Source organism: Campylobacter sp. CNRCH_2013_0855 (assembly GCF_025773025.1).
Classification (GTDB): Bacteria; Campylobacterota; Campylobacteria; order Campylobacterales; family Campylobacteraceae; genus Campylobacter_D; species Campylobacter_D jejuni_C.
The window spans coordinates 57672-114842 of the sequence record NZ_JAKMTE010000004.1; the positions used below are offsets into that span (position 1 = coordinate 57672).

62 protein-coding genes and 1 pseudogene (2 of these 63 running past the window's edge) are annotated in these 57171 nt (G+C 30.5%); 6 read left to right on the forward strand and 57 right to left on the reverse strand.

The window, feature by feature from the left end; translation table 11 throughout:
* Positions 1 to 92 (reverse strand): annotated as a pseudogene (locus tag L8X40_RS08580) (cache domain-containing protein); its annotated part reaches 565 nt to the left of the window's first position; the annotation flags it as partial.
* A gap of 185 nt (positions 93 to 277) precedes the next feature.
* Between L8X40_RS08580 and L8X40_RS03335 the strand changes: the two are divergent.
* Entirely contained in the window at positions 278 to 1312 is a 1035-nt protein-coding gene (locus tag L8X40_RS03335; protein WP_087699711.1) for an isoaspartyl peptidase/L-asparaginase family protein, read from the forward strand.
* Here L8X40_RS03335 and L8X40_RS03340 read toward each other — a convergent pair.
* From L8X40_RS03340 to L8X40_RS03390, 11 genes are all read right to left on the reverse strand, one after another.
* Entirely contained in the window at positions 1309 to 1731 is a 423-nt protein-coding gene (locus L8X40_RS03340) for a Sua5 YciO YrdC YwlC family protein (RefSeq protein WP_214126219.1), read from the reverse strand. The genes L8X40_RS03335 and L8X40_RS03340 overlap by 4 nt on opposite strands.
* Positions 1728 to 4991, reverse strand: coding sequence for a carbamoyl-phosphate synthase large subunit (gene carB / locus L8X40_RS03345; RefSeq protein WP_214099988.1), 3264 nt, complete (start codon positions 4989 to 4991; stop codon positions 1728 to 1730). The genes L8X40_RS03340 and carB overlap by 4 nt, the downstream gene beginning before the upstream one ends.
* A 100-nt stretch (positions 4992 to 5091) precedes the next feature.
* Positions 5092 to 6063 (reverse strand): catalase, encoded by a 972-nt coding sequence (locus L8X40_RS03350; protein WP_087699717.1) that lies wholly within the window; start codon positions 6061 to 6063, stop codon positions 5092 to 5094.
* A gap of 89 nt (positions 6064 to 6152) precedes the next feature.
* Positions 6153 to 6893 (reverse strand): rod shape-determining protein MreC, encoded by a 741-nt coding sequence (gene mreC, locus L8X40_RS03355; protein WP_087699719.1) that lies wholly within the window; start codon positions 6891 to 6893, stop codon positions 6153 to 6155.
* The gene (locus L8X40_RS03360; RefSeq protein WP_012662095.1) at positions 6883 to 7920 is read right to left on the reverse strand and encodes a rod shape-determining protein; all 1038 of its coding nucleotides are present in this window, start codon (positions 7918 to 7920) and stop codon (positions 6883 to 6885) included. Before L8X40_RS03360 ends, mreC begins: the two co-directional genes overlap by 11 nt.
* 2 nt (positions 7921 to 7922) lie before the next feature.
* The gene (gene clpX, locus L8X40_RS03365; RefSeq protein ID WP_039619273.1) at positions 7923 to 9152 is read right to left on the reverse strand and encodes an ATP-dependent Clp protease ATP-binding subunit ClpX; all 1230 of its coding nucleotides are present in this window, start codon (positions 9150 to 9152) and stop codon (positions 7923 to 7925) included.
* Positions 9145 to 9936, reverse strand: coding sequence for an acyl-ACP--UDP-N-acetylglucosamine O-acyltransferase (gene lpxA / locus L8X40_RS03370; RefSeq protein ID WP_087685677.1), 792 nt, complete (start codon positions 9934 to 9936; stop codon positions 9145 to 9147). Before lpxA ends, clpX begins: the two co-directional genes overlap by 8 nt.
* Positions 9936 to 10376, reverse strand: coding sequence for a 3-hydroxyacyl-ACP dehydratase FabZ (gene fabZ, locus L8X40_RS03375; RefSeq protein ID WP_039619275.1), 441 nt, complete (start codon positions 10374 to 10376; stop codon positions 9936 to 9938). Before fabZ ends, lpxA begins: the two co-directional genes overlap by 1 nt.
* Positions 10377 to 10444: 68 nt before the next feature.
* Positions 10445 to 11518 (reverse strand): epoxyqueuosine reductase QueH, encoded by a 1074-nt coding sequence (locus L8X40_RS03380; RefSeq protein WP_263667304.1) that lies wholly within the window; start codon positions 11516 to 11518, stop codon positions 10445 to 10447.
* Entirely contained in the window at positions 11512 to 11973 is a 462-nt protein-coding gene (gene bcp / locus L8X40_RS03385) for a thioredoxin-dependent thiol peroxidase (RefSeq protein WP_039668862.1), read from the reverse strand. Before bcp ends, L8X40_RS03380 begins: the two co-directional genes overlap by 7 nt.
* Positions 11970 to 12176 (reverse strand): tautomerase family protein, encoded by a 207-nt coding sequence (locus tag L8X40_RS03390; RefSeq protein ID WP_087699724.1) that lies wholly within the window; start codon positions 12174 to 12176, stop codon positions 11970 to 11972. Before L8X40_RS03390 ends, bcp begins: the two co-directional genes overlap by 4 nt.
* A 97-nt stretch (positions 12177 to 12273) precedes the next feature.
* On the opposite strand from L8X40_RS03390, the gene ilvE reads away from it, so the two are divergent.
* From ilvE to L8X40_RS03410, 4 genes are read left to right on the forward strand one after another with little or no spacing between them, the layout of a single operon-like run.
* Positions 12274 to 13188 carry a branched-chain-amino-acid transaminase gene (ilvE, locus tag L8X40_RS03395; RefSeq protein ID WP_012662102.1) on the forward strand — a complete coding sequence of 305 codons (915 nt, stop codon included), beginning with the start codon at positions 12274 to 12276 and terminating at the stop codon, positions 13186 to 13188.
* Positions 13189 to 13200: 12 nt separating this feature from the next.
* On the forward strand, positions 13201 to 14271 hold the full coding sequence (locus L8X40_RS03400; RefSeq protein WP_087699728.1) for a prohibitin family protein: 1071 nt from the start codon (positions 13201 to 13203) through the stop codon (positions 14269 to 14271).
* Positions 14272 to 14282: 11 nt separating this feature from the next.
* Positions 14283 to 14819: a DUF2393 family protein gene (locus L8X40_RS03405; RefSeq protein WP_087699730.1), complete on the forward strand. Its 537-nt coding sequence runs from the start codon at positions 14283 to 14285 to the stop codon at positions 14817 to 14819.
* Positions 14820 to 15350 (forward strand): DUF2393 family protein, encoded by a 531-nt coding sequence (locus L8X40_RS03410; protein ID WP_087699732.1) that lies wholly within the window; start codon positions 14820 to 14822, stop codon positions 15348 to 15350. It abuts the gene before it with no gap.
* A gap of 3 nt (positions 15351 to 15353) precedes the next feature.
* Here L8X40_RS03410 and purF read toward each other — a convergent pair whose 3' ends face one another.
* The 22 genes from purF to mqnP form a co-directional block, all read right to left on the reverse strand.
* Positions 15354 to 16694 (reverse strand): amidophosphoribosyltransferase, encoded by a 1341-nt coding sequence (purF, locus tag L8X40_RS03415; RefSeq protein WP_087699734.1) that lies wholly within the window; start codon positions 16692 to 16694, stop codon positions 15354 to 15356.
* Complete coding sequence (dapB, locus tag L8X40_RS03420; protein ID WP_047208648.1) at positions 16695 to 17423, reverse strand: 4-hydroxy-tetrahydrodipicolinate reductase; 729 nt, start codon at positions 17421 to 17423, stop codon at positions 16695 to 16697. It abuts the gene before it with no gap.
* Between the two features lie 71 nt (positions 17424 to 17494).
* Positions 17495 to 17746, reverse strand: a complete 252-nt coding sequence (locus L8X40_RS03425) for a PepSY-like domain-containing protein (protein WP_391527392.1) — start codon at positions 17744 to 17746, stop codon at positions 17495 to 17497.
* Between the two features lie 102 nt (positions 17747 to 17848).
* Entirely contained in the window at positions 17849 to 18787 is a 939-nt protein-coding gene (gene trxB, locus L8X40_RS03430) for a thioredoxin-disulfide reductase (protein ID WP_214099993.1), read from the reverse strand.
* Between the two features lie 117 nt (positions 18788 to 18904).
* Positions 18905 to 19219, reverse strand: coding sequence for a thioredoxin (gene trxA, locus L8X40_RS03435; protein WP_039619298.1), 315 nt, complete (start codon positions 19217 to 19219; stop codon positions 18905 to 18907).
* 50 nt (positions 19220 to 19269) lie between these two features.
* Positions 19270 to 19608 (reverse strand): YraN family protein, encoded by a 339-nt coding sequence (locus L8X40_RS03440; RefSeq protein WP_087699740.1) that lies wholly within the window; start codon positions 19606 to 19608, stop codon positions 19270 to 19272.
* Positions 19608 to 20861: a homoserine dehydrogenase gene (locus L8X40_RS03445; RefSeq protein WP_214099994.1), complete on the reverse strand. Its 1254-nt coding sequence runs from the start codon at positions 20859 to 20861 to the stop codon at positions 19608 to 19610. The genes L8X40_RS03440 and L8X40_RS03445 overlap by 1 nt, the downstream gene beginning before the upstream one ends.
* Position 20862: 1 nt before the next feature.
* Positions 20863 to 22065, reverse strand: a complete 1203-nt coding sequence (locus L8X40_RS03450) for an LL-diaminopimelate aminotransferase (protein WP_263667305.1) — start codon at positions 22063 to 22065, stop codon at positions 20863 to 20865.
* Positions 22066 to 22076: 11 nt separating this feature from the next.
* A complete protein-coding gene (locus L8X40_RS03455) occupies positions 22077 to 22883 on the reverse strand; it encodes a hypothetical protein (protein WP_214126226.1) in 807 nt (268 codons plus the stop codon).
* On the reverse strand, positions 22877 to 23752 hold the full coding sequence (locus L8X40_RS03460) for a hypothetical protein (RefSeq protein WP_263667306.1): 876 nt from the start codon (positions 23750 to 23752) through the stop codon (positions 22877 to 22879). Before L8X40_RS03460 ends, L8X40_RS03455 begins: the two co-directional genes overlap by 7 nt.
* On the reverse strand, positions 23745 to 24425 hold the full coding sequence (gene rlmB / locus L8X40_RS03465; protein WP_263667307.1) for a 23S rRNA (guanosine(2251)-2'-O)-methyltransferase RlmB: 681 nt from the start codon (positions 24423 to 24425) through the stop codon (positions 23745 to 23747). The genes L8X40_RS03460 and rlmB overlap by 8 nt, the downstream gene beginning before the upstream one ends.
* Before the next feature lie 19 nt (positions 24426 to 24444).
* On the reverse strand, positions 24445 to 25263 hold the full coding sequence (gene rsmI, locus L8X40_RS03470; RefSeq protein WP_263667308.1) for a 16S rRNA (cytidine(1402)-2'-O)-methyltransferase: 819 nt from the start codon (positions 25261 to 25263) through the stop codon (positions 24445 to 24447).
* Positions 25263 to 25463, reverse strand: a complete 201-nt coding sequence (gene rpmE / locus L8X40_RS03475) for a 50S ribosomal protein L31 (RefSeq protein WP_039664588.1) — start codon at positions 25461 to 25463, stop codon at positions 25263 to 25265. The genes rsmI and rpmE overlap by 1 nt, the downstream gene beginning before the upstream one ends.
* A gap of 77 nt (positions 25464 to 25540) precedes the next feature.
* Complete coding sequence (locus L8X40_RS03480; protein WP_263667309.1) at positions 25541 to 26203, reverse strand: 16S rRNA (uracil(1498)-N(3))-methyltransferase; 663 nt, start codon at positions 26201 to 26203, stop codon at positions 25541 to 25543.
* Positions 26203 to 26613, reverse strand: a complete 411-nt coding sequence (locus tag L8X40_RS03485; protein ID WP_214126230.1) for a hypothetical protein — start codon at positions 26611 to 26613, stop codon at positions 26203 to 26205. The genes L8X40_RS03480 and L8X40_RS03485 overlap by 1 nt, the downstream gene beginning before the upstream one ends.
* A 2-nt stretch (positions 26614 to 26615) precedes the next feature.
* Entirely contained in the window at positions 26616 to 26813 is a 198-nt protein-coding gene (locus L8X40_RS03490; RefSeq protein ID WP_214126231.1) for a hypothetical protein, read from the reverse strand.
* Positions 26813 to 27397: a 6-pyruvoyl trahydropterin synthase family protein gene (locus L8X40_RS03495; protein WP_214126232.1), complete on the reverse strand. Its 585-nt coding sequence runs from the start codon at positions 27395 to 27397 to the stop codon at positions 26813 to 26815. The genes L8X40_RS03490 and L8X40_RS03495 overlap by 1 nt, the downstream gene beginning before the upstream one ends.
* Entirely contained in the window at positions 27394 to 28143 is a 750-nt protein-coding gene (locus L8X40_RS03500) for a 7-carboxy-7-deazaguanine synthase QueE (RefSeq protein ID WP_214126233.1), read from the reverse strand. The genes L8X40_RS03495 and L8X40_RS03500 overlap by 4 nt, the downstream gene beginning before the upstream one ends.
* Positions 28143 to 29111 carry a GTP 3',8-cyclase MoaA gene (gene moaA / locus L8X40_RS03505; protein ID WP_263667311.1) on the reverse strand — a complete coding sequence of 323 codons (969 nt, stop codon included), beginning with the start codon at positions 29109 to 29111 and terminating at the stop codon, positions 28143 to 28145. The genes L8X40_RS03500 and moaA overlap by 1 nt, the downstream gene beginning before the upstream one ends.
* A gap of 10 nt (positions 29112 to 29121) precedes the next feature.
* Positions 29122 to 29643 carry a hypothetical protein gene (locus L8X40_RS03510; protein ID WP_087699764.1) on the reverse strand — a complete coding sequence of 174 codons (522 nt, stop codon included), beginning with the start codon at positions 29641 to 29643 and terminating at the stop codon, positions 29122 to 29124.
* Positions 29636 to 30139 carry a hypothetical protein gene (locus L8X40_RS03515; protein ID WP_263667312.1) on the reverse strand — a complete coding sequence of 168 codons (504 nt, stop codon included), beginning with the start codon at positions 30137 to 30139 and terminating at the stop codon, positions 29636 to 29638. The genes L8X40_RS03510 and L8X40_RS03515 overlap by 8 nt, the downstream gene beginning before the upstream one ends.
* A complete protein-coding gene (gene mqnP, locus L8X40_RS03520) occupies positions 30130 to 31005 on the reverse strand; it encodes a menaquinone biosynthesis prenyltransferase MqnP (RefSeq protein WP_087699766.1) in 876 nt (291 codons plus the stop codon). The genes L8X40_RS03515 and mqnP overlap by 10 nt, the downstream gene beginning before the upstream one ends.
* A gap of 69 nt (positions 31006 to 31074) precedes the next feature.
* Here mqnP and miaA point away from each other — a divergent pair, with 69 nt between their 5' ends.
* Entirely contained in the window at positions 31075 to 31944 is an 870-nt protein-coding gene (miaA, locus tag L8X40_RS03525; RefSeq protein ID WP_214100006.1) for a tRNA (adenosine(37)-N6)-dimethylallyltransferase MiaA, read from the forward strand.
* Here the strand turns inward: miaA and L8X40_RS03530 are convergent.
* From L8X40_RS03530 to L8X40_RS03640, 23 genes are all read right to left on the reverse strand, one after another.
* Positions 31941 to 34262, reverse strand: a complete 2322-nt coding sequence (locus L8X40_RS03530; RefSeq protein ID WP_263667313.1) for a tetratricopeptide repeat protein — start codon at positions 34260 to 34262, stop codon at positions 31941 to 31943. The genes miaA and L8X40_RS03530 overlap by 4 nt on opposite strands.
* A gap of 61 nt (positions 34263 to 34323) precedes the next feature.
* The gene (locus L8X40_RS03535; protein WP_087699773.1) at positions 34324 to 35727 is read right to left on the reverse strand and encodes an NADH-quinone oxidoreductase subunit N; all 1404 of its coding nucleotides are present in this window, start codon (positions 35725 to 35727) and stop codon (positions 34324 to 34326) included.
* On the reverse strand, positions 35727 to 37196 hold the full coding sequence (locus tag L8X40_RS03540; RefSeq protein WP_261544925.1) for a complex I subunit 4 family protein: 1470 nt from the start codon (positions 37194 to 37196) through the stop codon (positions 35727 to 35729). Before L8X40_RS03540 ends, L8X40_RS03535 begins: the two co-directional genes overlap by 1 nt.
* A 1-nt stretch (position 37197) precedes the next feature.
* Positions 37198 to 39000: an NADH-quinone oxidoreductase subunit L gene (nuoL, locus tag L8X40_RS03545; protein WP_087699775.1), complete on the reverse strand. Its 1803-nt coding sequence runs from the start codon at positions 38998 to 39000 to the stop codon at positions 37198 to 37200.
* Complete coding sequence (gene nuoK, locus L8X40_RS03550; RefSeq protein WP_087699810.1) at positions 38988 to 39299, reverse strand: NADH-quinone oxidoreductase subunit NuoK; 312 nt, start codon at positions 39297 to 39299, stop codon at positions 38988 to 38990. The genes nuoL and nuoK overlap by 13 nt, the downstream gene beginning before the upstream one ends.
* Positions 39299 to 39805: an NADH-quinone oxidoreductase subunit J gene (locus L8X40_RS03555; RefSeq protein WP_087699777.1), complete on the reverse strand. Its 507-nt coding sequence runs from the start codon at positions 39803 to 39805 to the stop codon at positions 39299 to 39301. Before L8X40_RS03555 ends, nuoK begins: the two co-directional genes overlap by 1 nt.
* Positions 39798 to 40430, reverse strand: a complete 633-nt coding sequence (gene nuoI / locus L8X40_RS03560; protein WP_087699779.1) for an NADH-quinone oxidoreductase subunit NuoI — start codon at positions 40428 to 40430, stop codon at positions 39798 to 39800. Before nuoI ends, L8X40_RS03555 begins: the two co-directional genes overlap by 8 nt.
* Before the next feature lie 8 nt (positions 40431 to 40438).
* Complete coding sequence (gene nuoH, locus L8X40_RS03565) at positions 40439 to 41437, reverse strand: NADH-quinone oxidoreductase subunit NuoH (protein ID WP_087699781.1); 999 nt, start codon at positions 41435 to 41437, stop codon at positions 40439 to 40441.
* On the reverse strand, positions 41434 to 43887 hold the full coding sequence (locus L8X40_RS03570; protein WP_263667314.1) for an NADH-quinone oxidoreductase subunit G: 2454 nt from the start codon (positions 43885 to 43887) through the stop codon (positions 41434 to 41436). The genes nuoH and L8X40_RS03570 overlap by 4 nt, the downstream gene beginning before the upstream one ends.
* Positions 43884 to 44600: a hypothetical protein gene (locus L8X40_RS03575; protein WP_263667315.1), complete on the reverse strand. Its 717-nt coding sequence runs from the start codon at positions 44598 to 44600 to the stop codon at positions 43884 to 43886. Before L8X40_RS03575 ends, L8X40_RS03570 begins: the two co-directional genes overlap by 4 nt.
* Positions 44597 to 44824 (reverse strand): NADH-ubiquinone oxidoreductase subunit E family protein, encoded by a 228-nt coding sequence (locus tag L8X40_RS03580; RefSeq protein WP_263667316.1) that lies wholly within the window; start codon positions 44822 to 44824, stop codon positions 44597 to 44599. Before L8X40_RS03580 ends, L8X40_RS03575 begins: the two co-directional genes overlap by 4 nt.
* Positions 44821 to 46047, reverse strand: coding sequence for an NADH dehydrogenase (quinone) subunit D (gene nuoD / locus L8X40_RS03585; RefSeq protein WP_263667317.1), 1227 nt, complete (start codon positions 46045 to 46047; stop codon positions 44821 to 44823). The genes L8X40_RS03580 and nuoD overlap by 4 nt, the downstream gene beginning before the upstream one ends.
* A 1-nt stretch (position 46048) precedes the next feature.
* The gene (locus L8X40_RS03590; protein ID WP_263667318.1) at positions 46049 to 46840 is read right to left on the reverse strand and encodes an NADH-quinone oxidoreductase subunit C; all 792 of its coding nucleotides are present in this window, start codon (positions 46838 to 46840) and stop codon (positions 46049 to 46051) included.
* Complete coding sequence (locus L8X40_RS03595; protein WP_039619352.1) at positions 46840 to 47337, reverse strand: NuoB/complex I 20 kDa subunit family protein; 498 nt, start codon at positions 47335 to 47337, stop codon at positions 46840 to 46842. The genes L8X40_RS03590 and L8X40_RS03595 overlap by 1 nt, the downstream gene beginning before the upstream one ends.
* Entirely contained in the window at positions 47316 to 47735 is a 420-nt protein-coding gene (locus L8X40_RS03600; RefSeq protein ID WP_039629108.1) for an NAD(P)H-quinone oxidoreductase subunit 3, read from the reverse strand. Before L8X40_RS03600 ends, L8X40_RS03595 begins: the two co-directional genes overlap by 22 nt.
* A gap of 119 nt (positions 47736 to 47854) precedes the next feature.
* Positions 47855 to 48523 (reverse strand): ATP-binding cassette domain-containing protein, encoded by a 669-nt coding sequence (locus L8X40_RS03605; RefSeq protein ID WP_263667319.1) that lies wholly within the window; start codon positions 48521 to 48523, stop codon positions 47855 to 47857.
* Positions 48507 to 49280 (reverse strand): ATP-binding cassette domain-containing protein, encoded by a 774-nt coding sequence (locus L8X40_RS03610; RefSeq protein WP_263667320.1) that lies wholly within the window; start codon positions 49278 to 49280, stop codon positions 48507 to 48509. The genes L8X40_RS03605 and L8X40_RS03610 overlap by 17 nt, the downstream gene beginning before the upstream one ends.
* On the reverse strand, positions 49277 to 50053 hold the full coding sequence (locus L8X40_RS03615; protein ID WP_263667321.1) for an ABC transporter permease: 777 nt from the start codon (positions 50051 to 50053) through the stop codon (positions 49277 to 49279). The genes L8X40_RS03610 and L8X40_RS03615 overlap by 4 nt, the downstream gene beginning before the upstream one ends.
* A complete protein-coding gene (locus L8X40_RS03620; RefSeq protein WP_263667322.1) occupies positions 50046 to 51011 on the reverse strand; it encodes an ABC transporter permease in 966 nt (321 codons plus the stop codon). Before L8X40_RS03620 ends, L8X40_RS03615 begins: the two co-directional genes overlap by 8 nt.
* Positions 50996 to 52531, reverse strand: coding sequence for an ABC transporter substrate-binding protein (locus L8X40_RS03625; protein ID WP_263667323.1), 1536 nt, complete (start codon positions 52529 to 52531; stop codon positions 50996 to 50998). Before L8X40_RS03625 ends, L8X40_RS03620 begins: the two co-directional genes overlap by 16 nt.
* Before the next feature lie 42 nt (positions 52532 to 52573).
* Complete coding sequence (locus L8X40_RS03630; RefSeq protein ID WP_263667324.1) at positions 52574 to 54517, reverse strand: BCCT family transporter; 1944 nt, start codon at positions 54515 to 54517, stop codon at positions 52574 to 52576.
* A gap of 175 nt (positions 54518 to 54692) precedes the next feature.
* A complete protein-coding gene (locus L8X40_RS03635; RefSeq protein WP_263667325.1) occupies positions 54693 to 56621 on the reverse strand; it encodes an ATP-binding protein in 1929 nt (642 codons plus the stop codon).
* A gap of 2 nt (positions 56622 to 56623) precedes the next feature.
* On the reverse strand, positions 56624 to 57171 hold the 3' end of the coding sequence (locus L8X40_RS03640) for an SIR2 family protein (protein ID WP_263667326.1). 688 nt of this gene lie beyond the right edge of the window; 548 of the gene's 1236 nt are visible here — the last part of the coding sequence; its start codon lies off the right edge, out of view — the gene reads right to left on this strand; the stop codon is at positions 56624 to 56626.

Genomic DNA, 57171 nt, shown 5'->3' on the forward strand with positions numbered 1-57171 from the left:
TAATTTAACCCCACAAAAACCCCAAAACCTATACACAAAATCAAAGCAGTATATATAGAAATTCTTCTTGCAATAATTGTTTTAAATATCATTTTACCTCCAATTTAACATAGTTATGTCTATTGTAATATAACTATATAAAATATTATCTTTATATTAAATATTTTACAGAAAATATAAATTATTTGTTTTGTTTTTTCACATTTATTATTTTAAATTAATTTTTATTTAATATATATTTAATATAATACATAGCTTACAAAAAAAGGAGATAAATATGAAATTTTTAGCAGGTAGCAAAAAAGCTTTATTAGTATTAGCTAGTTTAGCATTTTTAACAAGCAATAATACTTTTGCAAAAGATTTTGAGCCTATTATCGTTATACACGGTGGGACAAGTGGCTTAGGACTTACTAAAGAAGAATTTACCAAAAGAGAAAAGGTAATGAAAGAATCTTTAAAAGCGGGTCAAAGCATACTTGAAAAAGGAGGAAGCTCGGTTGATGCAGTTATAGCTGCCATTAAAGTAATGGAAGATAGTCCTGAATTTAATGCTGGAAAAGGCGCTGTTTTTACTTCTGATGGATTTAATGAACTTGATGCATCTTTAATGGATGGAAAAAATTTAAAAGCAGGTGCAGTTGCTATGGCTAGGACGATTAAAAATCCTATAGAAGCAGCAAGACTTGTTATGGAAAAAACACCTCATACTTTAATAGCGGGAGAGGGAGCAGATAAATTAGCCAAAAAACATGGCTTAGAAATAGTAGGACAAAAATACTTCTTTACAGAACACAGATACAAACAACTTCAAGAAGCTAAAAAAAGCAAGGAGGTTTTATTAGATAGTGACAAAGCCAAAGCTCATCTTGGTGTAAGCACTGAGCCATATTTAGGCACAGTAGGTGCAATAGCTTTAGACAAAAATGGCAACCTAGCAGCAGGTACAAGCACAGGTGGCACTACAAATAAAATGACAGGACGCATTGGGGATTCTCCTATCATAGGGGCAGGAAATTATGCAAATAATGACTCAGTAGCAATTTCTTGCACAGGGACAGGTGATATTTACATAAGAGTAGCTGCAGCTCATGAAGTTGCATCTTTGTATAAATACAAAAAACTTTCAGTGCAAAAAGCAGCTGAAGAAACTATCAAACAAGTTGCAAAACTTGGTGGCACAGGTGGAATCATCTCTATAGATAAAAATGGAAAAGTTGGTTATGCTTGGACTAAAGATAAACTTGGAATGTATCATGGACAAGCAAAAATCGGCGAAGAGCCAAAAGTATTTTGGCCGCTTGGAAATTAACGCAGTTTAACTTTTTTAACGCCTCGAAGTTTAAAAATCTTTGAGGCTCCACTTTCAAAAAACTTTTCATCTACTATTTTATCTGCATTTTGCATAGCCCAATTTAGATCAAATTTTTTTCCATGAAGATTTGCAGAAGTAGAATAAAGCCAATCGAACTCTTTTAAAAATTCCTCATGAGCACAATCTTTCACAACGCGTATTGCTTTAGAATTAGGATATAAAAAAGTAGTTTTTTTGGATTTTCTAATAGTATTTTTAAAATGATTTGGTACTCTTGTAAGTTTTTTAAGCTCACTAAATTTAGCTGTGGTAATCAAACAATCTTGATTTAAAGGTCTTTTTTTTAAAGTATTAAGGGCTTTTAAGTCTTTACTTAAAAGCCCTGCTGTTGTATCAGTTTGAGCAAGATAAATCATGCTTTTAAGTATTCTTGCAAGCTCTTTACTTCAAGACATGATTTATTTTGTATAGCTTTAATCGCTTTAGCACCTGCATACGCTGCTCTTAGATTTGTAAAATACGGAGTTTTAAAGCGTAAAATATTTGCTCTAATTTTTTTAGTATCACCTCTAAAACTATGCTCATCGCTAGTATTAATAGCAAGTTGAATTTGAGAATTTTTTAACTTATCCTCTACATTTGGACGTCCTTCAGAAATTTTATGCACAAACTCACACTCCAAACCTGCTTCTTGTAAAATTTTATAAGTTCCACTTGTAGCAATGATTTTAAAACCTAGCTTAATGTATTCATTAGCTAAATCTACTGCATATTTTTTATCTTGCTCTCTTAATGATAAAAACACATTACCACTTTCTGGTAAGAAATTTGAAGAAGCAAGTTGGCTTTTTGCATAAGAGTTTTCAAAGTCTTTACTTACCCCCATAACCTCACCGGTTGAGCGCATTTCAGGCCCAAGCTCAAGGTCACTTCCACTAAGCTTGGCAAAAGGAAATACCACTGATTTTACGCTAATGTGTTTTGGTTTTTTAGCTCTTAAAATTCCATTTTTTTCCTCTACCACTTTAAAGGTATCATAAAATTTCAAACTTTCTCTTAAATTTCCTTGCCACATCACGCGCGTTGCAACCTTAGCTAAAGGAATTCCTGTAGCTTTACTCACAAAAGGCACGGTTCTACTAGCTCTTGGGTTTACTTCTATCATATAAAGTTTATTATCATGAATGGCAAATTGTATATTTAAAAGCCCTACTACACCTAAATTTAAAGCAATATCTTTTGTTTTTTGCTCAATCATTTCAAGCATAGCTTCATCAATATTTACAGCAGGCAAAGAGCAAGCACTATCGCCTGAGTGAATTCCTGCTTCTTCAATATGCTCCATAATGCCTGCTACATAAACTTCTTTTCCATCACTTATCGCATCTACATCAAGCTCAGTTGCATTGTCTAAGAATTGATCAATTAATACCGGAGATTTATCACTCACATCTACTGCTTCTTGCATATAAAGTCTAAGCTCGCTCTCATCATGCACCACACGCATTGCACGACCACCCAAAACATAGCTTGGTCTAACAAGCACAGGATAACCTATCTCATTTGCTTTTATAATCGCTTCTTCTACACTTATAGCTGTGCCATTTTTAGGTTGATTTATGCCTAAATCTTCGATAAATTTAGCAAATTTCTTTCTATCTTCAGCTAAATCTATCACCCTTGCACTTGTTCCTATGATCTTTGCTCCAAAAGCACTAAGGCGTTTTGCAAATTTAAGCGGAGTTTGACCACCAAAATGCACTATCACTCCATCTGGTCTTTCTCTATCAATAACCGCTCTTAAATGCTCAAAATCAATTGGCTCAAAGTATAAAATATCACTTGTATCATAATCTGTCGAAACCGTTTCTGGATTACAATTATACATTATAGTTTTTACGCCCATATCTTTTAGAGCAAAAGAAGCATGCACACAAGCATAATCAAACTCAATGCCTTGTCCTATGCGGTTTGGCCCACCACCTATAATCATTACTTTTTTATCTTTTTTATCTTTACTTTCTTTTACTTGTGTAGCTTCATTTGCATTGATACTTGAGTATAAATACGGAGTCAATGCTTCAAATTCGCCTGCGCAAGTATCTACTTCGCTATATTGAGCGATGATTTTATGTTTAATTCTTGCATAATAAATATCATTTTGGCTTAGCTCAAGATTATCTTTTTGATTAATTAAGCTAGCGATTTTTTTATCTGAAAAACCTAAGGTTTTGGCTTTTCTTAATAGTTGTTTATTGCTTAAAATATCCATATCTATTTGATTTTCAAATTCCACTATTTCTTTGATTTGATTTAAAAACCAAGGATCTATTTTGCAAAGCTCAAAAAGCTCTTGTGTGCTAAAACCTTCTCTAAAAGCTTGTGCTATATAAAGCAAGCGTTTTTCATTAGCTTGGCGAATTTTTGCCAAAAGCTCATTTTTATCACATTCTATAGTATCAAACCCGCTTAAATTTCTCTCAAGTGAGCAAAGTGCTTTTTGAATGCTTTCTTTAAAAGTTCTTCCTATAGCCATAACCTCACCCACGCTTTTCATAGCAGTGCCAAGCTCTGTGTTTGCATTTGGGAATTTTTCAAAAGTAAAACGAGGAATTTTGGTTACGATATAATCAATTACCGGTTCAAATGAAGCAGGAGTGCCTGTGATGTCGTTTTTAATCTCATCTAAACTAAATCCAACCGCTAAAAGCGTAGCTACCTTAGCTATAGGATAACCCGTTGCTTTACTAGCTAAGGCTGAAGATCTTGAAACCCTAGGATTCATTTCAATGACTATCATTCTACCATTAGTTGGATTGATAGCAAATTGCACATTTGATCCACCTGTATCTACTCCGATTTCTCTTAGAATCGCAAAAGAGGCATTACGCATTGCTTGATATTCTTTATCAGTCAAAGTTAAAGCAGGAGCTATAGTGATAGAATCGCCCGTATGAACCCCCATAGGATCAACATTTTCAATAGAGCAAACGATAATACAATTATCATTTTTATCTCTAATGACTTCCATTTCGTATTCTTTCCAACCAAGCAAGCTTTCTTCAATTAAAATTTCATGGATAGGACTGAGTGCTAAAGCAGTATTTGCAAGCTCTGCAAACTCATCCATATTATACACCACGCCACTTCCTGCGCCACCTAAGGTAAAAGAAGCTCTAATCATCAAAGGAAAACCAATCTCATCAACAGCTTTTAAAGCCTCTTCATAATTATACGCATACATAGATTTTGGCAAATCCATGCCAATTTTTTTCATACATTCTTTAAAAACTTGTCTATCTTCGCCTTTTTTAATCGCCTCAGGATTTGCACCTAAAAACTTGACATCTGCAAGCTCACCACTTTCATAAACTTCCATAGCAACATTCAAAGCAACTTGGCCACCCATAGTAGGTAAAATCGCATCGATTTTTTCTTTTTTGATAATACTTAGAATACTTTCTTTGGTAATTGGTTCTATATAAGTTGCATCAGCAAATTCAGGATCTGTCATGATCGTAGCTGGATTAGAATTGATCAAAACTACTCTATAACCTAGCTCTTTTAAGGTTTTTGCCGCTTGAGTCCCTGAGTAATCAAACTCACAAGCTTGACCTATAACGATAGGCCCACTGCCTATTAATAATATATTTTTGATATCTGTTCTTTTTGGCATGTATTTTCCTAAGCTGAATTTTTAGCCAAATTATAACAAATATAAGTTTTTTAGAAGTTGAATTTAACAAAGAATTTAGCTCTTAAAGAGCTAAAAAAATTTATTGACGCTTACCAAAAGTTATAGCATAAGCTTCATTTCTTATATCAAATAAAGGATCTTGTGGTGGATTAACTCCTTGAGGTACATCCGAAGGAAAATATACATCAAAATTACAATCTTCATCGCTCAAGGCATTAACCTTAAAAGTCCCAACTAGACTTTCTTTGTGCTTACCACTCCATAAAGCCGTTGTTTCATTGGTAATATCATTTTTATTTGCATATACTAAATACATTTTATATTCCACCGGTTTATTAGCCTTTATGCGATTTTGAAAATCTTCTTTTAAAAAATCACTACTTGCACTTTTCATTTGTGCTTCATTTAAATATGCCACACCTTCACTTGGAACTAATTTCCATCTTGCTGGTAAATAGTTTTCTCTATCTGCTTGTTTAAAATAAAAAGTATGAATACTAAAAAATGGAGTATTTGCTACACTTTTACTAATACCAATTTTATCAGTATATGCAGCAAAATTTCTATAAGAATCAACTTCTTGTATCATTTTGCTTATTTTTTCTTGATCGACTTTACCATTTACAGGAAGTCTCATTTCAAAAAACTGACCGAATTCTTTAGGATTTTTTGCGAAATTTATTTCTGTATTTAGCATAACCATAGTCCAAGAAGCAGAATCTTTAGGATCAGTAATTCTAATAGCCATGCCTCTTGTTTTGCTTTTATCATCTTTAAAAGCCCCGCCTAAAGAATATCTTACTTGGATTGGTAAGCTTTTGTGTGTTAATAAAGGTACATCAACTTCTTTATTGATAGACAAATCTGGCTCAAAAGTTCCCATAGCACAAAAGCCCTTTGCATGATTAACTTTTGATTTTGGATTTTTAGGATCTGCATTAAGTTGATAAAAAATATCTGCTATTTTTTGTGCATCATATTCTACTTCATTTGCATAAATAGCACCACTTAAACAGCAAATAGCCAAACAACTGCTAATATATTTTTTCATTAAAGCTCCTAGTTTCAAACTTAGAAGCTATTGTAATATTTAATTATAAATAATAATTTATATCAATTAAAATAAATAATTTTTTACTATTAATTTTCTACCATATAAAAATAACTTGGTGTTTTCATTTTAACATAAGGTTTAACATAAGCATTTTGATAAGCACCCTCTTCTTCTATTTTAAAAATTTCTCCCACTGGAATTCCTGAAAAGAAAATCTCATCTAAGCCACTTGTATAAACCTTATCACCCATTTTAAGCTCAAGCCATTTAGGGATATATTTAACTAAAACATAATCATTTCTTCCATAAGCTATACCTGGTGCTTGCTCTTTACCTATGTAAACAGAAAAAATACATTCCTCATCACCTTGCAAAAGGCCCAAAGCTCTGCCATTTTTTTCTATAACTATACCTGCTGTATAGCCATTATAAATTAAACCTTTGATTTTTCCTTTATAGTCAACATCAAGCCAAACCTTATGATAATCACTAATTTGAGCATAAGAAGTTGCCTTAACTATGCTCACACTAGGATAATAAAAACTTGAGTTTTTATCGCTTAAAATGTTATTTAGCTCATTAGCAAAGTTTTTCATGTAGATATTGTTTTTCTCAAGCTCGGCATTTCTTTCTCTTAAAGTTCTAATTTCTTCAGCTTGATTAAAATGTTCGTTGAATTTATTTTTTAAAAGATCAATACTTTGAGAAAATTGATTAACAATAGCAATATTTAAATCTAAAACATTTCGTTTTATTACATCTCCATAATAAAACGAAATAAATACTAAAAAAGATAATATTAAAACGCTAAGAATTTTACTCTTCATTCGTTAGCTGGTGTAATAATGAAATTTCTTCTAAAGCTTTACCCGTACCTTTTGCAACTGCTAAAAGTGGCTCATCAGCTACATATACTGGAAGTTTTACAATTTCAGATAAATATTTATCAAGCCCACGTATTAAAGCTCCACCTCCTGTTAAAACAACACCATTTTCAACAATATCTGCCGCAAGATCAGGTGGCATCATTTCAAGAACGATTTTTAAAGCATCAGCGATTTCTTTTAAATGCTCACGCATAGCCTCTCTTACATCTTCACTTGTTAGTTCAATTCTATTTAACAATCCTGTTACTTGATCACGCCCTTTAACCACCATAGAAAGCTCTTTTGGGAGCTGAACTGCTGAGCCTATTGCGATTTTAATCTCCTCGCCCGTTCTTTCACCTATGACAAGGTTGTATTTTTCTTTTACATAATTTACTATGCTAGTATCAAGCTTATCGCCAGCTGTGCGAATTGATTTTGATATTACAAGTCCACCTAAAGAAGTAACGCCAATTTCAGTTGTGCCACCGCCAATATCTACCACCAAGCTCCCTTGAGGCTCTCTAATTGGTAAATTTGCACCAATAGCTGCTGCCATAGGTTCTTCTATCAAAAATACTTCTCTAGCACCCGCACTCAAAGCACTTTCTCTAACTGCTTTTCTTTCTACTTGGGTTAATCCATAAGGAACTGAAATGATAATTCTAGGTCTTAAAAAAGATTTTCTTCTATGAGTTTTTTCTATAAAATAACGGATCATTTTTTCGGTCATATCAAAATCAGCAATCACACCATCTTTCATAGGGCGAATTGCTTCGATATTACCTGGGGTTTTTCCTACCATTTCCTTAGCTTCTTTTCCAACAGCTAAAATTTTAACCCTACCATATCTTTCACGCTCTACTGCAACAACTGAAGGCTCATCAATCACTATACCTTTATCTTTTACCAAAACTAAAGTATTTGCAGTACCTAAGTCAATCCCCATATCGCTTGAAAAAAATCCAATTATTTGATCTAAAATCATTCTCAGCCTTTAACTTTTTTATTTTTTATAAATAAAGGTTTTGCACCTTCTTTGATCACTTCTTTAGTAATTACTATACTATACCCATTATACTCTGGCAAATCAAACATCAAATCTACCATCATCTCTTCAATAATACTTCTTAAACCCCTAGCCCCTGTTTTACGCTCTAATGAAAGCTTAGCAATCTCTCTTAGTGCTTCATCTTCAAATTTTAATTCCACATTATCAATAGCAAAAAGTTTTTGATATTGTTTAATAATGGCATTTTTTGGCTCAGTTAAAATACGCACCATGCTTTCTTCATCAAGCTCTTCTAAAGAAGCAAGCACATGTAATCTTCCTATAAGCTCAGGAATAAGCCCAAAATGCACCAAATCATCAGGCTCTAATCTTTGAAGTAAGGCTTCTTTTTCATCTTTTTTATCATCAGTAAAAAATCCCATGACATTATCGCCTAGTTTTCTTTTAATAATATCACTAATACCATCAAAAGCCCCACCACACACAAATAAAATATTAGTCGTATCTATTTGTATAAAGTCTTGATTTGGGTGTTTTCTACCGCCTTTTGGTGGGATATTTACCAAAGATCCTTCAATGATTTTAAGTAAAGCTTGTTGCACGCCCTCACCACTCACATCTCTTGTAATAGAGCGATTTTCACCCATTCTTGCAATTTTATCTATCTCATCGATAAATATAATCCCTTTTTGTGCTCTTTGTACATCTCCATCAGCAGCTTGCAAAAGACGAGTAAGAATATTTTCAACATCTTCTCCTACATAACCTGCTTCAGTTAAAGAAGTCGCATCGCAAATTGCAATAGGCACATCTAAAAATCTAGCTAAAGTCTGCGCTAGTAAAGTTTTTCCACTTCCTGTTGGACCTACTAATAAAATATTTGATTTTGCTAATTCTGTATCATCATCTTCTAAGTCAGATCTAAAAAGTCTTTTGTAGTGATTATACACCCCTACACTAAAGATTTTTTTAGCTCTATCTTGTCCGATGACATATTTATCTAAATATGCTTTTAATTCTTTAGGAGTTATGTCTTTAAAATTTTCTTTATCAACTTCTTTATTTTTTAGCTCTTTTTCCTCTCCAAAGAAAATATTGCAAGCGCTTTCAGCACAATACTCACATATAAAGGCATTATTATAATCATTTACTAAAATTCTTCTTTCACTTGTTTCTATTTCATTGCAAAAACTACATCTTTTAACCATGGTTCTTTTCCTTATATATAGGAATTCCTCTTTTTGTTTCTAAGATAAAATTACACATTTTTTTAACATTTTCACTAGAAGTACTTTCTAATAAATTTAAAGCATTATCTTTTAGATTTCCTTGTCTGAATAAAAATTTAAAAGCCTTGCTTAAAACATCTACTTCTTCTTTGTCAAAACGTCTTCTAATCCCTACTAAATTTAAACTTCTAATACTTGCACGATTTCCCTCAGCTAAACAAAATGGCACCACATCTTGAGAAAGCGCACTAGCACCTGCTATCATACACCCCTCGCCTACTTTTACAAATTGATGTATTGGAGTAAGCCCACCTACTACGGTATAATCTCCAAGTTCTACATGACCTGCTAAAGTAGCATTGTTTGCTAAGATGATATGATCTCCTAAAGTACAATCATGTGCAATATGAGAATAAGCCATAATAAAAGCATTATCACCTATTCTTGTAAATCCATCGCCCTTAGCTGTACCTGAATTAATAGTAACAAATTCTCTAATAACCGCGTTTTTTCCTATGATAACGCCTGAGTTTATCTCATCTTTATAAGATATATCTTGTGGGATATCTCCAACTATGGCATAAGAAAACACTTTAGAATTCTCACCTATAGTTACATTGGGTAAAATTCTTGCACCTTGTTTGATGATAGTATTTGCACCTATATTGGCATTTTTACCAACATAAGCATAAGCCTCTACTACAACATCATCTGCTATAATAGCTCCATCTTCTATAACTGCACTTGGATGAATTTTGCTCATCATTTATCTACTATCATAGCTTTAAGTTCAGCTTCTGCTACTAATTGTCCATCTACAAAAGCTTTTCCTTGAAAAATCCACATATTTCCGCGATTTTTCACCACACTCATTTCATAATCAAGTCTATCGCCTGGACGCACTGGATTTCTAAATTTAGCATTATCAATACCTGTAAAATATACTACTTTAGTGCTTGGATCTACTTTATCATCCATACTTTCAAACGCTAAAACCCCTCCAGTTTGCGCCATACCTTCTAAAATTAACACACCTGGATAAATTGGATGATCTGGAAAATGCCCCATAAAAACATGATCGCTTATACTAATATTTTTATAACCTCTAACAACTTCTTTGTTTTTTAATTCTACGATTTTATCTACAAGTAAAAATGGATACCTATGTGGTAAAATTTTTTGAATTTGCATTACATCTATCATAAATTTAGCCTTAAAATATATTCAAAATTCAGATTTTACAAAAAAAATATTAATAAATTAATTAAGTTTTATAACTTCACAATCTTTTCTTTACTATCAAAATAAATTTCACTTTTTGCCATAAATTCATAAGCGCCTTTAATAATATTTTCAACAATAATCACCGGTGAAAGATCATAAGCATCAAAATGCTTTTGCCTTATTTTGATTTCTTGCTCTATTTTTAAAGGATTTTGTAAAAAATCTTCGTAATTTTTAAATCGCATTTTACATAAGCTATTAAAATAATCAAAACTCCATAAATTAATCTCATCCTTTGCACTTTTATAATACTTTAAACCCTCATCTAAAATACTAAATTTGGTATAAGAATTTTTAAAATGTGAGTAAAATAAAACATGAGTTTTTATGGCTTGTTTGTTTTGTTTTATCAAAGCTCTTAACAAACGATAATTTAAAAATTTCTCTCTTTGAATTTCAAATTTAATGCCTTTTTTTTCTAAACTTTTTACTTGGTTATAAAATTTTATTTTTTCTTCTATACTTGAAGGCAATATTTGTTTATTAATAGGACTCATCAACTCATCTATAAAGGCTTTTTGACCTTTTTGTTTAGAAAGCGCATAAATACAACCACAATAATTTTGATGATAAAGCATATCTTGCTTTGCTAGGGCAAATTGTCTTTGTGTGCCTCCATTTTTTCTAAAATCAGGTGCTAAAAACTCTATGCCAAATTTATCACATTCTTTTTGTAAAGCTAATTTTAATTGCTCTAAATCTTTTTTAGGAGATGTTAAAAGAGTTGTTGTAAGTTTTTTTTCTCCTATTTTTTGGGCAAATTCAACACTTTTATGCATTCTAAAATCAAAACAAATTTGACATCTTGCGCCTTTTTCAGGCTCATCCTCATAGCCCTTTACACTCTCAAGCCATTTTTCATACTCATATTCACCCTTATAAAGTTTAATGCCTAATTTATCACAACTACGCTTAACATCTAAAAATCTAAGTTCATGCTCACTATATGGATGGATGTTTGGATCATAAAAATACCCGATGATTTTCTCACCAGGATAGGCTTTGCTTAATTCTTGTATAAAATAATGACTATCCACGCTACAACAAATATGCACTAGCATAATTCTTTTAACACCTTAAAAGCATGATCTTTAGCTTTTACATTTTTATAAATTTTTGCGATATTTCCTTCCTCATCAATTACAAAAGTAGATCTTATAAGCCCTTCATACTCTTTTCCATAATTTTTCTTTAAACCCCAAGCACCATAGAGTTTGCAAATTTCTTTTTCACTATCACTTAACAAAGTGTGTTTTAAATCATATTTTTTTATGAAATTTTCATGTGATTTCACACTATCTGGACTAATACCTATAATCACAGCATTTTGTCCTAAAAAATCTTCATAATTTTGACTAAATTCACAAGCTTGTGTAGTACAACCTGGGGTATTATCTTTTGGATAAAAATACAAAATAATTTTTTTACCCAAAAAATCACTTAGAGAAATTTTAACTCCATCTTGATTTAAAAGTTCAAAAACCGGGGCTTTATCACCAATTTGTAATTCTTTCATTTTTTACCTTTCATTCTTAATTTTTCTACACTTTCACCACCAAAAGCAATATTATATGGCTCAATATCTTCTAGCATTATGACTATATTTTGCTTTGGCTTATTATATTTTGTATGTAAAAGCTCTGTAATATCTGCTATTAACTCTTCTTTTTGCGCTTTGCTAAATTCTGGTTTAGCAAGTTTTATATTAATAATAGGCATTGTTTTTCCTTGCTTTAAATAAAGAATTTTACTATATTCTAGCAATTATTAGTATATTTTTGATAAAATTAGTTTTATTTTCAATAAAGGCTTGGTTATGATTAGGGCAAAAAAAATTTGGATGGATGGAAAAATCATTGATTTTGATGATGCAAAAATTCATGTTTTAACACATTCATTACATTATGCAAATGCAGTTTTTGAAGGAACAAGAGCTTATAAAACACAAAATGGTTTAGCAATTTTTAGATTAAAAGAACATACTAAAAGACTTTTAGAGTCTGCAAAAATCACTTTAATCAACTCACCTTTTTCTCAAGAAGAACTTGAAAATGCGCAAGTTGAACTTTTAAGAGCAAATGATTTTCAAAATAACACTTATTTGCGCCCATTGATCTTTTTAGGTGATGGAACAATGGGAGTTTATCATGCTAAAGCTCCTGTTAGAGTGGCTATTGCTGCTTGGGAATGGGGTGCTTATTTGGGCGAAGAAGGCTTGGAAAAAGGTATTAAGGTTAAAATTTCTTCTTTTGCTAGAAATAGTGTAAAATCTAGCTTAGGTAAAGCCAAAGCAAGCGCAAATTACTTGAATTCTCAAATGGCTAAATATGAAGCTATAGAAGCAGGATATGAAGAAGCTTTAATGCTTGACGAAGAGGGTTTTGTAGCAGAAGGAACAGGCGAGTGTTTTTTTATGGTTAAAGATGGAAAATTAATCACCCCGCCAAATGATTTTTCATTAAAAAGTATCACTCAAGATACTGTTTTAAAAATTGCACATGATTTGGGCATAAGCGTAGTGCGCCAAAGAATTTCAAGAGATGAAGTTTATGTGGCCGATGAAGCATTTTTCACAGGAACTGCAGCAGAAATAACTCCGATAAATAATATTGATGCAAGAATTATAGGAAATGGAAAAAGAGGTGAGCTAACAACAAAGCTTCAAAATGCGTATTTTGATATAGTTTATGGACGCAATGAAAAATACGCTTCTATGCTAACTTATATTTAATAAAGGAACTAAATGCCAGCTGATTTGAATGATTATTTTAATAAAAAAAACAATCAAAACAACAATAAGCAAAATTTAAATTTCAAAGCTCCTGATTTTAATTTCAAGGGTTTTGGAAAATTTTCTCCATTAATTTATAGTGCGATTGCGATTATTTTAGTTTTTGCACTTTTTAAACCTTTTGCAATAGTTAATTCAGGGGAAATGGGGATCAAGTCTACCACGGGTAAATACAGTCCTACTCCGCTTGAGCCAGGACTTCATTTTTTTATGCCAGTATTGCAAAAAATCACTATAGTAGATACTAGAGTAAGACAAATTAATTATGCTTCCATTGAAGGCGTAAATGAAAATTTACAAATAGGCTCAGGAGTTGTAAATAAAAATAGTATTTCAGTACTTGATTCAAGAGGTTTGCCTGTATCTATTGATGTAACCGTTCAATATAGATTAAATCCTTTGCAAGTTCCTCAAACCATAGCTACTTGGGGGCTTAATTGGGAAAATAAAATCATTGATCCAGTTGTAAGAGATGTAGTAAGAAATGTAGTAGGTCAATATACTGCGGAAGAACTTCCAACAAATCGTAACACCATAGCAGTGCAAATTGATCAAGGCATTAGAAAAACTATAGAAAGCCAACCAAATGAGCCTGCTGAACTCCAAGCAGTACAGCTTAGAGAAATTATCTTACCTATAAAAGTAAAAGAGCAAATCGAAAGAGTGCAAATTGCCAAACAAGAAGCTGAAAGAACTAAATATGAGGTTGAAAGAGCTAACCAAGAAGCACTTAAAAAAGCAGCTTTAGCTGAGGGGGAAGCAAATGCAACCATTATTAGTGCTAAAGGTAGAGCGAGTGCAGTTAAAATTGAAGCTGATGCTCAAGCATATTCAAACAGAGAAATAGCAAAAAGTTTAAACAATCCTTTACTTGATTTAAAGCAAATCGAAACTCAAAAGCAATTTAATGAGGCTCTTAAGGTTAACAAAGATGCTAAAATTTTCTTAACACCTGGTGGAGCTGTGCCAAATATTTGGGTTGATAGTAAAGATAACAAAAGAACGAGCTCGGTAGCTAATTAAAAGATTAATTGATGAATGTTCAGTATTTTCGAGAGCAAATGGTTTTTTATACAACCCATTTGCACTTGATTGATTTTTTACTAATAGCTTTGGTTGTATTTTTTTTTATTATCACTTTATTTATTGCTTTAATTATTAGAAATAAACCTGCTTTTGCTTTTATGGTTATTTTTTTAGGAATTTTATGTTCAATTAGTATTGCATATTTGGGATATTTTTTAATTGACACCAAAGTAAGATCTAGAATAACTAATTTAGATCATGTACAATACTTTGTATATGACACCTCATTAAGTGTTGATTACAGCTTAACAAACACTTCTAAAAAAAGTTTTAAATATTGCAAATTAAATGTGGAAGTCTTTAAAAAAAGTGATGAAAATAATAGTTTTAGAGATTTATTGCACAATATAAAACCTTTAAAAAGCAAATCTACCATTATAGAAGAAACAATAAACCCTAACCAAACCATTAATTTTAAAACCAAATTTTCCGATTTTAAGGAAGGTCAAAATTTTGACATTAAAATTTATTCTAAGTGTTTTTAAATGGGATATTTTAATTTTTTTCATATTCTAATCATTTTCATTATGTTAGCTTCCACAGGCTTGACTTGGGTTTTACTTTACTTAAAAGTTCAAAATAAAAAATATATGATTATTTTTTGCGTAGTAAGTTTTATACTTGCTTTAATTTTAACCATCTCACTACTGCTAACCATAGATCAATACACTAAAAAGGCAAGTTTGAGTAATTTTTCAACCTACAGACGCTTAGCAACAGAAAGCATTATAGTCAAAGGTAGAATTACCAACGACACTAATTTTAAGCTTTCAGAGTGTTTTTTAGAGCTTAGAATAATTGATGATAATAAAAAACATGAAGTTAGTGGCGAAATTTTTAATCAACAAAATTTTGATAGTATCAAAAGAGCAAACCAACAACAAAGAGATGCGTCATATAATATAAATATTGCAAAAAACTTACCAGGGCATACCTATAAAGATTTTTCATTTGAAGTGGGGTTGCCACCTCATTTTCAAAGTTACAAGATATTCAAACAATTAAAATGCAGATGAGGGTTATTTAATAAAATAATCCCCATCGAAACTAATCAAAGAATATTTTCTTTCATCGCCTATACTTGAAACTAATTCATCAATATCTAAAAAAGTCAAGCTATCTGCGCCTGTATATTCTCTAACCTCTTCAACGCTCTTATTAGCCGAGATTAGTTCTTCAAAAGTAGGAGTATCTATACCGTAAATATCAGGAAATTTGATTTCTGGGCATGCTATAGCCAAATGGATTTTTCTTGCACCTGCCTGTTTTAAAAGTGCGATGATTTTTTTAGAAGTTGTTCCTCTTACCACACTATCATCAATCACCACTATATCTTTGCCTTCTAAAACTTTTTTCATAGGATTGAGTTTTAGTTTTACTTTCAAATTTCTCATTTCTTGAGTTGGCTCTATAAAGGTTCTGCCTACGTAATGATTTCTCACTATTGCCATTTCAAGTGGGATTTTTAAATATTGCGCAAAACCTATAGCAGCACTCACGCCACTATCTGGAACTGGCACTACAAAATCCACTTTTTCTTTAAATTTTTTAGCTAGGGCTTCACCCATTTTTTTACGCACTTCATATACGCTTTTACCTTCTATAATACTATCGGGTCTAGCAAAATAAATATATTCAAATGCGCAAATTCTTGGATCTGTCTTATCAAAAACTTGAATACTTTCAAACTCATCACTACCTTGAGTAAAAACTAGCATCTCACCTGGCTTTACATCACGAATAAATTCAGCCTCTATCAAATCAAAAGCACAAGTTTCACTCACTACAATATACCCGCCATCTTTTAATCTGCCTAAAGACAAAGGTCTAACCCCGTAAGGATCTCTTACTACAAAAAGTTGATTTTTACTAGCAAGCATAAAGCAATATGCTCCCTTGCTTTGAGTCAAGCTTTCTATAAATCTATCTTTTAAAGTTTCTTTTTTGCTTTTTGCTATTAAATGTACCACATTTTCTGTGTCCATATTTGAGTGAAAAATAGCGCCACTATCAATTAGCTCTTTTCTAACTTCTTCTTTATTAATTAAATTTCCATTATGTACTAAAGAAATATCCCCCAAAGAACAAGTAGCCGCAACAGGCTGTGCATCATGCAAAGAAGAATTTCCTGCCGTAGAATAACGATTATGTCCTATAGCTATCTCACCTTTTAATCCTGCTAAAATTTGAGTATTAAAAATTTGTCCAACCTCACCTTTAGCTTTATGAGTTTTGATATTTAAACCATCACTTACACTAATCCCGCTTGCTTCTTGTCCGCGGTGCTGCATTGCAAATAAAGCATAATAAGCCACCGTACTTGCATTTTTTGAATTAATTACTCCAACTACTGCACACATTTAAATTCCTAAACAATCATCTATATCATATAAGCCATTTTCTTGAGAAACTAGCCATTTTGCACATTTTATTGCACCTTTTGCAAAAGTAGCTCGTGATGTTGCGGTATGATTTAACTCTATAAATTCACCTTCATTGTAAAAACCAACCCTATGTGAACCCACTATATCGCCACCTCTTAAACTCATCACTGCAATTTCATCTTTGCTTCTTTGCCCAATAATCCCATCTCTACCGCTTACTCTAACTTTTTCTAAGTCTAAATTTCTAGCCTTTGCAACACTTTGTGCTAAAGTCATCGCAGTACCACTTGGAGCATCTTTTTTCTTATTATGGTGCATTTCAAGTATTTCTATATCAAAATCTCTCAAAGCCTCACTAGCTAAATAAGAAAGTTTTTTTAAAATCGCCACACCCAAAGACATATTAGTTGCATAAAGAATAGGCATAGTAATACTTGCACTTTGCATCAATTCATTTTGCTTAGCATCTAAACCTGTAGTGCCTATCACCAAAGGCTTAGGATTACTTCTTGCGTATAAAAGCAAATCCTCACAACCCTTTGGAGTAGAAAAATCAATAATCACATCACATTTATTAAAAAAATCTTCATAATTTGATCCTTGATCAAAAAACGCACTAGCCTTTGCCTGCTCATCATCTTCTAAGCAAAGTCTTATTTGAGTGCCCATACGCCCGTTACTTCCATGAATTCCAATATTAATCATTTTAAAATCTGCCTTTTTAGAATTTGGAAAATTGTAGCGTTTATTTATTTAAAAGCAAATAACTCTTTTAATTAATCATCCCATTTTTGACCTAAAAAATTTCCATTTCTATCAAAAAACATTTCCATATTATTACTTAGTTTAATTTCATATCCAAACTCTTCCCAATCTACATCTACAATAAAAGCTCTAGGAAAGGAACTTTGAATTTTATCCATAATAGGTTTAGAAAGTCCGTAATAATTTTGCGCATAAGGATTATGCTGAGGCATATTTTGTTGATACAAGTTAGCATTTTGTTGTGTAATATTTGCACTAGCCATTAGCACTAAAGTTGTACTTAGAATTAGTATTTTTTTCATTTTAGATTCTCCTTAATTTTTATAGGAGAATCTTAATTAGTTTTTGTGAAATTTAAGTGAAGATTAATGTAAGCTTTCAATATAAGCTAAAGCGCTAAGCGCTGCAACCGCTCCATCACCTGCTGCGCATATTACTTGTTTTGGCGCATCTTTTCTTAAATCACCTGCTGCAAATAATCCTGCAATATTAGTTTGCATTTTAAGATCTACACTCACTTGACCGCCTTCTTCCATGGCACATAAAAACTCACCATTATCTTGTTTTAAAATTTCATTTCTTACATTCAATCCAACAAAGGTAAAGATTCCAGGCACATCAAGTTCTCTTTTAGAGCCATCATTAAATGCTATTTTAATTTTATTAACACCCATATTATCGCCACAAACCTCATCAACTACTGCATTTGTGATTAATTCTATTTTTTCATTATTCTTTACTTTTTCAACTGTTGAAGGTGCTGCTCTAAATTCATCTCTTCTGTGGATTAAATATACTTTTGAGCAAATATTAGCTAGATACAATGCTTCTTCTAAGGCTGTATCTCCACCACCCAAAACAGCTACTTCTTTGTTTTTATAAAAAAAGCCATCACAAGTTGCACAAGTACTTACACCTTTACCAAAAAATTCATCCTCACCCTTAAAACCAGCACGACGCGGTGTAGAACCTGTGCATACAATTACAGCTTTTGCTTGTTCATTTTTACCACCTTCTAATTTTATATTAAAACTTCCATCAGTATTTTTGCTAATTTGTTCTACACCTACCATTTCATGTTTTAAACCAAAACGCATACATTGCTCATTCCAAGGAGCCATAAAAGAAATTCCATCTAAAACTTGAGCAACGCCAGGGTAATTTTCAATTTCTGAACTTGAAGTAATTTGTCCGCCAGGCATACCTTTTTCAAACATGACAACATTTTTTAATCCACCTCTTGTAGCATACAAACCGGCACTTAAACCCGCAGGTCCACCACCTATAATAGCTAAATCCAACATAATATTTTCCTTGTAGTTTTATTTATAGGTATTATACAAATTTTTCTTTAATTATAAATAATAAAAATTATTAAATAGTAAAAAATATGAAGAAAAGCCACAAAAAGTGGCTTAAGATTATAAAAGTGAGTTTAGTTTGTCTGCTAAAGCTTGTTTTGATTGAGCGCCCACTAGCTGATCAACCACTTCACCATCTTTAAAGAAAATGATAGTTGGGATAGATCTTACACCAAATTGTGCAGCCAAATCGCCTTGCTCATCTGTATTTACTTTACAAATTTTAGCCTTACCATCAAAATCATTTGCAAGCTCATCAATTACTGGTGCAAGCATTCTACAAGGTCCACACCATGGAGCCCAAAAATCTACTAAAGCTACACCTTCTTTTGCTTGTGCAAAATTTTCTGTAGTTAAATCAATATATTTTCCCATTTTTTCTCCTTTATTTTTTCACATTTTATTAAATTAGAATAAATATTCTCTTAATAACCGATGTTCTCTAAAAGTTTTATATCATCTTTATATACACAAAGCAAATCTATTTGATAATTCTCATCACTTTTGTGTTTCATAAAGTAATATTCTATAGTCTTAACAATTTTATTATATTTTTTATTATCTAATCTATATTCTACTTCATAATCACCTTGTGTGCTTTTAACTTCAACAAAATGTAAAATTTTATCTTTTTTAGCAATGATATCGATTTCTCCGAATTTAGAATGAAAATTTCTTTTTAAAATTTCAAAACCTTGAGTTTTTAAATACTCACACGCTAAATCCTCTCCTTTTTTACCAAAAAGATACTGCATAAGCGCCATTAATCTTCTATTCTCATCATAAAAACATCATCTTTTACAAATTCTTGTTCTCTAAGCTTTTGAGTTAAAATTTGTATATTTTTTTCATATGTTTGATGAGTAATGAAAAATAAAGTACTACAATCTTGCTTTTCTTTTTTAGGTTTTTGTAAAAATGTATCAATTGAAATTTGATGTTCACTCATTAATTGTGTAATTTTTGATAAAACCCCTATTTTGTCTAATACTTTTAATCTTAAATAATATCTTGTATAAATTTCATCTTTGTTTAAAACTTTATAAGAGGTATCATTTAAATATCCAAAAATAGCACTGTTTTTTTCTTTTCTTGCTATATCGATTAAATCTGCTATCACAGCACTTGCAGTTGCCTTGCCACCTGCTCCTGGGCCATAATATAAACTTTCACCCAAAATATCTCCATCAACACTAATAGCATTCATCACTCCATCAACTTTTGCTAACATTTTGTCTTTATTTAACATAGCAGGATGAACCCTTAGCTCTATTTTTTCATCTTTTATTTTAGCAATACCCAAATGCTTTATGGTGTATTCAAATTCTTTTGCAAAATAAATATCTTCATCACTTACCTTACTAATACCTTCAATCAAGATATCTTCAGGTTTTACTCTTAGTCCATAAGCAATATTTGCTAAAATCAAAAGTTTATGCGCAGCATCAAAACCTTCTATATCAAAAGTTGGATCAGTTTCAGCATATCCTAAATCTTGTGCTTTTTTTAATACTTCTTGAAATTTAGCATTATCCTCAGTCATTTTACTTAAAATATAATTGCTTGTACCATTTAAAATACCTTTAATAGAAACAATATTATTAGCACTCAAACCCTCTTTTAAAATTTTAATAATAGGAATTCCACCTGCCACACTTGCCTCATAACCAAAAGCTGTATCTTGTGCTAATTTTTCAAGCTCATAGCGATGATAAGCAAGCAAAGCTTTATTAGCGGTTACTACTGATTTTTTTCTTTTTAAAATCTTTGAAATTATCTCAAAAGGTAAATCAATACCGCCCATTAACTCCACAAACACATCAATATCTTCACGCTCTAAAACCTCATCAATATCATTTACTACAGGAATCAATGCATTTGGCTTTGGATTTCTTGCCAAAGCAATCACTGGAATAATTTCTTCATCACATCTTGCTTTGATTAAATCTTGATTTTTTAACAAAGTTTCTACAACAGCACTTCCTACCGTGCCATAGCCTAAAATTGCTATTTTCATTTTATTCTCTTAAATATTTTTTTATATTTCTTGCTGCTTGACGAATGCGGTTTTCATTTTCTATTAAAGCTATTCTAACATGCTCATTACCCGCTTCACCAAAGCCAACTCCAGGGCTTACCGCTACATTTGCTTTCTGCAAAAGCTGTTTGGAAAATTCCATACTACCAAGATGAGCCTTACTTTGAGGAAGTTTTGCCCAAACAAACATGCTTGCATTAGGCTTTTTCAGCTCCCATCCTGCTTGAAAAAACGAATCAAGTAAGACTTCTAATCTTTTTGTATAAGTTGCTTTAATCTCTTCAACACAAGTTTGATCTCCATCTAAAGCTATAGTAGCAGCGACTTGTATAGGAGTATACATACCATAGTCAAACCAAGATTTGATTTTTTTCAAAGCTGCAATTAAGCGTTTATTGCCTACCACAAAGCCCACACGCCAACCTGCCATATTGTAAGATTTTGAGAGCGTATAAGTTTCTACTGCTACATCTTTAGCACCTTCAACTTCAAAAATCGAAGGAGTTTTATAAGACCCAAAAGTCAAATCTGCATAAGCAATATCAGAAATAATATAAAATCTTTCTTTTTTTGCCATAGCAACTAATCTCTCATAAAAACTTTTTTCCACTGTAACCGTTGTAGGGTTATGCGGAAAATTTACTACTACATATTTTGGACGCGGAATGCTTTCATGTAATGTTTTTTGTAAATTTTCAAAAAAAGTATTTTCATTTAATTCATAATTTTCATTAAAATCAAAATTCATAGTCGCTACATTACCACCTGCTATGATAAAAGCTTGGGTATGTATAGGGTAAGCAGGTGTAGGCACAATAGCTACATCTCCTGGGTTAATAACGGCTCTTGCTAAATTTACAAAGCCCTCTTTAGAGCCCATCGTTGCGACAACTTCACTTTCGGGATCTAAATCGACATCATATTTTCTTTTATACCAATTGCAAATTGCAAGTCTTAGTTTATAAATTCCACTAGAAGCGGAATAACCTGAAGTTTTTTCTTTATTTGCACTTTCACAAAGCTTGTCTATAATATGCTGAGGAGTTTTGCCATCAGGATTTCCCATAGAAAAATCTATTATATCCTCCCCTGCTCTTCTTGCTGCCATTTTAATCGCATTAACTTCAGCAAAAACATAATTTGGAAGTCTTTCTATGGTATTAAAATGAATTTCTTCAAACATCGTCCATCCTTTTAGCGTCTTAAGTAAATTTTTAAACCCCTTTTTATATTATCAAGGCTAAACATGTCCCCTATAATAGCATATTTTGCACCCAATGGTATATTTACATTTATTTCATTTTGCTTGTGTGTATTTTCTACACCTTGAATAAAATTTAAATTTTTATCTAAAAACTGAATTTTACAAAACCAAGAATCAAGATTATGCGCACTAAGTTCCATACTTTTTGCACCCTGCAAATCAATAATATATTCTCTTAAAGGTTTGTTTAATTGAGTAATGGTATTTAGTGAAATTTGAGTATTAACTTTGGGTTTTGCTTTTGAAAAGTCCAATTCATACTCATAATTTAGCTCTGAAATTTTAGAAATATCTTTAATAAAAACAGAGCTTGATAACAAAGCTTTATAAAAAACCCCTGGATCAAGCATATATTGAGAATCTACAGCTAATTTATAAGTAATATAATTTTCTCTTAAAGTTAATTCAGTTGGTATAAAATACACATATCCTAGCTCGTTTAAAGTATCGTTAATTGTTTTAAAAAATAAAACAGAATCAGCTTGAGCTTTAAAACTAAAAGTTAGAGTTTTTGGCTCATTTAATATAAAATTTGCCAAAGAATTAGTTTTTAAAATTTGAGAAATAGTGTAAATATCTACATTTCCGCGTTCATCTTTATAATCATTCCTTGCAAACAAAAGCTCTAATTTTGCATCTTTGGAATTATCATTAACAATATGTTTTGCAACTTCTAAAGCACTTAGTGCAAAAGCATTAAGGGTAAAAAAAATGGAAAATATAAAAATTCTTACCATAATTTTCCTCTATTTTCTTTGATAAATTCAGCTTTTGTAATTTGTTTGATTTTACCATCTTTAATCATTAAAAATTTAGACACGCCATTTTTAAACTCTAAAGTATTGTTATTTTCATCATTTAAACTAAAAGCAGCGTGACCTGTAGTAATTAACATATCCTTATCTAAAGATAAAACATAATCATTTTTAATAGTTAAAGAACTCTTTCTAAAAGTTTTTAAATCCACCATACCAAGCCAAAGCTCTGCACTTGGTTTTATAATACTCTCGTGAAGCAAAATTATATTTTCTTCAGGCATATTTAAACTAACATTATCTTCTAGTGTTTCTTCTATGGTGTTATTACTCTCATCTATTGGCTCTAAAATAGTTGTATTTGTTTCATTATTTTCCATAACATCATCAATAAAAAAATTAAGAACTGGTGTTTCATTTTCATCAACTTTTTCTTCTAAAACAACTTGTTCTTGATTTAATACATTGGTAGTATTTTCATCTAAAGTAGAACTTTGAAAAAATCTTGAAACACCCCAGGCTAAAGCTACCATCAAAAGCACTACTACTATAATCACAATATACCATACACTTGAGCTTTCTTTAGTATATGAGTTCATTCTAGGTGAAATATGCACATGATTTTTTCTCTCAATGCCATTTTCCTCTAAATACATATGATATTCTTCTAAAAAATTAGAAAAATCAAGCTCATACTCTCTTTGTAAAATTTTAATAAAGCCATTTACATTAAAGCGGGATAAAGACTTAAAATCTTTTTTAATGATATATTCAAGACAAGCTATTTCTATTTGTGTTCTTTTTTGAACTTCTAATAAATTTAAATCTTCTAATTTTTTCCAACTATCCATTTTTCATCCTATCGCAAAGTATTGCAAATGCTGCACTTACATTTAAACTGTCAAAATCATTATGCATTTTTATACCTACGCACTCATCACATTTTTTAAGCACCTTTGGCGCTATACCAAAACCTTCACTTCCCATAATCAAAACTTTTTTATCTTTGACCTTGATAGTATGTATATCACTACCTCCGCTTGCACTAGCATAGATATAAAAACCTTTTTGTTTTAATTCATTTATCATGCTTAAAATATCATCATTTAAGACTATTTTCATATCTAAAGCCGCACCACTGCTTGCACGGATTACTCCATCCATAGCCACACTTTTAGCTACCAAAATAATCCCATCAGCACCCAAAGCATAAGCACTGCGCACGATAGCACCTATATTTCCAACATCACTAATATTATATAAAATAATTATAAAATCTTTTTCTTTTAAACTCTCAAAAGAACTAAACTCAAATTCATCAATTTCCATTAAAAAACCTTGATGATTTCCACCTCTTGCTAAACTTTGTGCGGCCTTAAAATCAAGTTTTTTAATTTTTTTTGATACCTTTGCTATTTTTGAAAAATCAGCTTTTTCACATTCTTTTGCTAAATAAATTTCTTTAATTTTTTCTTTATGCTTTTCTAAGATATAAAAAAACACTTGCTTACCATAAACTATCATTTTTAAATAATAACCAAATTCAACTTAAAAGCAGTTTTTGATAATTTTCTTTTGGAGATTTTGCATTGATTTTCGAAAGAAGTTTTGCTTTTGCTTTTAAAGGTAAATCAAGCTCATAAATATCTTGCTCACACAAGGTATTTTGATGAAACTGCTTTTCTTTGGCACTTACCACTACACACCATTCACCACGCAAATCCATTATTTTTAATTTTTCCAAAACCTCTAAAGCTTCTGCTCTAAATTTAGTTTCAAATTTCTTTGTTGCTTCTTTTATGATAAAAATTTCTCTTAAAGGATCAATTTTACTAATTTCTTCTACTAAATTAAGTATTCTAGTGGGTGCTTCATAAACTATACTAGGATAAGGATTAAGCATTAAATTTTCAATATCTTTTTGTCTTTGAGGATTTTTATTGGCCAAAAAACCCATAAAAATAAATTCTTTTTTACAAAATGCACTTGAAACCAATGCAAGCAAAGCAGCATTTGACCCTGCCAAGACTTCATAATCAATATTGTTTTTAATAGCATATTCGATTAAAAATTGCCCCGGATCGCTAATACCTGGCATACCTGCATCACTTAAATATGCAATATCTTGTTTAAAAAAATCCTCATCTATTTTTGCTAAAAAATCTTTTTCATTATGAGTATGTAAAGCTATATATTTATCAGGCTTTATTTCTAAATTAAATTTTTCATTAAGAAGATGAATTAAAGATTTGCAAACTCTTGTATCTTCACATAAAAAGAGCTTGCATTTTTGTAAAATTTCTAAAGAATGAAAAGAAATATCGTTTAAATTTCCTATGGGCGTAGGAATAAAATATAACATTATTGCATTGCGTATTTTTTCTTAAATTTCTCTACACGACCCGCAGCATCTACGATTTTTTCACTACCTGTAAAGAATGGGTGGCAGCTTGAACAAATATCAACTTTAATTTCTGATTTATTTGACTTAGTAGTAAAAGAATTTCCACAAGCACAACTAACTTTGCATTCTACATATTCTGGATGAATTTCTTTTTTCATTGTTTATCCTTTTTCAAAACATTAAGGCGTAATTATATAGATTTTTATATAAAAAATAGCTAAATTTAAGCGTGTTTTTAAATTATGAATTTTGAAGCAACCCCTACCAAAGCTGTTTGCGCTTTGAGTATGAAATTAGCTTGTAATTTTGCTTTTTTTATATTCACTTCTCTTTCTTTTTGAGAAAATCCACCTTCAGCACCTATTAAAAATACATGCTTACTAGGTTCAAAACTCATCAAATCTTCACCTTCAAAGTCTATTAAAACAATATTTTCATAAGCTTGTTGAAATTTTTTAAAATCATCAAAGCTTTCAAGCTCCATTAAAGAAGCACGACCACATTGTTGGGATGATTCTATAAGAATCTTTTCCATTCTTTTAAAATCTAACTTAAAATTTTTTTGTGAATAGTCCATATACACAAAAGAAAGCTTTGCCACTCCAAGTTCATTTAAAAAAGGCAAGGTTTTTTCTATAATCTTTGGATCAATCACTGCTAAAGCTAAGTGCAAATATGTTTTTAATTCTTGTTTTTCTTCTTTTTTATCAAGTAAATTTAATACACAAGAGCGTCTAGAAAGCTCTATACATTCATAAGTGTAAGCAAAAAAATCTTTTAAATTTTTTAATATGATTTTATCGCCTACTTTAATTCTTCTAGCTTTTAAGTGTAAAAAAGCTTCATTTTCTAACTCTAAATTTAAAGCACCACTTTGTGGGTGATATAAAAATCGCATTAAAAATAAAACCTTTGAAGCAAATAAGGTACAAAAAGTAAAAATATACCCAAACACAAAATAAAAAAGCTTAAAAATCTAAATTTAGCATAACGCTTAAACAATCTTGCTTTTTTAAATAAAATAAATTGATAAATAGCCAAAGCAAAAATCAAAATCCAACAAAACCACATAGAAAGTATATAGAGATTTAGCTCAAAATACTTTAAAGCCCAAAGCAAACTTCCTGTAAAAAGTGTAATTGCTAAAAATAAATAATAAATTGGTAAAAAAAGGCGAATTCTTTTTATAAAAATAAACTCTTGCGAAAAACTACTTTGAGTTAGATATAAATAAAACAACATTAAAAAGCCATTTGCATATAGACTATATACATGCAATGCTAAGAAAAACTCATAACTTTGATCCATCACTATCCTTGTGTGCTATTTTCATCTTTGATATCATCATCTACAGGTATAGGAAGCGTCTCATCATCTATAATAACATTAGAATCACTTTGCTCAATCTGAATTTGTTCAGTTTGAACTTCTTTTTTTGTATTTTTATTTTCTTGACTTGAGCAAGCCATAAAAAGCAACAATGGCACAATTAGTAAAACCTTTTTCATCACACCTCCTTTTGATTGACAAAAACAAAATTTGAGTCTTGAAGTTTTTTAAAAAAATCTTTATCTCTCCATTCATCAATTACAGCTTGTGAAAATTCAATATCTGTTAGATTTATCTTTGGCAAAAACTCACTATAAGCATCTTCTCTAAAACCTTGTGCATAACCTGTTCTTGTTTCATGCACAATAATACTTTTTAAACTAACACCTTGCTCTCCATTAACCATCTTAGTTTTTAAAAGCAAAGCATCAATCAAAACAAAAAATATACGTACAAAATTTTCCGCACTTACATTCACAGGCAAACTTACCCATCTTTGTGAGTGCTTTTTCATATCTTCTAAATAAACTTTATCATCATATTTAAAAAGTGTAATAGCATGATCAAAACTATCAATAATTTGTTTTATCTCATCTTTTAACAAGCCAAAATCATACACCATTCCAGCATTATCAAGGTATTTACTCTCAAGTAAAATTTCTACCTTATAAGAGTGGCCATGTATGCTTGTTTTACATCGCTTGGAGCTACAAAATCTAACAATATGAGCATTTTCAAATTCAAACATTTTTCTAATAATCATACGCCTTCTTTATCTCCCCAAATTCTAATATGCATTCTATCAGAGTAATTATATCCATTTTTTATACAAAATTCAGCAACACTTAAGGCATTTTTAGAAATTTCTTCTTCATTTGACCCCATAGGCATACAAAACACCTCATTTTCACAAATCTGTAAAATTTCACTAATCTCCTCTAAGGCTTTATTTTCTTGTAAAAAATCCTTGTCTAAAACAAATTTATAAAAGCTATCCTTAGCATAATGTTTAAAATCCTTTAAGGCTTTTTCATTAATCCTTTTTTCTTTTTTAACCCCGCTATTACTAAGCTTTACTCCTAAAGCAAAATAACATTTTTTATACAAAGGATATTTTTCAAAATCAATTTCAATACTTGCGTTTGTTTCAAAATGCACTTTAAAATCATTTTCTAAAAGCAAATTAATAAAACACAAAAAATCTTTGTTTTGATGATTTAACAAGGGCTCACCGCCCGTAATTACTACTATAACTTTGCGTGAATTGGCTAACTTTAAAACCTCATCAAAAAGCTTTGTTGAAGTATATGTTTTGTAACAAGTTTTAAATTCTTTAGTAAAAACAGCCCTTATAGTATCACAGCCTAAAAGTATTTTAGAATCTTTTTCTTTTTTTACTCCAAAGCCTGTGCAGTTAAAATTACATCCAGCAAACCTTACAAATATAGCCAAATTTCCGCTATATTTTCCCTCACCTTGCAAGCTTAAAAAAGTCTCAACAACTTCCATTATCCACCTGTTTGATAAAAGGCTCTTGTAGAACTTTGATTGGCTTCATTTTCAGCCCATCTATTTTTTTCTGATTTGTTTTTTATCACGGTTTTTAAAATTTCACAAGCACCTGCTATGTCTTTATTACGTATAGCTTTTTTAATGCTTAATGCCTCATCATAATACAAACAAGGTATTAAAAGTCCTTCGGCTGAAAGTCTTATACGGTTACAACTATCACAAAAATCATGACTATGTGGATCAATAATACCAAACTCATACCCATCTTCAAGCTCATAAATAGTCGCGGGTGCATTTGGGCTTTTTTGTCCTTGTTTAAAAGAATATTTTTGAGCAATGATGTTTAAAATTTCTGCTGATTTTAAGCCTTTCAAATCCCCATAAGCATGGTAATTTTCCATAAATTCTATAAAGCGAATTTGGCTTTTGCGTGCTTTAGCAAATTCTAAAAGATCAATAAATTCATTATCATTAATCCCTTTAAGCGCTACGGTGTTAAATTTAATATTAAAACCTAATTCTAAAGCTTCATTAATACCATTTAACACATCTTTGAGTATGTTTTTTTGAGCTAATTTAAAAGCTATTTCTTCTTTTAAGGTATCTAAAGAGATGTTAATTCTTTTTAAACCCGCTTGTCTTAAGTCTTTTGCTTGTTGTTTTAATAAAGAAGCATTAGTAGTAAGTGCTAAGTCTATATCTTGCTTATATTCACTAATCATAGCAATAAATTTATGCAAATCTTTTCTTACTAAAGGCTCACCACCTGTAATACGAATTTTTTTAACCCCTTCATCAATACAAACTTTAACAAACATAAAAAGCTCTTCAAATGATAAAAGATTTTCTTTAGCACTCCATTCAAACGGAGTTTTTGGCATACAATAAAGGCAACGAAAATTACATCTTTGTGTTACTGAGATTCTTAAATAATCTATCACTCTTCCATAGCTATCCACTAACATCAAAGGCCTTTTATAATAATTTATTAAATTTCAAGATAAGTTCAACCCTACCCATGCCTATACGCAAATCTTTGGCAATTTGCTCTATGGATTTTTTTTGATTAAAAAGCTCTATCACTTTTTGTTCTTCATTATCATAACTTGGACTTAATTTTGTAATACTTTGGGTTTTTTGTTCTAAATTTAACAAACGATTTTTTTGTTCACTTTGAAATTCTTCAATTACCTCTTCTACTTCTTTTAAAGCATTTAAAATAGGAATAATATTTTGATTGATTTTTTGTTCTAGCGCCTGCAAAAGTTCTTCTTTTAATTCTTCTTTAATAGCTTCAGTATCTATTTCTTCTTTTTCTTGTTCTTGCTCGTCCAAACTTTCTTTTTTTAAATAATGATATTGCTTATTTAAATCTTCTATCATCTTACCAAGCTCATTAATTTTGACAATACTTTCTTTTTCTTTAATCATCATATAAGCAAACATAGCAAAAATTAATAAAGCTACAACTAGCCACAACAATAAATCACTATCCATTTTCTTGCTCCTTTAAAATCTTAATCATCGCTCTTTGCATATTTGCCACAAAATTATCATACACAAGCTCATCTTCTGCTTTTATTTGTGTAATTTTTGCTTCATTTTCATTTAAGGCTTTAAAAAAAATACTAATTTTTTGACCATTTAACTCAAATCTTGCATAATATTCCTCATCTTGAGTCAAACACTTATCTTTAAACTGAATATGTGCAAAATTTACACCCACCACAAAAGCTTTATATTTTAAATCTGTGAATAATTTTGTTTTATTGATATCATTTTTTATCAAATACAATTCTTGTTTTATATCCATAAGCAAATCAAAAATAATTTGCTCACCTTCGCTAAATTCCACTCTTGAAGCAAGTTTTTTCCATTTACTTAAATTGACATAATTATTACTTGAAAGATATTCTTGCAAAAACTCTTCATATCTTTCTTTACTCTCTTCAAACTCAAGCTCTAACGAGCTTTTAAAAAATTTTATCTCCATAAAAGATCAACCCAAATAAATATAAAAAACACTATACTTAAATAACCATTTAAAGTAAAAAATGCTTTATCAATTTTTGCAAAATTCTTTCTAACAATGCGGTGCTCAAAAAATAAAATAATCGCACTAATTATCACGCCCAAAAAAGCAATATTTCCCGTTGGAGCTACCCAAACAAATAAAAGCCAAAAAAGCACTGCTAAAACATGACAAAACGCTGAGATAAACAAGGTTGCATCGAGTCCAAATTTAGCAGGTATAGAGTGTAAGCCTGTTTTTTTATCATATTCCATATCTTGCAAAGCATAAAGTAAATCAAAACCAGCTGTCCAGAAAGTAACACCCAAACACAAAATCACGCTATAAATTTCAATACTTCCCAAAACTACAATACTACCTGCAATAGGAGCAAGTCCTAAGCAAAATCCTAATACTAAATGCGCTAAGGATGAAAATCTTTTAAAGGCTGAATAAATAGCTAAAATAAACAATACTGGCAAAGAAAGAGCAAAAGCTAATTTGTTGATAAAATAACTTGCTAAAACAAAAATAATAGCATTTAAAATAATAAAAAGTAAAATACTAGTTTTACCTATACGCCCATCAATATTAGGCCTATTTACACATCTTGGGTTGTTTTTGTCAATATCCTCATCCATTAAACGATTAATCGCCATTGCAAAATTTCTTGCACTCACTGCACAAATAACACCCAAAAACAAAGCTTTAAAACCAAACCAAGTGCTATCATTTAAAATAACAGAAGCCACAATCATTGAAGTAAATAAAAAAGGTAGGGCAAAAATAGAATGCTTAAAAACAATCAAATCTAAAATATCTTTTAATTTTTCTTTTAATATAGGCATTTTTTCTCTTTATAATATATTTTTGTTATGATTTTACTAAAATAATTTTAAATTTAGGATATTTTTACGATGTTTTTTGAATTTGCACTCATTGGAACTACTGCAAGTGGCAAAACAGAACTTGCAAATAAACTAGCTTATGAATTTAATGCAAGTATTTTAAGCCTTGATAGTCTTTGCGTGTATAAACAAATCAACATCGCTTCAGCCAAAACAGAGCAAAAAACCCTAGATGAGCTTGATTATTTTGGCATAAATTTATTAAATGTTAATGAGCATTTTAATATTGCTTTATTTTTTGAAGAATACAAAAGAGCAAAAGCTTTTGCCCAAAAAAATAATCAAATGCTTATTATCACAGGTGGAACTAGTTTTTATTTAAAAGCTTTAATGGATGGCTTGAGTGAAAAATTCAAAGAAAGTCAAAGTACACTAAATAATGATGAAATTTATCATTTAATGATAAAAATTGATCCACAAGCAAAAATAGAAAAAAATGATACTTATCGTTTGAAAAAATGGCTTGGAATTTATGAACAAACTAATAAAATTCCAAGTGAAGTTTTAAAAGAAACTAAACAAGAAGCTTTAATTAAAGAGCTTGATGTTTTTGAAATTTCTTGGCAAAAAGAACTTTTGGAAAAACGCATTATTAAACGCACGCAAAATATGCTTGATGAGGGTTTAATAGATGAAGCTAAAATGCTATTTGATAATTATGATCATAATTTAAAAGCACTAAATTCCATAGGTTTGAAAGAATGTAAAGAGTTTTTAGATAAAAAAATAAATCTAAAAGAGCTTGAAGAACTCATCATCATTCACACAAGACAACTTGCTAAAAGACAAAGAACTTTTAATAAAAAATTTAATAAAGAAATTTTAGATTTTCAAAGCGCTTATGAGAATTTAAAAGCTTATATTTTAAAAAAATATTAAGGCTGAGTATTTAAAATATTTAATTTATCTTTACATAAATTTTGCCAATTGCTTGTTGTGTTAATATCTATACAATTTTGTAAACTTTGTTTTTGATTTTGCACATCTTTTAAGTCTTCATATACATTACTTTGCATATAAAAAGCTCTTGCACGCTCATCATCTTTTAAAGGATTAGCAAGCAAATCTTTAAACAAAGTTAAGGCTTTTTGAGCTTGATTGCTTTGTTTTAAAGCTTTGATATAGATAAATTCTAAATCAGGACTAAAAAGATTTACTCCTTTTAAATTTTGATAGTTAATCGCCTTTGGAGCATAGGTTAAAATACTTGTTAAAAAATTATTTTTTTCACTATAACGCAAAAATTCATAATATAATTCCACCATACGATAATTCATAGGAAATTGCTCTAACTTTTGCAAAGTTCTTATCATGGCATTATAATCTTGCAATCCAAGCTCGGCAAAAAATTTAATATAATTTGCTTCGAATTTTTCACTATCACTAATAATCGTTCTTGTATTTAAAATATCGTTAATGGTTTTAATAACATTTTTATAACTTTTATCTTTTAAAGCCAAATCTGCACTCTGAAGCTTATAAAAAATCACATCATCGTTTTCATTTTCCACGATATACTTTTTAGCTTCTTCTATACGAGAAGTACGTTTAAAACACTCAAGCATACGCTTTTTGTTTTGTATTTTACCTCCTACCTTATAAGTTTTAAAATCATCATATATTTTCACAGCAACTAAACACTCATCGTTTTTTAATTTTTGTTCTAAAACTAAAATAGCAGCTTGCTCTAAAAGATTTTTAGCTTCTTTGTTAGAATATTTTTCAATATCTTTTTGATAACTTACAACTTTTTCATAGTTTTTTTCTTGAAAATACAATTTTACATTATCAAACAATGCCTTACTAGAAATTTCTCCGGCATATTTTTGTATAATTTCTTCATATCTTTGATGTAAAAAACTTGCATTAGCATCTTTTAAATACAAAAAGTTTTTATCTTGAGCTTCTTTGATTAAACTTGCATATTCACCCAAAGGAAAATCTTCTGCATAAAGATCTAAATATTTTTGAGCCTTGGTATGCTCATTTGCATTTAACATAGCCAAAGCAAGATCTTTTAACACTCTTTCATATTCTTTATCCACTTTTGTTAAATGAGTAAAAATATATTCATAAATTTTAGAACTTAAGTCATAAATTCTATAGTTATCTAAAGTTTTTGCCAATATCAAGGCATTAGATAAATCTTGAATAAAAAAATCAGGATTAGAAGTTAAAATTCGACTTGCTAAATCTTTTGCCTCCTTAAAATTTTTTTGTTCTAAATAATTTTTTGATAAAAATAGCGCTGCTCTACTTGCCAAATCAGTGTCTACGGTAGAATAATACACATCTTGATAAATATTGTTTGCAATATTTTTCTTACCCAAATGATATAAATAATCTGCATAATCAAGTAAAGCTATTGTTGTATATTTATCCCCTTTATGTTCAGTATTTAAAATATCCACAACATATTCAACATTAGATCTTTGAGATAGACCCATATAAACTCTCATCATAATATACATTACTTCTGTATAGTCTTTATCGTTAATATAAGTTCTTACCCATCTTTTTGCATCATTAAGCATTTGCTCTAAAACTTGCTGATCTTTATCAAGTTCGTAAGTATAAAGCTTATTCTGTGCTCTTAATTTATAAAGTTCAAATTCATTCATAAATACACTACCTTGATAACGTTTAATTGCATTTATAGAATCTCTTAAAACTTGATCATACTTTTTAGCTTCATATTCTTGCTTGATGCTAAAATACGCATTAAAATCTGCACTTTGTGAAGTTTCCATAGGATCTGAATTTAAATCTAAAGCGCCAATAAAAGGCATTAAAGCATTATCAAAATAAATATCAAAATCAAGTCCGTCATTAGGTTTATAGTATCTCAAATCTTCTGTAAATATAAAAACAAAATGCTTAAAAGAATCTCCACTATGATTTTGAATTTCTTTGGTATTGAAAATATCTTGAGAATAATTAAACATTTTAGCTAAAGTTTTTGGATAAATTTTAATAGTCAAAAAAGTTTGATGTTTTTCAAAAGAAATTAAAAAATCATCAAATTCCTTATTTTGAAATTGCATATTACTAACACCCAAAACATTGCATTCAAAATAATTTCTTTCAAATTCAAAAACACTCTTGCAAGAAAATTCTTTGTCATCTTTTAAATGCAAAAGAGTAAAAGGACGCTTATGTTCTTCTCCTTTATTAACAATAATTTCAAAAGAAAACATACAAGTTATACTTAATAAAAATGAAACTAAAACCCTTATCATAAGCGTGATTATAGCAATATTATTCTACAAAAGCAAAAACATATAAAAAAAGACTCCCTATCAAACATATACTCAAAATAATCTTTTGTTTAATATTCAATTTCATACTTTCTACTAAATATGATTTTTTAAAAAAAACATAAATTAAAATTTTCAAATAAGCATAAAGCATAATCATTGAGCTTAAAGCTATGGCAAATACAAGTACATAATAACCTGAGTTTAAAATAGAAGCTAAAATTAAAATTTTACCCCAAAAAATTCCAAAAGGTGGAATACCTGCTATACATAAAATAAATATAGTTAGTATTATAGACAACACCGGTCTTTGATCAAACAAGCCTGAAAAACTCTCAAATGAGCTTTTTTGAAATAAACTTAATATTAGGAAAATTCCATAATTTGCAAAAGCAAACGATATCCAATATGCAAATAAAGCAAAAATTGAAAGCCAATAAGAAGTACCATCACCCTGAGAGCTCACGCTCATGCTAGAAACAATAACTGCCAATATAAAAGAAGAATGAGTAATAGAACTATATGCAAGCATTTTTTTTACATCTTTTTGGATTAAAGCTACTATACTTACAGTAAGCATAGAAAAAATTGCTAGTAATGCCACTATATATTCAAATTTTACTCCACCACCTAAAGCAGAAAAAATTCTTAAAACCACTATTATCATAGCTATTTTTGGCACTATAGATATAAATGCTATAAAATTTGTATGCACCCCATAATACACATCTTTTAACCAAAAATGAAAAGGTGCAATAGACAGTTTCACTCCAACAATAACCAAAAACATTACTCCAGCACAAAGTAAAATAGGATCTGAAATATATTCAGAATACAATAGATTATCTAAATCCAAAGACTGAGTTTTTAAATACACAAAAGCACAAGCAAAAACAAAAAATCCAGCTCCTACTGCTGCTAGAGTAAAATACTTTATACTAGAGCTAATAGCATTATGAGTTCCTCTTAATGCTATTAATGTATAAAGAGCTAAAGAAGACCCTTCTAATGCTAAGAAAATTACAATTAAATTAGTGCTTGATACCATTAATATCAAAGAAGCAACCATAAATAAAAATAAAGAAAAAAACTCTGCCTTTTGCTCATCTTTATCCATTAATAAATAAAGCATAGAAAAAACCAAAATAATTATTTGTGCAAAAATTGCATAATTATCACTTACAAATAAACCAAAAAAAGCATGAGAATTATCTAAAACAAAACCATTATAAAGCAATAAAAAGCATAAAGCGCTAAATAAAGCTATAACACTTGCTCCTATGTAAAAATTTCTAGAAAGTTTTTTAAACACACTCAACAAAAGCAAAGTAATAGCCCAAAAAAGCAATGATAACATAGGAAATAATAATACAAAATTCAATTTTTCTAAACTAAAGCCACTCATTAAAAACCTCTTATATTATCTATAATTTTTTGATTTTCTATTGCGATATTTCTTGTTTGCATAACTTCAAGAATACTATTTACATTTAAAGCAATTTGATCAAGCATAGCACTTGGAGCTATACCTAAATAAATCACTATTGCACTTAAAATACTTAAAATAAAAATTTCACTTTTTTTCAATACTAGCTTTTCTATTTTTTCTGCATTAGTAGCAAAAAACATATTCCTATAAACATTTAGCATATAAATAGCCCCTAAAATAATCACACCACCTGCAAATAATGCGAACCATAAATTTACACTTGCTACACCTTGCAATATTAAAAACTCACCTACAAAAGAAATAGTTAAAGGCAATGAAATAGATGAAAATAATAACACGGCAAAGAAAAAGCTAAATAGTGGAGCTGTTTTAGCTAAATTTTTATAAAAGTCTAAATCAAAAGTATGGTATCTTTTATAGAGTATGTAAGCAGCCAAAAACAAACCACCTGTTACTATACCATGCGCAAACATGTAAAATACAGAACCACTTACTCCATTATAAGTAAAAGTTACAATACCCAAAATCACCACACCCAAATGCGAAATAGAACTATAAGCAATTAATTCTTTTAAATCTTTAGTTTTAAAAGCAATTAAGGCTGTATATAAAATCCCAACTATGCATAAAATAGCGAGTAAAGAATAATAATGATTCAAAGTATCGGGCGCTAAAGGTAAAATAAATCTTAAAAATCCAAAAGGCGCCATTTTAAAACTTACAAGCATTACAGAAACTAGTGTTGGGCTTTTTGCATAAACTTTTGGAGCCCAAGTATGAAAAGGAAATAAAGGACTTTTAATCGCAAAAGCAACAAAAAAACCTATAAAGATTAAATTTTGCACACTTTCAGGTATAAAAAATTCACTCTTATACCAAGCAAGCAAATCAAAACTCCAATACCCAAAACTTTGATAATACAAAAATCCTACATAAATAATCGCTAAAAGCATGAGCATAGAACCACAAAATGCATAAATGAAAAATTTAATCCCTGCTTTGTAGTTATTAGAATATCTACCTATTAAATAAATAAGTGGTATAAGAGAAAACTCCCAAAATATATAAAACAATAAAGCATCTAATGAAGCAAAAAGTCCTATAATACAAAATTGTAATAAAAATATACTTACTACAACACTTTTATCTTGAATATCCAAACATATAAAAGATAAAAAAATCATAATAGAGCAAAGCAACATCAAATAAAGCGCTATAGCATCTACACCAATATGAAAATTAACCAATAAAGAATTTAAATTAAATTCATAAGCTATGCCACCATGATAATTAAACAACAAAAAAACATTTAAAATTAAAATCAAAAAGCTAACTAAAATAGCAAAAGCTTTAGAATCTTCTTTTTGTAAAGACAAAGACATAAAAGCTGCAAAAAATGGAAATAATATCAACAGACCAAGCATTCTACACCGCCAAAGCTAAACAAAATAAGCACACAAAAGCCAAAACAGAAATTCTTAACACTAATGAAAATCCTTTCTCTATACTAAGAGTTTTTGCAAACATTTTGAGAAAATAAGCAACACTATCTACCAAAGCATCCAAAACTTCTTTGTCATTTCTTCTTAAAAAGTCACAAAATAACGCATATTTACCAACAACAAATTGATGATAAAATCTTGGTATATAATATTCATTAAACAAAAGCTTATAAATACTTGTTTTAGAAAGTGATGGCTTAAACCAATTTTTCCAATAAGCCATGATAGCTAAAAGCACTCCAAGCACTGCAGCAGCACTTGCAAGTACCATAACTAAAGAATTTTGACCATCAATAAAAGCTAAATTTTTACTTACAAAATTCATAAAGCTATGCTCAAAAAAACCCGCAATAATAGCAAGCAAAGCCAAAGGACTCATCGCAAGCAAAGCTATTTTACTAGCTTCATGGGGATGTTCTTCATGTCTTTTTGGAGTAAAAAATACAAGCATTAAAAGTCTAAAGCTATAAAAAGCTGTCATAAAAGCTGCTATTAAAAGTACTAAAAAAATTCCATGATGATGACTTATAAAAGAAAATCCTAAAATTAAATCTTTAGAGAAAAATCCTGCGAAAGGATAAATTCCTGCTAAAGCTAAAGAACCTATAAGCATTAAAATAGCACTAAAACGCATACTTTTATAAAGTCCACCCATTTTACTAATGTCAAGCTTATCATTCATAGCATGCATAACATTACCCGCACCTAAGAATAATAAAGATTTAAAAAATGCATGAGTTGCAAGATGAAATAAAGCTATGGCATAAGCTCCAAGACCTGCTGCTACAAACATATACCCAAGTTGAGAAAGCGTCGAGTATGCAATAATTCTTTTTAAATCTTTAGCCACCATAGCCATAGAAGCAGCAAAAAGTGCTACAAAAGCTCCAAGTATAGCGATAAAATACCCTACTTCAGGAACTTGTAAATAAAGCTCCCCTGCGCGAATTACCAAATAAACTCCCGCAGTAACCATAGTAGCAGCATGGATTAGAGCTGAAACTGGCGTAGGTCCTGCCATAGCATCAGCAAGCCAAGTATGGAAAGGAAATTGTGCTGATTTACCCATAGCACCTACAAAAAGTAAAAGCGCTATTAAAATCAAAATCGTATCATTTTCATGCCCTAAAGATAAAAGGGTAAAAAACTCATCGTATTTTAAAGAATTGAACTCTATATAAATTAAGAAAATTCCTAAAAGCAAAGCCAAATCTGCAATTCTATTCATGATAAATGCTTCATTAGCAGCAAAAGTGTATTTTTCATTATGATACCAAAAACCTATCAAAAGCCATGAGCAAAGTCCAACACCTTCCCAACCTATAAAAAGCCCTAAGAAATTATCACTCATAATCAAAAACATCATAGAAAAAACAAAAAGCCCCAAATAGCTAAAATAGCGATTAAATCCTTCATCATGCTCCATATAAAATATACTATATAAATGCACAAAAGTCGCTACTATACTTACTACATTCATCATAATTAAAGTAATAGAGTCTATTTTAAAACCAAAACTAACATCTACTAAAGATATCCAAGTACCAAGTTCAAAATTAAAATGTACTCCATTGTTTAATAAAACAATTGAAGCAAGAGCTGAAAAAGCTATAAATAAAGAAGCCAAATAACCTAAAATAATTTTCTTAACACTAAAAGCAAAAATACCTAAAATAACAGCTGAAGCCAAAGGAGAAAAAAGTGCAATTAAAGCTAAATTTTGCATTTTATTTCTCCTTTTTCAGCTAAAGAGCTAAGCTCTAGTGTTCCTGTTTTTCTATACCATAAGACACAAAGTGCTATCCCAACAGCTACTTCACAAGCTGCAACTCCCATTACAAATAAAGCAAAAATTTGACCTTCTATGTCTTTATGAGAAGCTCCTGCTGTAACTAAAGCCAAATTAGCAGCATTTAATAAAATTTCACTTGAAATAAAAAGCATAATTAAATTTTGGCGTTTTATGATACCTATTAGACCAATGATAAACATCAAAATAGCCACAATGTAGTATTTTTCTAACATCATTGTTCGTCCTTTTTTATATTTTTTTGAGTAAGTGCTATAGCACAAATTAAAGCTATTAAAAGTAAAATTGCCATAAATTCAAAAGCAAGCATATATTTTGTAAATAGAGCAAAGCCTATTTGCTGGGTAGAATCAAGACTATAAACTTCACTAGTTTCATTTAAACCAAACTCATATCCCATAATAATACTAACTAATAAAACAGCACTAAAAATCACAGCAAAAATGAAGATTCTTTTACCTTTTAAACTTTCTTTTACTTTTATAGAAGCATCAAAAAACATCATAGCAAAACTATAAAGACCTAAAATAGCCCCACTATAAACGATAATTTGAATTACTCCAATAAATTCAGCATTAAGTAAAAAATAAAATCCACTTAAAAAAACCATAGCCACAGCCAAAGAACTAATAGCGTAAAGCATACTAGTGCTTAAAACACTAATTAAAAAAAATCCCAACACCAAAACACTTAATAAACAAAAAGCTATCGTTTCAAACATTTTCTTCCTTTGGAGCATCTTGCTGTCTTTGCAAATCTATCTCATAATAATTTGGAGTTTTCTTTACTAAATCATCAGCATCTTTTCTTAAACTACCACTTCCTTCAAACACCACTTGATTTTTAAGCTCATCAATAGGAGTTAAAAAATCTTCCTTTTGACCAAAATAAGATCTTTGCTCTGCGGCATTTTCATATTCTTTACCATGCACAATGGCAAGTTCAGGACAAACATCAGCACAAAATCCACAATAAATACAACGCCCTAAATTAATACTATAATTTTCGACCTTTTTGCGTCCATCTTCACTTAAACTCGTTTCCATTCTTATACAATTACTAATGCAAATTTTTTCACACAAGCCACAACCAATACAACATTCATTTTCACTTTCAATAAAACGCATTAAGCGATGAACTGCACGGTAGCGATTATCTAAAGCAACTTTTTCCATAGGATATTTAATCGTTGCACTATTGTTTTTTTTAAACATTTCTCTTAATACAACAAATAAACCTACAAAAAGCTCTGTATTTAAAGAACGCTTGATTACTTGTATGAATTTTTCATAAGCATTTTGAGGATTTTTACGCTCAAAATCTACTTTAAAATAACCTTTTTTCATTGTTTTTCCTATATCACAAGTACTAAAGCACTAATTAATAAATTTAAAACCGCTAAAGGAATTAAAATCAAATAACACATTCTCATTACTTGATCAGGACGCAGTTGCGGAAAAGCCCCTCTAGCCCAAAAATACCAAAAGAACACAAAAGACACTTTCAAAAGCATCATAATAGCCCCTGGTATAATCCAAAAATCATTAAATCCGCCCAAAAATAAAAGCGATATCATAATCGCTCCGGTAATCATGGCTGTGTATTCACCAATAAAAAACATACCCCATCTAAGTCCACTATATTCAGTGCCATAACCTGAAACAAGTTCAGTTTCGTTTTCACTCAAACAAAGTGGAGTTCTATTAGTTTCTATAAAAATAGCTATCACAAATAAAATAAAAGCTAAAGGTTGTTTAAAAATAAGCCAAGAAAGTATGCCATCACTTTGATAGTTATTAATATCTACTAAAGACAAAGATCCAACAAGCATTACAACACACACCAAAGAAAGTCCTGCAACGCTCTCATAAGAGATAATAGAAACAAGTCCTCTTGCCCCGCCTAGCAGCGACCATTTATTATTACTTGCTAAACCTCCTAAAAAAATCGCATAAAAACTAACCCCACCCATACCTACAACAAAAAGCAAGGCCACATTAATATCAGCGATAATAGGACGAATCACTCTACCAAATAAAGTAAATTCAGGAAAAATAGGTATAGCTGCAATTGCCACAAAAGCACAAATTGCTGCAATTAATGGAGCGATTAAAAACACCACTTTTTGAGCATAAGTTGGCACTATATCTTCTTTAGTAAAAAGTTTAATCATATCAGCAACTACTTGAAGTAATCCAAAAGGACCTACCATATCAGGTCCTAAACGACGATGAAATAATGCCAAAGCCTTTCTTTCAAGATAAGTTGCCAAGCCTGCTAAAGTAGCAAAAATAGCTATAACAAGCACGCATTTTATAATTGTTTCTATAATAAAAAAAGTAATATCACTCATATTTTAGCTCCTACTTTTTCAAGCCAAACTTTTACATATCGAGTATTATCAAATAAAGATTTATAATCAATCTTACTATCATAATCCCCTAAATACGCACCATTTTCTAAAGATTCATCACATTTTACACTTATAGCAATTTGAGTTTTTTCATTTTTCAAAATAACACTATCATCTTGGTTTAAATCAAATTTTTGCATTAAATCAGACGATAAAAATAAAGCCCCAACCTCATTAAAAGCTCTATTACTAAGCTTTGAAAACTGATGAATGCTATTTGCATGATATAAGGTTAAATTTCCTTCATTTTGCTCTTTAACTTCTTGAACGCTTAATGTTTTTTCAAACTCAAAATGGGAAAAATCGAGCTCATAACCCCTATGATTTACCCCACCATTATCATAATGATTTTCTAACTCATCAAAGTCAATTACCCTAAAGCCTTTATTTTGTGGTAAAAATTTAGTATAGTTGATCGTAAATTCTTCATCAAAACCTAAGGCATTTGCCAAATCATTTAAAAAATAACCTTTAAATTCTAAAGCCGCATTTGTAGGAACTAATCTTTTATCATAATTTACAAAGCTACCTTCTTGTTGATTTAAACTAGAACTTGCAAGATCAAAATGCCCATCATATGAAAAAGCAAAATCGCCTTTTTCGTTATAACCTAATGTTTTTCCTACTTGAAAATCTTGACTTAAATCACAAATTAAACTCACACCTAAGGTATTAGTGCAAGTTGGATTTAAAAAGACTTTAAATTCAGTATATTTTTGCACCAAAGCACAAAGTTTTGCTAGCTTTACACTTTGCTCATCATAGTAAAAATCACTTCCTATAATAAGTGTAAATTTTTGCTTTTTTGCGAGTAAAGTTTCTAAAATATCCTCATCTATGCCAAGATTTTTCGCATAATTTGATCTTTGCACCTCTATGCTTTTTTTAATTTTTTTAGGCACAAGTTTTTTAACTTCTTCTATAATAGTTGCGCCATTTTCATTTTGCTTTTCTATCTTTTCAGTAACTTCTTCATTAATAGTTTCTTCTATTTCTTTTGTATCTTGATAATATGCATTTTCTAATGTGTTTTTAAAATCCTGCGGAAGCTCTTTGGCAAATTTTTGCAAGATAAATAATAAAATACTTTCATTATCTTTAATATCATGATTAATCTGCAAGAAATTTTTAGAATATTTATCCACGCCTTTATCTTTTATAGGATGAAAATATAGCCCTGCACCTTTATTCATTACCAAAGCGTTATTAACTTTATATCCTAGCGTTGGCGCATCATAGCGTAAAAACGAACCTACGATGATTAAAAAATCACTTTGAGCGATATCGTCTGTATTTGCATTATACATTGCATTTGCATTTTGATAAAAACAAGCTAGGAAATCTTGGAATTTTTTAGCTTCATGATTTATAAGATTAAGATTAAATTTTTTACTTAAATTTTGCAAGATTAAAGCTTCTTCATTAGTAATAAAACTATTAAATAAAATATTTTTTATTTCATCATTTTTTATCATATTTACTAATTTTTCAAAAGCTTTTTTATCTTTACCTTGAACTTCATTTTGGGTATTAAAACCATATCTTGCGGCTTTATTTAGCGTAGCAAAAGCAAAATCATTGCTCACTCTATAAATTTTTTCTTTTTGATTATTAATACTAGTTTGTTTAATATCATAATACATCAACTCACAATCACTAGAATGTGGATTACTAGCTGGAATTTTCTTTAACTCCCAAGCATTAGATGTATATTGAAAAGCCGAACCCACCAAGGCTCCTGTTGGGCATACACTTGTACATTCTCCGCAAAAAGAACAATCAAGTATATCACCACTACTTGGCGCAATTAAACTCTTTTGAAATTTAGTCCAAATAGCTAATGCATCTTTACTCATACTTTCTTTAAAGCTTGCATCGGGTGCGCTTGCCCCTCTTGGAGTAGTTTTTAAAGCACTTTCTCCTATTTTATCTTTACAAACTGTAATACATCTTTCACACACTATACATAAAGCTGGATCATAATTAATCTCACCCCATTTTTTATGCTCTTTATGGGTATCTTTAATCCAATAATTTTGCACATTTACTCTTGCTTTGTGTGTAAAGTTTTGAAGCTCACACTCACCGGATTTATCACATACCCCACATTGTAAAGGGTGGTTGATACAATATGCTTGCATAATAGCATTGCGCTCATCCCATAAATTTTGCAAATCACTCTCTACTACCATACCTTCTTTAACTTTAGTATTACAAGAATAAACCTTTTTACCATCAGCTTCTACCATACACATACGACAAGCAAGTGTTGGAGAACAACCATTTAAATAACAAATTGCGGGAATGAAAATATCATTTTTTCTTGCGACATTTAAGATATACTCACCCTCATTTGCCTCACATTCTATACCATTAATGATAACTTTCATTTTATAACCTTAACTTGAGCTTTTGAAAAAGCAAAATCAGCGCTTTCATAATCAAACAAAGCCACCGTGCCTTTCAAATCATGATTGATTTTTACTATAGTTGTAAATTCTTGAGTGTTTATTTTTAAATTAATTTTATCCCCATCCTTAACCTTAGCAATCAAAGCAAAAGAAGAAGAGCAATGCAAATTTTTGTCCTCTAAAGGCGCTTGCATGATAATAGTTCCATCAAAATTATCAAGTTCTAAAAGCTCACTAAAAGAATTTTGTATTGATAAATTTTCTTCATTTTCATTAGAGCAAATTAGCAAAAGATTAAATTTATGACAAAGTTTTTCTAAAAAATACTTAATATTTTCAAAATCTTTATGTTGATATAAATTTTCATCAAAAATAATACATTTTGCTTCTTTTAAAAACTCCAAAATCTCTAAAGCCTCTTCTTCGCCAAAGCAAGATTCAGCACTTAAATATCCCTCGTCAAGCTCACTAAATTCAACCTCTAAACCCATCTTGCAAAGCAAAGCAAGTACAAAAGACACACTTGCAATCTCACATTTATAAAAGCTTGCTTTTAAATTTTTATCTTCTATACAGGAAATATTGTAATTTTTACTTTTATTAAGCTTAGTACAAAGTAAAGGATTTTTTAAAGAAAGTAAATCCACAAAACACAAAGCATTTAAACCTTCTTGATATTTTGTTAATTTCATTGTTCTACCTTTTTTAAAACTATAGTCCAATCAACTTGATTAAATTTTAAAGAATTTAAAAGTTCACAATTTTGCTCTTTTATGAAAGCAAAGCTTTTTTCTACATTAGAAAAATCTCCTATTTCAAACAAAACCACTAAAACTTCACCCATATAAGCATTTTGAATGATTTGCTCTAAGTCCTTAAATAAATCTTGACTTTTTCTTAAATCCACGCGTCTCATCGATCTATCTCACCTAAAACTATATTAATACTTCCTAAAATCGCCACTGCATCAGCCAAGTATGATCCAACAAGCATTTCCTCTAAAAATGCACAATGAAAAAAGCTTGGAGTTCTAGCTCTTAATCTATATGGCCTGCCACTACCATCTGAGTGGATAAAAAATCCAAGTTCGCCTTTTGGACTTTCAGTTGGCACATACACCTCTCCTTTTGGTGGTTTTAAACCTTGGGTTACTAGGACAAAATGTTGCATAAGTGAATAATTTTGTGTCATGATCTGCTCTTTTGAAGCACTTACATACTCAGGATGATTGCATAAAATTTCAGGTGGAGTATCTTGATAAAGCTTAGCACATTGAACTAAAATTTTCAAACTTTCTCTAAATTCTTGCATATAAACTTTATATCTTGCATAAGAATCGCCCATTTTAGCCACAGGCACGCCAAAATCTACCTCATCATAAAGTAAATAAGGCTCTTCTTTTCTAACATCATAAGCAATGCCGCTACCTCTTAGCATAACCCCGCTACAACCCCAACTTAGCGCTTGTTCTTTGCTTACCACTCCTACATTTTCAGTTCTTGCACGCCAAATTCTATTATCATCAAGCAAAGCTTCATAATCTTTTATATCACTTGGAAATTTATTGCAAAATGCTAAAAGTTCATCTAAAAAGCCTTCGGGCAAATCAAGCATTACCCCGCCTATTCTCATAGATGAATGTGTAAGTCTTGCTCCACAATATTTTTCTATTAAATCAAGTACATATTCACGCTCTCTAAAGCAGTATAAAAACACCGTCATTGCACCAATATCAAGCGCATGCGTAGCAAGCCATAATAAATGCGAAGCAATGCGGTTTAATTCAAGTAAAATCATCCTTATCACACTCGCTCTGCGTGGAATTTCCAAACCACAAAGTTTTTCCACAGCAGCTACATAGGCATAATTATTTGCACTAGCTGCGATATAATCCATCCTATCAGTAGTTGGGATAAACTCTTGATAGATCATATTTTCAGCCATTTTTTCTATGCCACGATGCATATAACCTATACAAGGAGCAGCCTTAGTGATTTCTTCTCCATCAAGTTCTAAAATAAGGCGTAAATTTCCATGAGCACTTGGATGTTGAGGGCCAAGATTTACTATCATGGTACCATCTTCACGCTCAAAGCTTATATTTTCATAATAAGGTTTTAATTTAGTAGAAATTTGCATTTTATCTTCTCTTATCTAAAATTTTTACTTGCGTTCTTTTGGCTTTTTTCACAAAAGGCACGCCACCTTCTTCTTGATACTCTTGTAGATATTTTTCCTCTCTTGGGACTTCGCCTTTACCAACCTCATGATAAATTCTACTAAAGTTTAGCGTGTCTTTTTCATCTACAAAACCTGGATCTCTATTTTCTTCACCTACAATCTCGCGGTATTCTTTACCAAAAATTTTATCTATCTCATACCATTTAGCAAATTCATCACCATGCAAAGGATAGCTTTTTAAAAAAGGATGTCCATACCAATCATCAGGCATTAAAAGTCTTTTTAAATTCGGATGATTGATAATGAAAATTCCAAACATATCATATATTTCTCTCTCACACCAATTAGCACCTTTAAAAACGCTCATAACACTTTGAAGTCTTTCTTTTAAACCAACGAAAGTCTTTATTCTCACTCTTAAATTTTTCTCCATATTTAAAAGCTGATAATATACTTCAAAACCTTGTTTTTGAGCGACAAAATCAATCGCACTTGCATCAGTAAAACAACTATAACCTAAATTTTTAAGCTTACTAAGAATAGCAACATTATCATCTTTATTTATCTCAATCACCCAAAAATCAAGCTCTATAAAAGAATTTTTTAACTCAAATTCTTGGCTTAAAATTTGATGATCACTCTCAAAAGCACTATCTTCTGTGCTTAATTTTTTAGTTATAGGTGCATGGTAAAATCTATCTTCATAATAATTTTTTAACTGAGCATTTTTCTTATCGCTATATTTTCTCATCATATAAGCCTTTTTGGAGCTATTTTTCTGCTTGCTTTTTCTTTACGAATTCTTTTTTGCAAAATCATCAAAGCAAATTGAAAAGTTTCAGGGCGCGGAGCACAACCTGGTACATAAATATCAACAGGAATGATTCTATCTACCCCTTGAACAGTAGAATAAGTATTAAACATACCACCGGTATTGGCACAAGAACCCATAGAAATAACCCATTTAGGATCAGGCATTTGATCATAAAGTCTTCTTGTAAATTCAGCATGTTTTTTGCTTAAAGTACCCGCTATAATCATTACTTCAGATTGTCTTGGACTTGCTCTAAAAATCGTTCCAAATCTATCAAAATCATATCTTGCACCACCTGCTGCCATCATTTCAATAGCACAGCAAGCAAGCCCATAAGATAGCGCCCATAAGGAATTACTCCTACCCCATTGCACTAACTTATCAACCGTAGTTAAAACAACTGGTGCATTGCTCATTTTTTGATACTCTGCCATGCGAATGCTCCTTTTTTATAAGCGTATAAAAAGCCTATTGCAAGCAATAAAATAAAAACAAACACTTCCACTAAGGCAAATAAAGATAAGCCATATTTTGAAAGCTCTGCGGTTAAATCTTTAAAAATCACCGCCCATGGAAATAAAAACACCACTTCAATATCAAGCAAAATAAAAATCAAAGCAAAAACAAAAAATTGAGAATTGATTTTGTTTGCTTGCTTAGAAGCCATAGGTCCACACTCATAAATTCCAAGTCCGAGTTTTTTTCTATTATGAGAGGCGAGTTTGGAGCCTATTTTAGAAGAAATATACACCAAAGTAAAAAATATAACACTTGCAATAACAAGCATTGCAAAGATGCCAAAGTATTGATGCTCTATAGTTGCGTGCGTCATAATAAACCTTTTATTCAAGCATAATTAAAATTTATTTTACTTTAACTTAGCTATATAAAAACTTATTATCAAAAAAATAAATTTTATGATATTTCAAAATGAAACAATTTTTATCTTTATTACAAAAACACTTTTTTATGGCATATATCTTGTAAGATTTTTTCTTGATGAGAAATAAATATATAAGTAATATCGTGTGTTTTTTGAAAAGCGTGCAAGTAGTTTAAAATTTTATAAGCAGTCACTACATCAAGCGCTGCTGTGATTTCATCTAAAATAAGCAATTTTGGCTTTAAAAGCAAAGCTCTAATCAAACCTAGTCTTTGGCTTTGACCACCACTTAGCTTAGAGGGTTTTAAATTTAAAATATCTTTTTCAAGCTCAAAAACATCAAAAAGTTTAAAAAGCTCTTCAAAATCAGGCTTAAGTTTAAAATTTTCATATACATCAAGTAAAAGTCTTTTGGTGCTTTTGTAAGGATTTAAAGCTAGCTTTTGATCTTGAAAAATATATTGAATTTTTTGGCGTAATTTTCTTTGAGTATTAAAATCTAAATTTAATATATTTTCATTTTCAAACAAAACTTCTCCAGTATTTGCGCATTCAAGCATACAAAGAATTTTAGCCAAGGTGCTTTTACCACTACCACTTTCCCCACAAAGCAATAAATTTTCATTTTGTTTTAAAGAAAAACTCACATCTTTAAAAACAAAAACTTCTTCTTCTTTTAAATACCAGTGTTTTTTAAATTTATAAGATTTGCTTAAATTTTTAACTTCTAAAAACATTTTCATTCTCAAAATAATTTAACAATTCTTTAGCAAAAACACCTTTTGGATTGTTTAAAAACTCTTTCATAGGTATTTGATAAAGCAAAGTTTTATCTTCTATGATAGCCACCTCATCGCAAAGCTCTTTAGCTAAATTTATATCATGCGTGATAAAAATGAGATTTTTAAATGCTGTTTTTAACTCTTTTAAAATGACAATGATTTTTTCTTCATTAGCCCTATCAAGAGAACTTGTAATCTCATCACACAATAAATACTTAGCCTCGCTTAACAAAGCTAGAGCTATTTGAACGCGTCTTGCCATACCGCCACTTAGCTGATATATAAAAGAATGCCACAAAAGATCATGATTTTTAAGCCCTAAACACTCAAAATAATAAAAGGCCTTTTCTTTAATCTCTTTTGTGCTTAAATTAGTATGAGTTTTTAAAACTATATTAAAATAACTTCCTATATCAACAAGAGGATAAAAACTCCCATAAACATCTTGAAAAAGCAAATTTACCTTAGCTCTTAATGCATTTAGTTCTTTTTCTTTTAAATTTAAAATATCTTTTTGATCTATCTGAAATTTTTGTGCATTAAGCTTATGGTGTTTATCAAAAAGCTTAATCATACTTTTTAAAAGCAAGCTTTTTCCCAATCCACTTTTACCCATGATAGCCAAAGCTTTGCCATCTTCTAAATTAAGATTTATATCTTTTAATAAGATCTTATCTTTAAAGCTAAGGTTAAGATTTGAAATTTCTATCATGCTTTAATCTCTTCTTGTAAATCATTACCCAAAGCAAGCAAGGGTAAAATAAGCATAAGTATAAAGGCTACTGGAAAAACTATCATCCACCAAAACCCTAAAAACACGGCCTTGCTTGCTTCATTTAGCATATTTCCTAAACTTGGAGTCCAAAGCTCTACACCCAAGCCAAAAAAGCTCAAAGTGGCTTCACTTGTAATAGCATGAGCAATATTTAAAACAAAAAGCACAAAAAGCAAATTCCAACAAGCAGGCAAAAGCTCACTAAATAAAGCTTTCATCTTACTAGAGCCTAAAATGATAGCATTTTGATAAAACTCAAGTTTTTGAAATTTATTCAGCTGGGTATCAAGCACTTTTGCCACAAAAGCAAAATGCCCCAAAGCGATGATAAAAATCATACTCCATAAAGATCCTGCCAAAAAGCTTTGAAAAAACATAATCACAAGCAAAGAAGGTAGCGCTAAAAGCATATCAAGCACTCTAGCGAAAAAAGCATAAGCAAAAAATCTTGTTAAAAACACATAAACACAAGCAAAAAGCACGCTAAAAAATGCTGCCATTACCCCTACAAACAAAGAAACACGCAAAGCATATAAAATACGCGTAAAAACATCTCTACCAAGTAAATCTGTGCCAAAAATATGACTTAAATTTGGAGCTATTTTAGCCTTGCTTAAATCCACTAAATTAGGATCATAAGAGCTTATTAAAGGTGCAAAAAATGCCAAAATAAAACTTAGTAAAATCATCATCACGCAAAACTTACGCATTAGCAAACCTTGGATTAATCATCTTGCAAATTATCTCTACGATCAAATTTACAAGCACCACCACTAAAATGCTAAAAATCACCACAGCTAGCACCACAGGATAATCTTTAAACAATATGCTTTTAATCACCAAATTTCCCACACCCTCATAAGAAAATACATTTTCTACTATATAAGTTCCCATTAAAAAACTCACAAAAGAAGCACCAAAATACGCAAGTATAGAACCAAAAGCATCTTTTAACACAAAGTGCAAATAAATTCTTGTTTTGCTAAGCCCTCTTGCAAAAGCACTTTCTATAAAACTTTGATTTAAACTATCAATCAAACTTGTCCTTATAAAACGCACAAAAACAGCTAAATGTGAAAGCACTAAAGCACATACTGGTAAAAACAAATGCCACAAACGATTAAACACATCATCTTCAAAGCCAATATCTGCAATAGCCGAACTTGGAAAAAGCTTAAAAAATACAGCAAAAACCAAAATAAGCATTAGTGATAAAGAAAAAGCAGGCAATGCAAAAAAGCTCATCGTTGAAAAAGTGATAAATTTATCTAAAAAGCTATCTTTATAAAGAACACAAAAAAGCGCTAAAACCAAAGACAACACAAAAAGTATAAAAAAAGCTAAACTCCCTAGTATGATGGTATAGGGAAGTTTTTCTTTTAAAATTTCATTAACCTTTTCTCCGCTAATTAAAGAGTAGGAAAAGTCGCCTTTCATGGCATTAAAAAGCCAATTTTCATACTGCTCTAACAAGGGCTTGTCTAAATTTAAATTACGCTCGATTTCTTCTTTTATTTTAATACTAGTTCCTTGAGGCACGCTAGCAAAAACCACGCTTCCTTTAGCATGATAAATCATCACAAAGCATAAAAAACTTGCAAAAATCATCAAAAAAAACGCCCATAAAAGGCGTTTAAAAATGAGTTTTAACACTAATTTTTGCTCCACTCATAAGCATTCCAAGTAAAACCTACTCCATGATGACCTAAAATGTGAGGTTTTATACCTTGGATATTTTTAGCAAAAACTAAAGGATAATCAATATAAGCTATAAATAAAAACGCAGGATCATCTTGTAATGCATCAATAAATTCTTTATAGTGTTTTTTTCTTTCATTTACATCAAGTGAATTTCTAGCCTTTGTCAAAGCCTCATCAACTTTAGCATTTTGATAATGGCCAAAATTCCATCCACTTGAGTTTGAAGCACTATCTTGAGAGCTTGCAAAAACTCTAAAGGTATGAAAATCAGGATCATAAGGACTACCCCAACCCACTAAAAAACTATCAATTTTCGTATAATCAAAACTTCCACTTGGCTTAGCTACGGCTTTTGCTTTTATGCCAAGCTTTAAAAACTCACTTTGTAAGATATTTACCAAAGCCACTCTTAGCGGATCTTCACTCATAGCATACATTTCAAAGCTAAATTCTTTGCCATTTTTTTCTAAAATGCCATTTTTGTTTTTCACAAAGCCCGCTTTTGCTAAAAGCTCATTTGCTTTTTTTACATCATAAGCATAGCTTGCAAATTCTTTAGGATTTGCCCATGATTTTTCTAAAGGATGATTTGCTACTTTTCCAAAAGAATGCAAAAGTGAATTTATGATAGCTTGTTTATCGATAGCATAATTTAGCGCTAAACGCACATTTTGATCTTTTAAAAACTCATGATTAAGATTAAACATCAAAGCACGGTAATCAGCCGAAGGTTCTATAAGCATTTTAAAGTTTTTATCATTTTCAAAATTTGAAGCTAGAGCAAAATCAACCAAAGCCACATCAATAGAACCATTTTTAAGCTCAATAGCACTAATACTTGGATCTTTAATGTGTTTTAGTATGAGCTTTGGTGTTTTTACTTTAGCTAAATGATAATTTTCATTTGCTTCTAAGATCATGTATTGACCTTGTTTCCATTGCTTTAGCTTATATGGTCCTGTTCCTATAGGCATTTGATTAAATTTAGTGGTATTTAAATTTTCTTTTTCAAGCAAGTGTTTTGGTAAAATCCCTACACTCAAAGCGTCTAAAAATGCAGGAAAAGGCTTTGAGAGTGTGATAGACAAATGATAATCATCGATGATTTTTACTTCTTTAACTGCGTCAAAATTTACTTTTGAAGGTGAGTTTAACTTCTCGTCTTTTAAAGCATTTATACTAAATTCTACATCTTTAGCACTAAATTTAGCCTCATCATGCCACAAAACATCATTTCTTAAAGTAAATTCATAAACAAGCCCATCTTTACTAACTTTCCAAGAACTAGCAAGATCAGGTGCTAAGCTCATATTCTCATCAAAGCGTGTAAGCCCTGAAAACACAAGAGCAATTGCCACATCATGATCTTCACTAAAAAGTGGATTTATACGCTCTGGTTCATTTTCTACTGCTATAACGATCGTATCTTTTGGCGTCGTAGCAAAAAGATTTAAAGCACAAAAAAGCATGATAAAAAATCTCAACATAAAAGGCCTTTCTTATAAAATAAAGTGTAATTATAACGCTTTTTAATCATAAGCTTTGGTAAAAATTTCATTTTTATCATCAAATAAAAGTTGCAAATACCTCTCATACTGCTTTAGTATATCTACGATGATTTCTTGCTCGTTTAAATACTCTATATTATAACCATTACGCGAATCAGCAAAGAAAGTTTGTGGCTCAAAAATAAATTCTTTAGAATAAGTTGGCATAAATTTATCATCGATTATGCTTTGGCTTGCTTGTTTTTTTACCACTTGTACTCCATAGATAAAATCTTTTGCAAATTCTTTTTTTATAATCAAACTTATACTTGATTTTTCTTGAACAATTTGTGTTTTTAAGCCGTAATTTTTTAGACTTTGGCTGAGTGATTCCATAGCATTTTTTACTTTGGTGTTTAAGAAATTTTGTATGTCTTGTTCTTTACTTTGTTTTAAAATTCTAGCTAGTCTTTCTTGCCAAAATTCCCCTGAAAAATACACACTGCTTTGACTAAGCTTAGTTAAAGAGTAATTTACATCTACGATTAAACCTTTAAGCAGTGAAAAACACATCAAACAAAGCAAAAATGCAAAAGGCAAAGCCACTATCATAGTGATACTTAAAATCGCTCCCAAACCACCTGAATACAGCAAAGAAGTAGCTAAAAGCGCAAGTACAAAACCCCAAAGGATATTTTGCCATTTATATGGCTCATGAGCCCCACCACTGCTTAAAGAATTTAACACAAATATCCCACTATCTGCTGAAGTGATAAAAAACAAAGCTAAAACCAAAAGTGCAAGCAAAGAGCTAAAATAAGAAAAAGAAAAATTTTGTAAAAAATAAAAAAGCAAGCTTTCAGGTGCTGAAGTAAAAGGGCTTAAGATATCATTGAAATTTAAAGCACTATTGCCAAAAATGCTAAACCAAAGTATATTAAAACTAGTAGGCACTACAAGCACACCAAAGATAAATTCCCTTATCGTTCTACCGCGAGAAATTTTAGCGATGAAAAAGCCCACAAAAGGCGCCCAACTAAGCCACCAAGCCCAATAATAAATAGTCCAGTTATTAAACCACTCTATATGCTCTTTTTCATAAGAATAAGTCTTAAAACTCAAAGAAATTAAATTTTGCAAATAATTGCCAATATTAGAGCTAAATTGTGAAAGAATTTGGATGGTATTTGTTGAAAAAAGCACAAAAAGCATTAAACACACTGCAAAAACCAAATTTGCCTCACTTAAAATTTTTAAGCCCTTTGTTAAGCCACTAATCGATGAAAGCGTAGCTAAAGAAATGATGATGATTATAATCATGCTTTGTTCTAAAAAGCTTTGCTCGTTTAAAATGCCTAAATTTAAAAAGCCAGCATTAAGCTGAGAAGCACTATAACCAAGTGTGGTACTAATGCCAAAAACCGTGACAATCAAAGCTAACATATCAACTAAATTTCCCCAAAAACCATAAATTTTATCTTTAAGCAAAGGGTAAAAAGCACTACGCAAGCTAAGAGGCATTTTATATCTAAAACCAAAATACGCCATAGCCAAAGCACACACCCCATAAATAGCCCATGGGTGAATTCCCCAGTGAAAGATAGTATGTAGCATAGCTTCTTCATCGCTTGTTTGTAAGGCTTTTTTATGTATGAGAGGTTCAGCCACACCAAAATACATAAGCCCCACACCCATACCCGTAGCAAAAAGCATAGCAAGCCAAGAAGTGAATTTAAAATGAGGATTTTCATCATCATCGCCGAGCTTGATATCGCCAAATTTTGAAAGCGCGAGTGCGAGCATAAAGCACACAAAAAAACTTACACTTAATATATAAAACCATGAAAAATTTGCAAAAATCCCGCTTTTAATATGATTGATAAAATCATTTGTAAGCTTAGGCAAGAAAATACAACTAAGACTTAAGATGATTATAATGCTAATGCTTGGAATAAAAACTGATTTTTTAAAACTTGTCTTTAGCATGGTACTCCTTTTTTGGATGATTTTCATTATACCATAAGCTAAAAATGAGCAAAATTTAAAAACCAAAAAAACAAAAAAGGCTTTAATAAGCCTTTTAATTTAACTTGGCACTATGGAGTTTTTACGTGCGGTTTTTTGGAGTGAGAATATAAAGATAAAACAGCATCGCATTTGGTTATTTCGTCTTGCTATACCATTCTTGGCTAATTTTACAATTACTACTATGTGGTTCTGGATCAGCTTTTTTAATTTTAATGTGCATTGGCATAGGAACAAAGTCTCCGAATACAAGTGCTTCTCCTGGAACAGATTGCTTAATTTTGCTTACAAAATCTTCAGAAAAATACGGAAGAACTGCATTGATATGTCGCATATCATTTTCATTTTGAATCCTATGTATAATAAAATTTGCACATTGCGATAACACAGTTTCCGAAAGTTCTGATGGTCTTTGAGAGGAAATAAGCAAATAAAGAGAAAATTTTCTACCTTCTCTTGCAATTCGCTCAAATATATTATCTTTTAGTAAATATTTTTGGTCTTTTTTGATATATCTATGAGCTTCATCCAAGACAAGGTGTGCTGGATTTTTTTGCCTATTCTCTCCTTTTTGTTTTTTACGATACTCAAAAATTAATCTTGAAATTACACTTGTTAGTGTTTCTAAGATATCCCTACTCAATTCACTTGTATCAATGATAATAAGTTGGGTTTGTTGCCCCCATAGATGATCAAGATATTTATCCACCTCTTTAATATATCCATTTTTCATTTCGCGCATAAATAAACATTCTGGATTATTGATAAAATAATCAAGTCTAGTTAGCATTGTTCCTACATAACCTCTTGTTGTTTTATTTCCTCTTGTTTCTTCATCCACAAGAATTATTTCTGCTGCCATTTCAAGAAAAGTGTAATCAAAAAATTCTCCATTTTTGTATTTGTACTTAAATATTTCATTTACATCATCAAAGTTAATTCGTTTTTTGATGTCTTCAAGAGTAGTAGATATTTCTTTATCTTTTATTCCATAGTATAAATTACATTTTTGATAAAGATTCTTTGCATCTTCTTCTAAACTTTCTACATCTTCTTCTAAATTTTCCATTTTCCCATTATCTTTGATTACAGTTACTATAATAGCTTGAACTTTAGAAATTACAGATTGAAGTGTGGTTATTTTTGTAGTATCAGTTTCTGTTTGCACTAAAATATTATTGGCAAATGAATAAAGCCTGTATCTTAAATAATTAAGAAATTTTTTCCGCTCTGTTTCCTCGTTTAAAGATAATATTTTATAAAACCTATAAGCCTCCTGTAATACTTTATCCCAAAATGGCTTTTGTGTAGCATCTGTAGCCATTAAAAAAGCATACCACTCATCCAAAGAAAGTAAAAAATGCGGCATATAAAAAGGCTCAACACTATTCTCATTTTCTTTAATATTGGGCTTAAACAACTTTATTCCTACTCCATCAGAAGTAAGCTTAGAAAATGCCTGGCTATATTCTCCATTCACATCAAAAATAATAACTTTTGATCCGAGAGCGGGTCGCTCTTTTTTATAAATTTCTTGAAGTAGATGAGCGATTGTATTGGATTTTCCACTTCCAGAATTTCCCAATACAGCAGAATGCATACCAAAAAACTTATCTTCTTGAATATAAATAGGGTGATTGATTTGGTTTTTGCTAACTCCTAAATAAACCCCTTGACTCTCCGCTCCATATTCTTCTTCTTTAGGTATAAGTATATTTTTTAAATCTTCATTAGTTAATAAGCCCACATCACTATATAAACTAGGATAAACACTTATACCAAGAGTAAAATTATCATCTTTGTACACACCTATGGGTTTTAATAATAATTCTCTATTACTGTTAAGATTAAAATCTTGCCCATCATCTTGCTTATCGGAATCAAAAATTGCAATGACTTCACAAACTATATCTTCTCCCAATGCATTTGATGTTTTTAAATAGCTTCCAATATTACCAAAGTAATATATTTCACCTTTAATATTAAGTCCACCGCCCTTAACATTAGAAAAAATTCTTACTCTAAATTGATTAAATTGAATAGAAACTATTTTACCTACAAGCATTTTTATCCCCCTTTTGCTTCTTTAAATGCACTTACAAATTTTTTATAATTTTCATCCTCTTTGTCTTGCTTGTGTTCTGGAATTAATTCATCTACAAAATAGTTAAAATAATGTATTGTTTTATCTTCATCTTTTCCATAAATGACATAAATTCTTTTGTCGTTGATACTAAAAAGTGGGATCCTTGTAAGTTTGTCTTTATCTGCAAATACAACCACAGAAAGCGAGTTATTAGAGGCAAGAGCCCTGTAGATAATAGTATTTATATGCTCATCACTGAAACTATACCCGATGATAAAAAGAACACTATTTGAAAGTGATAATTTTTTTTGAAATTCTCTGATAATATCAGTATAGGGAGATGTAAGACTTTTTCCTTCTTTAAGTGGGGTTGGATAAATCAAGAAAGTTTTTTCTAACTTTTGTTCTTTTGGTTTGAGATAAATTTCTTCTATATCAAAAAAAGAATTGTGATTTTGATCTTCTACCCAATTTATTGAGCCGTGCAATTTATAGAGATAAATCATATGATTAAGAGGTTCATATTTTT

What these genes read in the sequence shown, in the direction of transcription:
- L8X40_RS03335 (WP_087699711.1), top strand. Translation starts at nt 278, where the DNA reads ATGAAATTTTTAGCAGGTAGCAAAAAAGCTTTATTAGTATTAGCTAGT.
- L8X40_RS03340 (WP_214126219.1), bottom strand. Translation starts at nt 1,731, where the DNA reads ATGATTTATCTTGCTCAAACTGATACAACAGCAGGGCTTTTAAGTAAA.
- carB (WP_214099988.1), bottom strand. Translation starts at nt 4,991, where the DNA reads ATGCCAAAAAGAACAGATATCAAAAATATATTATTAATAGGCAGTGGG.
- L8X40_RS03350 (WP_087699717.1), bottom strand. Translation starts at nt 6,063, where the DNA reads ATGAAAAAATATATTAGCAGTTGTTTGGCTATTTGCTGTTTAAGTGGT.
- mreC (WP_087699719.1), bottom strand. Translation starts at nt 6,893, where the DNA reads ATGAAGAGTAAAATTCTTAGCGTTTTAATATTATCTTTTTTAGTATTT.
- L8X40_RS03360 (WP_012662095.1), bottom strand. Translation starts at nt 7,920, where the DNA reads ATGATTTTAGATCAAATAATTGGATTTTTTTCAAGCGATATGGGGATT.
- clpX (WP_039619273.1), bottom strand. Translation starts at nt 9,152, where the DNA reads ATGGTTAAAAGATGTAGTTTTTGCAATGAAATAGAAACAAGTGAAAGA.
- lpxA (WP_087685677.1), bottom strand. Translation starts at nt 9,936, where the DNA reads ATGAGCAAAATTCATCCAAGTGCAGTTATAGAAGATGGAGCTATTATA.
- fabZ (WP_039619275.1), bottom strand. Translation starts at nt 10,376, where the DNA reads ATGATAGATGTAATGCAAATTCAAAAAATTTTACCACATAGGTATCCA.
- L8X40_RS03380 (WP_263667304.1), bottom strand. Translation starts at nt 11,518, where the DNA reads ATGCTAGTGCATATTTGTTGTAGCGTGGATAGTCATTATTTTATACAA.
- bcp (WP_039668862.1), bottom strand. Translation starts at nt 11,973, where the DNA reads ATGAAAGAATTACAAATTGGTGATAAAGCCCCGGTTTTTGAACTTTTA.
- L8X40_RS03390 (WP_087699724.1), bottom strand. Translation starts at nt 12,176, where the DNA reads ATGCCTATTATTAATATAAAACTTGCTAAACCAGAATTTAGCAAAGCG.
- ilvE (WP_012662102.1), top strand. Translation starts at nt 12,274, where the DNA reads ATGATTAGGGCAAAAAAAATTTGGATGGATGGAAAAATCATTGATTTT.
- L8X40_RS03400 (WP_087699728.1), top strand. Translation starts at nt 13,201, where the DNA reads ATGCCAGCTGATTTGAATGATTATTTTAATAAAAAAAACAATCAAAAC.
- L8X40_RS03405 (WP_087699730.1), top strand. Translation starts at nt 14,283, where the DNA reads ATGAATGTTCAGTATTTTCGAGAGCAAATGGTTTTTTATACAACCCAT.
- L8X40_RS03410 (WP_087699732.1), top strand. Translation starts at nt 14,820, where the DNA reads ATGGGATATTTTAATTTTTTTCATATTCTAATCATTTTCATTATGTTA.
- purF (WP_087699734.1), bottom strand. Translation starts at nt 16,694, where the DNA reads ATGTGTGCAGTAGTTGGAGTAATTAATTCAAAAAATGCAAGTACGGTG.
- dapB (WP_047208648.1), bottom strand. Translation starts at nt 17,423, where the DNA reads ATGATTAATATTGGAATTCATGGAAGTAACGGGCGTATGGGCACTCAA.
- L8X40_RS03425 (WP_391527392.1), bottom strand. Translation starts at nt 17,746, where the DNA reads ATGGCTAGTGCAAATATTACACAACAAAATGCTAACTTGTATCAACAA.
- trxB (WP_214099993.1), bottom strand. Translation starts at nt 18,787, where the DNA reads ATGTTGGATTTAGCTATTATAGGTGGTGGACCTGCGGGTTTAAGTGCC.
- trxA (WP_039619298.1), bottom strand. Translation starts at nt 19,219, where the DNA reads ATGGGAAAATATATTGATTTAACTACAGAAAATTTTGCACAAGCAAAA.
- L8X40_RS03440 (WP_087699740.1), bottom strand. Translation starts at nt 19,608, where the DNA reads ATGGCGCTTATGCAGTATCTTTTTGGTAAAAAAGGAGAGGATTTAGCG.
- L8X40_RS03445 (WP_214099994.1), bottom strand. Translation starts at nt 20,861, where the DNA reads ATGAAAATAGCAATTTTAGGCTATGGCACGGTAGGAAGTGCTGTTGTA.
- L8X40_RS03450 (WP_263667305.1), bottom strand. Translation starts at nt 22,065, where the DNA reads ATGTTTGAAGAAATTCATTTTAATACCATAGAAAGACTTCCAAATTAT.
- L8X40_RS03455 (WP_214126226.1), bottom strand. Translation starts at nt 22,883, where the DNA reads ATGGTAAGAATTTTTATATTTTCCATTTTTTTTACCCTTAATGCTTTT.
- L8X40_RS03460 (WP_263667306.1), bottom strand. Translation starts at nt 23,752, where the DNA reads ATGGATAGTTGGAAAAAATTAGAAGATTTAAATTTATTAGAAGTTCAA.
- rlmB (WP_263667307.1), bottom strand. Translation starts at nt 24,425, where the DNA reads ATGATAGTTTATGGTAAGCAAGTGTTTTTTTATATCTTAGAAAAGCAT.
- rsmI (WP_263667308.1), bottom strand. Translation starts at nt 25,263, where the DNA reads ATGTTATATTTTATTCCTACGCCCATAGGAAATTTAAACGATATTTCT.
- rpmE (WP_039664588.1), bottom strand. Translation starts at nt 25,463, where the DNA reads ATGAAAAAAGAAATTCATCCAGAATATGTAGAATGCAAAGTTAGTTGT.
- L8X40_RS03480 (WP_263667309.1), bottom strand. Translation starts at nt 26,203, where the DNA reads ATGCGATTTTTATATCACCCACAAAGTGGTGCTTTAAATTTAGAGTTA.
- L8X40_RS03485 (WP_214126230.1), bottom strand. Translation starts at nt 26,613, where the DNA reads ATGGATCAAAGTTATGAGTTTTTCTTAGCATTGCATGTATATAGTCTA.
- L8X40_RS03490 (WP_214126231.1), bottom strand. Translation starts at nt 26,813, where the DNA reads ATGAAAAAGGTTTTACTAATTGTGCCATTGTTGCTTTTTATGGCTTGC.
- L8X40_RS03495 (WP_214126232.1), bottom strand. Translation starts at nt 27,397, where the DNA reads ATGATTATTAGAAAAATGTTTGAATTTGAAAATGCTCATATTGTTAGA.
- L8X40_RS03500 (WP_214126233.1), bottom strand. Translation starts at nt 28,143, where the DNA reads ATGGAAGTTGTTGAGACTTTTTTAAGCTTGCAAGGTGAGGGAAAATAT.
- moaA (WP_263667311.1), bottom strand. Translation starts at nt 29,111, where the DNA reads ATGTTAGTGGATAGCTATGGAAGAGTGATAGATTATTTAAGAATCTCA.
- L8X40_RS03510 (WP_087699764.1), bottom strand. Translation starts at nt 29,643, where the DNA reads ATGGATAGTGATTTATTGTTGTGGCTAGTTGTAGCTTTATTAATTTTT.
- L8X40_RS03515 (WP_263667312.1), bottom strand. Translation starts at nt 30,139, where the DNA reads ATGGAGATAAAATTTTTTAAAAGCTCGTTAGAGCTTGAGTTTGAAGAG.
- mqnP (WP_087699766.1), bottom strand. Translation starts at nt 31,005, where the DNA reads ATGCCTATATTAAAAGAAAAATTAAAAGATATTTTAGATTTGATTGTT.
- miaA (WP_214100006.1), top strand. Translation starts at nt 31,075, where the DNA reads ATGTTTTTTGAATTTGCACTCATTGGAACTACTGCAAGTGGCAAAACA.
- L8X40_RS03530 (WP_263667313.1), bottom strand. Translation starts at nt 34,262, where the DNA reads ATGTTTTCTTTTGAAATTATTGTTAATAAAGGAGAAGAACATAAGCGT.
- L8X40_RS03535 (WP_087699773.1), bottom strand. Translation starts at nt 35,727, where the DNA reads ATGAGTGGCTTTAGTTTAGAAAAATTGAATTTTGTATTATTATTTCCT.
- L8X40_RS03540 (WP_261544925.1), bottom strand. Translation starts at nt 37,196, where the DNA reads ATGCTTGGTCTGTTGATATTATTTCCATTTTTTGCAGCTTTTATGTCT.
- nuoL (WP_087699775.1), bottom strand. Translation starts at nt 39,000, where the DNA reads ATGCAAAATTTAGCTTTAATTGCACTTTTTTCTCCTTTGGCTTCAGCT.
- nuoK (WP_087699810.1), bottom strand. Translation starts at nt 39,299, where the DNA reads ATGTTAGAAAAATACTACATTGTGGCTATTTTGATGTTTATCATTGGT.
- L8X40_RS03555 (WP_087699777.1), bottom strand. Translation starts at nt 39,805, where the DNA reads ATGTTTGAAACGATAGCTTTTTGTTTATTAAGTGTTTTGGTGTTGGGA.
- nuoI (WP_087699779.1), bottom strand. Translation starts at nt 40,430, where the DNA reads ATGAAAAAAGGTTATTTTAAAGTAGATTTTGAGCGTAAAAATCCTCAA.
- nuoH (WP_087699781.1), bottom strand. Translation starts at nt 41,437, where the DNA reads ATGAGTGATATTACTTTTTTTATTATAGAAACAATTATAAAATGCGTG.
- L8X40_RS03570 (WP_263667314.1), bottom strand. Translation starts at nt 43,887, where the DNA reads ATGAAAGTTATCATTAATGGTATAGAATGTGAGGCAAATGAGGGTGAG.
- L8X40_RS03575 (WP_263667315.1), bottom strand. Translation starts at nt 44,600, where the DNA reads ATGAAATTAACAAAATATCAAGAAGGTTTAAATGCTTTGTGTTTTGTG.
- L8X40_RS03580 (WP_263667316.1), bottom strand. Translation starts at nt 44,824, where the DNA reads ATGAGACGCGTGGATTTAAGAAAAAGTCAAGATTTATTTAAGGACTTA.
- nuoD (WP_263667317.1), bottom strand. Translation starts at nt 46,047, where the DNA reads ATGCAAATTTCTACTAAATTAAAACCTTATTATGAAAATATAAGCTTT.
- L8X40_RS03590 (WP_263667318.1), bottom strand. Translation starts at nt 46,840, where the DNA reads ATGAGAAAATATAGCGATAAGAAAAATGCTCAGTTAAAAAATTATTAT.
- L8X40_RS03595 (WP_039619352.1), bottom strand. Translation starts at nt 47,337, where the DNA reads ATGGCAGAGTATCAAAAAATGAGCAATGCACCAGTTGTTTTAACTACG.
- L8X40_RS03600 (WP_039629108.1), bottom strand. Translation starts at nt 47,735, where the DNA reads ATGACGCACGCAACTATAGAGCATCAATACTTTGGCATCTTTGCAATG.
- L8X40_RS03605 (WP_263667319.1), bottom strand. Translation starts at nt 48,523, where the DNA reads ATGTTTTTAGAAGTTAAAAATTTAAGCAAATCTTATAAATTTAAAAAA.
- L8X40_RS03610 (WP_263667320.1), bottom strand. Translation starts at nt 49,280, where the DNA reads ATGATAGAAATTTCAAATCTTAACCTTAGCTTTAAAGATAAGATCTTA.
- L8X40_RS03615 (WP_263667321.1), bottom strand. Translation starts at nt 50,053, where the DNA reads ATGCGTAAGTTTTGCGTGATGATGATTTTACTAAGTTTTATTTTGGCA.
- L8X40_RS03625 (WP_263667323.1), bottom strand. Translation starts at nt 52,531, where the DNA reads ATGTTGAGATTTTTTATCATGCTTTTTTGTGCTTTAAATCTTTTTGCT.
- L8X40_RS03630 (WP_263667324.1), bottom strand. Translation starts at nt 54,517, where the DNA reads ATGCTAAAGACAAGTTTTAAAAAATCAGTTTTTATTCCAAGCATTAGC.
- L8X40_RS03635 (WP_263667325.1), bottom strand. Translation starts at nt 56,621, where the DNA reads ATGCTTGTAGGTAAAATAGTTTCTATTCAATTTAATCAATTTAGAGTA.